Raw genomic sequence first — 57671 nt, 5'->3', positions numbered from 1 at the left:
GCTCCGGCCGTACCCCAGAGCCCCGCGGCGGCGGCCCCGGAAGTCATGCCGTCGACCACCGCGCCCGCCGCGCAACAGCTTCCCACCCCGGCTCCCGTCGTCGCCCCGGAGCCCGCGGCGACGACCACACCCCAGGCCCCCGCGATCGTGCTGGAGATTCCCCCGGCACCCCAGCCCGCCGAGATCCTCCCGCAGGCTCCCTCGGTGGTGCCACCGGTATTTCCGGAAGGCTGATTCGGCCTGCTCGAGCGCGTGCGGCGGTCTGTGAACTGTATGAGGTTCGAAATGCAACACGGCACATCCGGCGACCTTACGGCTAGCCTGGGGTCCGACCTTGTGCCCTGATAGATCTCGAGGAAGCGATTTCATGCAACGGACCCGTGGAAAGGTGATCAGCGTGGTGGCGGCAGTTGCGGCCGCCGGACTGCTGGCCGCCTGCGGCAACAATGATTCGACCGCGACGAGCACGCCCACGCTGTCCGCGACCACGCAGGCGAGCTCCTCGGCCGCGCCGAGCACCACCGCGAATGCGCCCGAGTCGACCGAACAGTCGCAGCCGTCCGAATCGCCCGAGTCGGGCACCCCGGAGCGTCCCGAGCCGGTGCCGACCGAATTCGTCACCCCGCAGAGCGGCGCGGCGGCGCTCACCGACAAGGACAAGACCTACCTCGAGGAGCTCAAGAAGCGCGGCGTCACCCCGTCGTCGCCGGATATCGCGCTCACCGCGGGCAGCCTGGTCTGCCAGGGCAAGGCCGAGAACGCGCCCGAGGACCAGATCATCACCTACGTGACCGCCATCGCGGGCGCCGACCCGTCCTTCGACCAGAGCAAGATGCCGGTCGAGCAGGCCGGGAAGATCTACTACGAAGTCGCCTCCGCGAGTTACTGCCAGTGACCCCCCGCAGCCGCTCCGCACGCCGGTCCACGCGACGAGGGTGTCTGTACTTCCTCGCGGTGATCGCGGTGATCATCGTGGTGATCATCGTGCTCTGGTATCTGCTCGCGGGGCTGCTGCACCTTCCCAAACCACCCCGGCCGCCGGGCACCGAACCCCCGACGTCACAACCGGCTTCGTGCCCGGATGTGCTCATGCTGTCGGTGCCCGGCACCTGGGAGTCGAACAGTAACGACGACCCCTACAACCCGTCGGCGAATCCGGCCTCGATGATGTTGAACATCTCCAACCCGATTCGCGAGCGGTTCCCCAACGAGCGGGTGGAGGTCTACACCGTCCCGTACGTGGCGGAGTTCTCCAATCCCATCGCGTTGCCGCCGGACGGCCAGCAGTCCTACAACAACAGCCGCTCCGAGGGCACCGCCCGGGCCACCGACAAGCTCGCCCAGACCCACAAGGAGTGCCCGCTCACCACGTATGTGCTCGCCGGGTTCTCCCAGGGCGCGGTGATCGCCGGTGACGTCGCCGCGAATATCGGCGCGGGCAAGGGCCCGGTGCCCGCCGACAAGGTGCTCGGTGTCATGGTCATCGCCGACGGCCGCCGCACCACCGGTGACGGCCAGGCCACCGAGATCGGCGTGACCCCGCCCGGCGAGGGCGCGGAGGTGGCGCTCAAGGGCCTGAACGTCCCGGGCATAACCATGACCGGTCCGCGTCCAGGCTTCGGCACGCTCGCCGACCGCACCTTCACCATCTGCGCGCCCGGCGATCTCATCTGCGATTCGCCGCGACAAGCGTTGAACCCCTTCAACCTTCTGAACAGTGTGGGCACCCTGGTGCGCGCGGCGGGCAATCCGGTGCACAGCTCCTACAACGGGTATGTGGTGGACGAGAACGGCGCCACCGCGACCCAGTGGACGGTGAACTGGATAGCCGGTCTCATCGAGAACGCTCCGCACCCCCCGCATTCGTGAGCCGAGCCAGTCACGCGCCCGGGCGCGAAACAGCGTCCGGACGGCGCGAGTGGTCCCCCTCCAATCGGGGTCTTGCGCTGGCCGACAGAGCCCGTGGTTGCGCGCACACGCTGTAGAGTGCTGCGTTGATTGTGACGCCGGTCGATGAGGCCCGGCGGCGCGATGCGATCACTCTCAGCCAGGAGCACCGAGTTCATGACAGAAGTCGCCGTACCGGCCGGTCTGACGACCGCGCCGGGAACACCGCCGCGGGCTTTCCGCTTCGCGGCGGCGGGCGAGGGAAACCCGCAGGAAGGCGGGGCGCGCAAGTTCATCAAACTGGCGCAGCAGGCCGAGGACTTGGGCTACGACTGCTTCGCGGTGCCCGATTCGGTCGGCCCGCAGATCGGTCCGATCGCGGCCCTGGGCGCGCTGGCGGTGGCGACCGACCGCATCCGCATCGCAACCTCGATGCTGGCCAACGGTTTTCGGCATCCGGTGGTGTTGGCCAAGGAGGCCGCCACCCTCGACGTGCTCTCGCGCGGCCGCCTGGAACTGGGCGTCGGGGCTGGCTGGCTGGCCGACGACTTCCACGCCGCGGGCATTCCCTTCGAACCGCCCGCCACGCGGCTCGAACAACTCGACGAGACCCTGACCATCCTGGACGTGCTGCTGCGCGGACAGGAATGTCGCTTCGAGGGCAAGCACTTTCAGGTGCGCGGGGTCCGCGGCGCACCGCGACCTCGACAGGGCCCGCGACCCCCGCTGGCGACCGGTGGCGGCGGGCCGCGCATGCTCGCGCTGGCGGCCAAGCACGCGGATATCGTCTCGGTGATTCCGCCGAGCACGCGCGACGGGAAGATGCTCCTGTCGGGTATCACGCTCGATCGGACCATCGAGCGGGTGAAGCTGGTCGCGGCCGCGGCCGGACGCCGCTTCGCCGAGATCGAATTGAACTGGACGATCACCGCGGTGATCGTCACCGACGACCGCGAACGGGCCGCCGACATGGCCCTGGCCGCGATCGACAAGGGGCTGCACCCGAATCTGGAAGTGGACGTGACGCTGTCGGCCGAGGACATCCTCGAATCGCCCTATGTGGCGATCGGCACCCACGAACAAATCGCCGACCGGATCCGCCGGGTGCGGCAACTCACATCGATGTCCTATGTAGGCGTATTTCCCACTCAAATGGAGGCATTCGCACCGGTGATCCCATTGCTTCGGCACGAGTGACCAGGGAACTCGAGCCGCTCCGGAGACCGGCGCGAGCCGTCCTCTGTAACATGACCCTGGTTTGAGTACATCTAGCCAATAGGCGGTCACCGCGCAGACCGCAACAGAATTCTGCAGGTTGGCTCTTGAACGTTTCTGGAGCACCGGCGGGCGAAAGAGAGTCGGGGCCTCACAGGTAACAGCGGCCATGTCGCCGCCTTGCTGCGTGTGCCTCGGAGGAGAAGAAGGAATGGACGAGACTTTCGACGACTACCTGGACGAAACCGGGAAGATCACGATTCCCGAGGGTCGTACCCTGGTCGATTACGTCGAGAAGCACACGATCGGTAACGAAGCCAATGATCTGGCCTATCGCTACATCGACTACTCGCGGGAGCGCGACGGCGAGTATCAGGACCTGACCTGGAGCCAGTTCGGTACCCGGCTGCGCGCGGTGGCCGCTCGACTGCAACAGGTGACCAAGCAGGGCGATCGGGTCGCGATCCTCGCCCCGCAGGGCCTGGACTACGTCATCTCCTTCTTCGCCGCCATCTACGCGGGCTGCATCTCGGTGCCGCTGTTCGATCCCGAGGAGCCCGGTCACACCGACCGCCTGCACGCCGTGCTCGGCGACTGCACGCCCTCGGCGATCCTGACGGCCAGCTCCTCCGCCGCCGGTGTGCGTCAGTTCTTCCGCGCGCTGCCCGCCGCCCAGCGTCCGCGCATCATCGCCGTCGACGCCATTCCCGACAGCGTCGGTGAGACCTGGGTGCGCCCGGAGATCACCGTGGACGACATCGCCTACCTGCAGTACACCTCGGGCTCGACCCGGGTTCCGGCCGGTGTGGAGATCACCCACCGCGCGGTCGGCACCAACCTGCTGCAGATGGTGCACTCGCTGGACCTGAACTGGAGCTCGCGCGGCGTCACCTGGCTGCCGCTGTTCCACGACATGGGCCTGCTGACGGTGATCCTGCCCGCCGTGGGCGGCAAGTACATCACCATCATGTCGCCCTCGGCGTTCGTGCGCCGCCCCTCGCGCTGGATCAACGAGCTGGCCGCGGTGGCCGACGGCGCCGGAACCTTCGCGGCCGCACCGAACTTCGCCTTCGAGCACGCCGCCGCGCGCGGCCGCCCGAAGAACGGCGAGACCCTCGACCTGTCGAATGTCATCGGCCTGATCAACGGCTCCGAGCCGGTGACCGTGTCGTCGATGAAGAAGTTCAACGAGGCGTTCGCGCCCTACGGGCTGCCCAAGACCGCCATCAAGCCCTGCTACGGCATGGCCGAGGCCACCCTGTTCGTCTCGGCCACCCGGCACGAGGACGAGGCCAAGGTCATCTACGTCGACCGCGACGAGCTCAATGCCGGTCGCGTGGTCAAGGTGGAGCAGGGCACGCCCAACTCCATCGCCCAAGTGAGCTGCGGCTATGTCGGCCATTCGCAGTGGGCGACCATCGTGGACCCCGACAGCATCGACGACCCCGAGGGCTCGCTGGAGCTGCCGGAGGGCCGGGTCGGCGAGATCTGGCTGCACGGCAACAACATCGGCATCGGCTACTGGGGTCGCGAGACCGAAACCCAGAACACCTTCCGCAACCGGCTGGTGCGCCGCCAGCCCCAGGGCAGTCATGCCGAGGGCGCCCCGGAGGACGCCTACTGGATGCGGACCGGCGACTTCGGCGTCTACATCGACGGCGAGCTCTACATCACCGGCCGCGTCAAGGACCTGGTGATCGTGGACGGCCGCAACCACTACCCGCAGGATCTGGAGTACTCCGCGCAGGAGGCCTCCACCGCGCTGCGCCCCGGCTTCGTGGCCGCCTTCGCCGTCCCGGCGAACCAGCTGCCCGCGGAAGTCTTTGCCGCCGACAGCCATTCGGGTCTGAAGTTCGACGCCGACGACGCCTCCGAGCAGCTGGTCATCGTGGCCGAGCGCGGCCCGGGCGCGGGCAAGGCCGATCCGCAGCCCATCGCCGACGCGGTGCGCGCGGCCATCTCGCAGCGCCACGGCGTGACCGCCCGCGATATCCTGCTCGTTCCCGCGGGCTCGATTCCGCGCACCTCCAGCGGCAAGATCGCGCGCCGCGCGTGCAAGGCCGCGTATGTGGAGGGCACACTGCGGGGTGGTTACACACAGCAAGCTTTCCCCGATGCACCAGACGAGGAGTGAGGCCTAGCCTCACACGCGATGGCGCGGGCCCGGTGCGGCCCGCGCCATTCACTGCATTCACTGCCGTGCACCCGACGCAGACAGGTAGCTTGAGGAATTGATGGCTGAGAACGAGGGCAACGTCCCCACCGACACGACCGAGACCGCCGCGACGGAGTCGACAGCGGGTGCCGTACAGCCCTCGGGCACCGAGGTGGCGCAGCCTTCGGGCACGGATATGTCGGTCGCCGAACTGCGGGAATGGTTGCGGCGCTGGGTCGCCGACGCCACCGGCCAGCCGGTCGAGCAGATCACGGTGGATCGGCCGATGGAGGAGTTCGGGCTCGCTTCTCGGGACGCGTTGGCGCTCGGCGGGGATATCGAGGACCTCACCGGCGTGGTGCTCAACGCCACCATCGTCTATCAGCATCCGACCATCGCGTCGTTGGCCGAGCGCATTGTGAACGGTGAGCCGGACGCACCCGCCGATGTGGCCGACGATGCCTTCTATACCGCCGGATACCAGCCGGGCGAGGCGCACGATATCGCCATTGTCGGTCTGGCCACCCGCCTTCCGGGCGCGGGTGACACTCCCGAATCGACCTGGGAGTTCCTCATCAATCGCGGTGACGCCATTCGCGACCTACCCGAGGGCCGGTGGGACGAGTTCAAGGGCGACCCGCAGGCCGCGTGGGCGATCGAGCACGGCAATACCAGCGGCGGCTACCTGGACCAGGAAGTGGTCAAGGGCTTCGACGCCGAATTCTTCGCCATGTCCCCGGTCGAGGTCGAGCGCGTCGATCCGCAGCAGCGCCTCATGATGGAGCTGACCTGGGAAGCCTTGGAGCACGCGCGAATTCCCGCGAACGAGCTCAAGGGCCAGCAGGTCGGCGTCTACATCGGCTCGACCGGCAATGACTTCATGCTGATCGCGGCGCTCGGCATGGGTAAGGAACCGGACGCCAACACTCCGCTGTCGGCGGAGGCGTACGCCATCATGGGCAGCGTCTCGTCCATCATCCCGAACCGCGTCTCCTACTTCTACGACTTCCGCGGCCCGTCGGTCTCCATCGACACCGCGTGCTCGTCCACCATGGTGGCGGTGCACGAGGGCGTCCGGGCACTGCGCAACGGCGACGCCGACGTGGCGATCTCCGGCGGCGTGAACATGCTGCTCGCCCCGCTGGCCACCCTCGGCTTCGACGCCAACGGCGCGGTCGCCAAGGACGGCCACATCAAGGCGTTCTCGAAGGACGCCGACGGCATGGTCCGCTCCGAGGGCGGCGGTCTGGTGGTCCTCAAGCGTCTCGCCGACGCCGAGCGCGACGGCGACAAGATCTGGGCGGTCATCAAGGGCACCGCGGTCAACAACGACGGCCGCTCCAACGGCCTGCTCGCGCCGAATCCGGACGCCCAGGCCGAGGTGCTGCGCCGCGCCTACCGCGACGCCGGAATCGCGCCCTCCACAGTCGATTACATCGAGGCACACGGCACCGGCACACTGCTCGGCGACCCCATCGAGGCGGACGCCCTGGGCCGGGTCGTCGGCCGTGGCCGCGAGGCCGACAAGCCCGCGCTGCTCGGCTCCGCCAAGTCCAACTTCGGTCACCTGGAGTCCGGCGCGGGTGCGGCCAGCCTCGCCAAGGTGATCATGGCGTTGCAGCACAACGTCATTCCGCCCAGCGTCAACTACTCCGGACCCAACCCCTACATTCCGTGGGACCAGGCGCATCTCAAGGTCGTCGAGGAGCCCACCGAATTCCCGCGCTACAGCGGCAAGGCCACCATCGGCGTCTCCGGTTTCGGCTTCGGCGGCACCAATGCGCACCTTGTCATCCAGGAGTACGTGCCCACCCCTGCCACTCCCGAGGTGACCGCCACCGACGACCTCGACAACGAGGCCACCGATGTGCTGGCCGAGGCCGAGAAGGTGCTGGAAGCCGCTGCGCCGGAACCGGAATGGGCCGAGCGCGACGAGCCGCTGCCGGTCATCCTGCCGGTCTCGGCCTACCTGCCCTCGCGCCGCAAACGCGCCGCCAAGGATCTCGCCGACTGGCTGGAATCCGAAGCGGGACAGGCGACTCCGCTCGAGAATGTGGCCCGGGCGCTGGCCAAGCGCAATCACGGCCGCTCGCGCGGTGTGGTCATCGCCAAGAATCACGAAGAGGCCATCGCCGGGCTGCGCGCCATCGAGGCCGGTAAGCCCGGTCCCGGCGTCTTCACCGCCGATGCCCCGTCGGCTCGTGGCCCGCTCTGGGTGATGGCCGGATTCGGTGCACAGCATCGGAAGATGGGCAAGCAGCTCTACCAGGAGAACCGGATCTTCCGCGAGGCCGTCGACAAGGTCGACGAGCTCGTGGAGGACGAGGCCGGGTACTCGGTCAAGGACATGATCCTGGACGACAGCCAGGATTGGGATATCGGCACGGGGCAGGTCGGCACCTTCACCATTCAGGTGGGTCTGGCCGCGGTGCTGCGCGCGCACGGCGCGGAACCCGAAGGCGTGGTCGGACATTCGCAGGGCGAGGTCGCGGGCGCGTACATCTCCGGCGGTATGAACCTCGAGGACGCGGTGCGGGTCATCTGCTCGCGCGGTCGCCTGATGGGCGAGGGCGAGGCCATGATCACCGACGACCAGGTGCGCAATATGGCGCTGGTCGAGCTGAGCGCCGCCGATATCGAAGCCATGCTGCCGGAGTACCCGGATGTCGAGGTCGCGGTGTACGCCGCGCCCACCAACACCGTCATCGGCGGCCCGCCGGATCAGGTGCACGCCATCGTCGCCAAGGTCGAAGAGCAGGGCAAGTTCGCTCGCGTGCTCCAGACCCGAGGCGCGGGCCACACCTCCCAAATGGATGTGCTGCTGGGTGAATTGGCCGCCGAGCTGGCCGGTATCGAGCCGACCAAGCTGAAGACCGACCTGTACTCGACCGTCCACGAGGGCGCCCGCTACGCCGCGGGCCACGACCCCATTCACGATGTGGACTACTGGGTCAAGAACATGCGCGGCTCGGTGTACTTCACCAATGCCGTGCGCCAGGCCGTCGACGCGGGTATCACCACCTTCCTCGAACTGGCCCCCAATTCCGTCGCGCTCATGCAGGTGCTGGGCACCACCTACGCGGCGGGCGTGCACAACGCCGCGCTGATTCCGACGCTCAAGCGCAAGGAAGACGAGTCGGCGGCGGTCATCGCCTCGCTCGCGCAGCTCTACGTCAACGGCCACTACGTGGACCTGTCGTCGCTGCTGCCCGCGGGCGACTTCGCCGATATCCCGCGTACGGCGTTCCTGCGCAAGGAGTACTGGCCCAAGGTCGGTATCGCCTCGGGTTCGGGCAGCGGCCGGGCGCCGGGCTCGCATGTGGCGCTGCCGGACGGCCGCCACGTGTGGGAGGTGCAGGCGAGTGTCGTCACCGACCTGAAGCAGCTCGTGAGTGCCGCTGCGGCGCAGGTGCTTTCGGATGTGAGCACCGGAGCGTCCTACGCGTACGGCGAGATTCCCACCTCGGGCACGCTGACCACCACGCTGACCCCGTACCCCGGCGGTGCGGCGGCGCAGGTGCACGCCAAGCAGGGCAATGCCTTCACGCTGCTGTTCGACGGCGTGGTCACCTCCGGCGCACCGCTGCCGGAACCGGTCGCGCCGCAGCCGGTCGCGCAGACCGCCGCCCCGGCCGCCGCGGCCGAGGTCGCCGAAATCCCCACCGAGCGTTGGGATCCGAACGGCACGCAGACCGTGGAACAGCGCCTGGCGATCATCGTGGCCGAGTCCATGGGCTACGCCGTCGAGGATCTGCCCATGGAGATCCCGCTCATGGAGCTGGGCCTGGACTCGCTCATGGCCATGCGCATCAAGAACCGCGTGGAGTACGAGTTCGATATTCCGCAGCTCCAGATCCAGGCGGTGCGCGATGCCAGCCTGCTCGAGGTCGGCAAGGTGCTGCGCTACGCCATCGAGCACCGCGAGGAATTGCAGTCCATCGCCGAGCGCCAGGCCGCCGGTGAGGAGATCACCGTCGACGCCGATTTCGTCGCCGCCGCGCGCGCGGCGCTGGCCGCGGGTGAGGACCCGGCGGCCGTGCTGCCCAAGCCCGAGGCCTCGACCGGCACCGCCGCCACCACCGAGGCCGACGAGCTGGACAACGTGACCGACGACGTGGTCGCCGAGGCCACCGAGATCACCACCGAAGCGGCTGTGGGCGAAGCCCTTTCGGCCGACGACGTGGAGTCGGCCCCGCCCGCCGCGCCGACCGACGAGGACAATGTCCCGCCGCGCGATGCCGCCGAACGCCTCACCTACGCCACCTGGGCCGTGGTGACCGGCAAGTCGGCGGGCGGCATCTTCAACGCGCTGCCGGTGCTCGACGACGCCACCATGGACAAGCTGGCGGCCCGGCTCTCGGAGCGGGTCAAGGCGCAGATCGATATCGACGAGCTGCGCGATGCCGAGACCATCGAGAAGATGGCCGATATCGTGCGCGGCTATCAGGACAAGGCCGATGTGGACGGTTTCGTGCGCACCCTGCGGGCGCGCGAAGCGGGCTCGGATGCGGTGCCGGTCTTCGTCTTCCACCCGTCGGGCGGCAACACCCTGGTCTACGAGCCGCTGTTGAAGCGCATTCCGGCCGGGACGCCCATGTACGGCTTCGAGCGGGTCGAGGGATCCATCGAAGAGCGTGCGCGCCAGTACATTCCGGAGATTCGCAAGATTCAGCCGGAGGGGCCGTACGTGTTCTACGGCTGGTCGCTGGGCGCGGTGTTCGCGCTGACCGTCGCGCAGATCATGCGCGAGGAGGGCGCGGATGTGCGCTTGGTCGGGCTCATCGATCTGGCGATTCCGACCGAGGGCGAAGACAATTCGCCCGCCGGTCGGGTGGAGCGGATCAAGCGCTTCCAGACCTTCGCCCAGAAGACCTACGGATTCCAGGGTGAACTGGATGACGAGCAGCTCGAGGAACTGGCGGCCGCTTCCGACGAGGAGCAGTACCAGATCGTCATCGAGCTGGTGAAGTTCGCGGGTGCGAACATCCCCGGCGGCGTGCTGGAACACCAGCGCACCTCGTGGATCGAGAGCCGTGAACTCCAGAAGGTCGAGCCCTCCCGGTACGACGGCGACGTGGTGCTCTACCTCGCCGATCGCTACCACGACGGAATCATCGAGTTGGAGCCGCGTTTCGCGGAACGCCAGGAGAATGGCGGCTGGGGGGAGCACATCCCGAATCTGGAGATCATCCACATCCCGGGTGACCACCTGCAGATCATCGACGAGCCGCGCATCGCCACCATCGGTGCCGACCTCACCAAGAAGCTGAGTGAGATCGACACCACTGCGAAATAGCTCGAGAGTGAAAAAGGTTCTGCGAAAGTAGGTTTTGCCGAAAGGAGCCCCGTTGACCACCACCGCCGAGAAACTCGCCGACCTGCGACAGAAGTTGGAAGTCGCGAGAGAACCGGCGGGGGAAGCGGGGGTGGCGAAGCGGGCCCGCAAAGGCATTCCGTCGGCCCGCGACCGCATCAATATGCTGCTGGATCCGGGTTCCTTCGTGGAAATCGGTGCGCTGGTGCGCAATCCGGGTGACAAGAAGGCGCTCTACGGCGACGGCGTCGTCACCGGGCACGGTTTGGTGAACGGCCGCCCGGTGGCGGTGTTCTCGCACGACCAGACCGTCTACGGCGGTTCGGTCGGTGAGATGTTCGGCCGAAAGGTCGCGGGCATCATGGAATTCGCCGCCAAGGTCGGCTGCCCGGTGGTGGGTATCAACGATTCCGGCGGTGCGCGCGTGCAGGAGGCGGTGACCTCACTGGCGTGGTACGCGGAATTGGGCCGCCGCCAGGAACCGCTGTCGGGACTGGTGCCGCAGATCTCCATGATTCTCGGAAGTTGTGCGGGCGGTGCGGTGTACGCGCCCATCAATACCGATGTGGTGGTGGCGACCGAGGCCGCCTATATGTTCGTCACCGGCCCCAAGGTGATTCGCGAGGTCACCGGTGAGGATGTCAGCCTCGAAGAACTCGGTGGCGCGCACAGCCAAGCGCAGTACGGCAATATCCACCATGTCGCCAAGGACGAGGAAGCGGCCTTCGAATGGGTGCGGCACTATCTGTCGTATCTGCCGTCGAGCTGCCAGGAATTGCCGCCGATAGTGAATCCCGGTCTGGAGCCGGAGATCACCGAGTCGGACCTGGAGCTGAACTCGATCGTCCCCGATGCCGACAATGCCGGGTACGACATGCACGAGATTCTGCTGCGCATCTTCGACGACGGCGATTTCCACGAATTCGGGGAATCCGCGGGCAAGAACGTGATCTGTGGCTTCGCCCGGGTGGACGGGCGCAGCGTGGGCGTGGTCGCCAATCAGCCGCTGGTGTACGCGGGCGCGTTGGATGCCCGGGCCTCCGACAAGGCCGCGCACTTCATTCGACTCTGTGACGCCTTCGAAATCCCCTTGGTGTTCGTGGTCGACACCCCGGGCTTCCTACCCGGCGTGGAACAGGAGAAGATCGGCGTCATCAAACGCGGCGGCCGATTCCTGTTCTCGTTCGTGGAGGCCACCGTCCCGAAAGTCACTGTCGTCATTCGCAAGTCGTACGGCGGCGGGTACGCGGTCATGGGCTCCAAACAGTTGGGCGCCGATGTGAATCTCGCCTGGCCGACGGCGCGTATCGCTGTCATGGGCGCGGAGAGCGCGGTGAGTCTCATCGGCGCGAAAACCATCGACGCCGCGCCCGAGGAACAGCGGGCCGCCATTCGGCAGCAGATGATCGATTTCTACAACGCGACGGTGGCGACGCCGTGGGTGGCCGCCGAGCGCGGCTATATCGACGCGGTAATCGAACCCGCCACCACCCGCCTGGAAATTCGCAAGGCCCTGCACCTGCTGCGCGACAAATCGGTGGCGCGCAACCCCCGCAAACACCACTTGCTCCCGTTGTAGCGGTATCGGGGGCGGGCGACCGATCGCGCCACGACACCCCCGATTAACGCCGAATCGGTCGGTCGATAGGCCGCCATATGAGAGCCTTCAGCTATGAGTAGCTCACCGAAGGCCGTACTCGAAGGCGGGCCCGACGGCCTGAAGACGCGGATCGTCCCCATTACGCCGCCGGGCATCGAATTGCGGGTGGCCTTCGGGGACGGCTACGAACGCTTCAAGGTCACGCCGCGTTGGGCCGACACACCGGAAGGCAGCCTTCCGGTGTACGAATGGGTCGCCCATATCGCCCGGTGAGTCAGTGCGCGTGCTGGGCGCGGCGGATGGGCTGCCGCGTCGGTACCGGATCGTTGGAGAGGAAGTCGGAGATCAAGGGGTAGACGGTTTCCGGCTTCTCCATGACCAACAGATGTGATGTGCCCGGTACGACAGCCAGCTCGGAGTCGGGGACGGCGCGATAGAGCTCGATGGTGTGCTCGAGCGCGACCGCGTCGTCGTCGCCCGCGACCACCAGGGTGCGGGGGGTGAGGGCGCGCAGGTCGTCGGGGTTGAGTGTGGGCTGCGTGCGGCCCATGTCGAGGAGTTTGGCCACCAGCACGGGGTAGTGGTCCTCGCCGTGCGGTGAGACCTCGCCGTAGCGAGCCCCCAGGAACTGCACCGTCTCCTCGTCGTCGAAGCCGTCGAGCACGCCCGGCAAGACGCCGTCGTGGTGGTAGTTGCCGCTGATCAGGACGAGCTTGCGCACCAGATCGGGCCGCCGAAGGGCAACCAGCAGAGCGACATTCGCCCCGTCGCTGTGCCCGACGAGGTGGGCCGGTCCCGGTACGACCTTCTCCAGGAACGCGATCATGTCCTCGGCCATGACGTCGTAGGACAGCGGCCCCTCGACATCCGGCGTATGCCCCTGCCCGCGCCGGTCCACGGTGAACACCTGGAATCGATCCACCAACAGCGGCAAGGCGGGCTTGAACATCCGCGAATCGACGAATCCACCATGCAGCAACACCACCGGCTCGCCGTCCCCATGGACGTCGTACCAGGTCGCCACATCCCCGAGCTGAACGTTCACCATGCGAACCATCCTCCCGGTCGGCCGACGGTGACCTCACACGGGGGCCGATCAAACGGTGAGCCGCCGCGGCGGGATCCCGCGCTGTACATAGCAATGTGCCCCCTTCCAGCTTGCTGGAAGGGGGCACGAGATCCCAGAGTGGGAACCTCCTAGACCCGCATCATCCCCGGACTCCACCAGCCCGACCGAGTCGTCGTTCCCGTCGTGATCTCCGCCGGGGTCGCCGGGTAGTGCTGGTCATAGCGCTCCAGCGAGCCCCAGTCCCGAGCCCAGTCGTCCTTCAGATAGGTCGGAATGGTCACCGAGCTGGCCAGCATTTCCGAGAAGCCCAGTGGCCCACCGAATTCCTCGGCCTGCCAGGTGTCGGTGGAGCTGACCGCGAGCGGCCGGTCCGGCAGGATGCGGTAGTTCGGCACCTCCGCCACGCCGTAGCGGTGCAGGAACGGCTGCTGGCACGGGAACTGCAGGCCCACGGCCCAGTCCAGCAGCACCGGCTGGGTGCGGCCGATGAAGCTGTCCAGCGATTGCAGCTTGGGCACGCGCGGCGGGGTGAACGCCAACCACTGGTCGCCGATGAGAATCGGGTCCTTGGCATGGATGCGCACCACATCCGCGTCACCGGGCAGCTCGTCCAGCGGCACCCGCACATTGCGCCACGACGGCGCGGGACCGATATCGCGCGGCCGGTAGGAGCCCAGCGATTCGATGCTGCCGTCGGGCAGGCGGCGGCCGTAATCCAGGAACAGATCCTGGCCGTAGGTCATGCGCCCGGTGTCGTCGAAGGACATCATGCGCCCGGCCACCGACATGACCACCAGCGGCGAATCCTCACTGCGCGCGGGCAATTGGTACCAGCTGGAGTACAGCTCGGCGGGCTGCTGCACGCCGTCCTGCCAGCTGCCCATGACCGGCGTGGTGGCCGGGTCCAGGCCGAAGGGCAGTGCGACGGTGGAGCCGTTGACGCCCTGTGCGCCCTGGCCGCCGCCGGTTCCGGCGTTCTCGCCCTCGGCGAAGGCCGGGCCGACCGTCTGCGTGGAGGTGTTGCCGGTGCCCGGCTTCACCTCGACAGCGTCGGCCTCCAGCTTGTCGGCAACGCCGTTGGGGGAGAAGCCGACCGGCTTCTCACCGGCGAGCGGGTCGCCGTCCAGCGGCGGATGCTCCGGATCGATGATCGGGGTCAGATTGCCCCCGTTCGGATCGGCCTCCACCAGTACGTCACTGGCGAGTCCGCACGCATTGCCGCTCAGCGCATCGGTGTTCGACCGCGCCAGCGAGTAGGCCGGATACTGTGCCGCCGCGCCCTTGGCCAGCGACATCACCTCGAACAACACCATGAGCGCGGCCACCACGGTGAGCGGAATGGCGGCGAATTTGCGAATTCGCCTGCCGCGCGCGGTTTTCGGGCTGGCGGGTGGTTTGGCGTAGCCCTCGCGCAGCGACTGCCACGCCACCAGCGCGAGCGCCAGCCCGAACAGCATCAGCATGAGGGTGTTCGACTGGTACCCGTGCAGCGAGATGCGCTTGTCGAACCACGGCACGCCGAAGCTGGAGACGTACCAGTAGCCGTTGATGCCGGAGAACGAGATGGCCAGCGTGAACAGCAGACCCGCCAGGAACACCGACCGGTTCTTCCGGGAGCGCAGCGCGGTCTGCGACACCGCGACCGCCGTCACCGCCGCCAGCGAGCCCGCGATCCCCGCGTACGCGCCGAAGTGGTGGGTCCACTTGGTCGGGTTGAACATCATGAAGAAGATGGTTCCGAAGACCACGCCCATCAACCGCCAGGTCGGCGCGCTGGCGATCCCCGGCACCTGGCGTCGCCGCAGCAGCACCAGCATGGTGGTGATGAGGCACAGGATCATGACCAGGAATGCGAAGCGCCGCGCCAGCGAGCCGTCGACGGTCTCGACGAACAGGTAGTAGTAGCGCAGGTAGTCCTCGTACCAGGCCAGGTTCGGCCCGGTGGCCTGCCGCACCCGGTTGGCCTCCATGATCCCGGCGAAGGTCTGATCGCCGAAAACCACGACCAGCACCAGGAATCCGGCCGCGGCTATGGGGGCCAGCAGTGCGGTGGTGCCGAGTTCGCGATGCCTGCGCACGACGATGCGCACCAGTGGTCGAATGGCGACGAGCAGCGCCGCCACACACATGAGTCCGGTCGGCGCGGCCGCGAGGGTGAACGCCGCGACCAGAACGGCCACGGCCGCGGGCAGCAGCCGCGAGGTGGCGATGGCGCGCTCGATGGAGACCCAGGTCAGCAGCGCGCCCAGCGCCACGATGGGCTCGGAGCGCAGGCCGTTGTCGTAGGGCATCCAGAAGGCCAGGAACACCAGGCCGCCGGTCCACAGCGCCACCTTGGAGTTGCGCACCCCGCGGCCCAGGCGCGGCACCACCTCGCGGCTGATGACCAGCCAGCAGAGGATGCCGCAGAGCAGCGCCGGAATGCGCACCCAGGGGCTGGCGGTGGAGATCTCGGCGAAGGCCTGGATGACGTAGTAGTACCAGCCGAACGGCGCTTCCGGCACGCCGAACCAGCGGAAGTAGTTGGCCATGTAGCCCGCGTGCGGTGCGACGCGGGTCATGGTGAGGATGTAGCCGTCGTCGGAGGTGTTCGCGCCGATGAAGTGCCACAGCACCAGCGTTCCGACGACCGCGCCGTCGGCCCAGGTCGGCTTCAGCCAATGGCGCGGGAAGATGCGCCGGTGCCCGCGCCCGTCGGAGGTGTCCAGGACGCCCAGCGCGCCCATGGCGAGCAGGGTCAGCAGGACCGCGCCGATGAGCGCGACCAGCTTGGTGATGGTGGGCGTGGAGGAGAACCGTGAGTCCACCGTCATGTGGAACGAAAGCCCTTCGGGCACCGCGCCTTTCATATCGGTGAAGACGCCGACCACCTGCGGTCGCAGGTCACCGAGCAACTGGCCCTCGAGGGGCACCACCACCGATTCCTCGCCGCCGCCGGGCAGGGGCTTCTCGACGGTGCGGTTGAGACCCTCGAACTTGGCGAAGGTGCGGTTGCTGTCGGAGGTGATGAGCAGTTGCGAGCATTCGCTCATCTCGGACCGCTGCGCCGACGCCACGACGGCATTGCGGTCGAGCACGTCCACGCTCTCACCCGAGACCCGGACGAACAGCCCTTGGAGGTCGGCCTCCTTGCCCTGCGGCGGCGCGGTGGCCAGCAGGATGCCGCCGCGCGGATCGGCCAGCTGCGTCACGGCCGAACACGGGATGGCGACGCTGAGGTCGATGGGCACCTGCGACATGAGCGGGGCCTGGATATTGTTCAGCGTCCCGTTCTGCGGCCAGTCGATCACCGCCGTCGTCTGCTTCACCGGCAGGAACGGGGTGGCCAGCGCGAGCAGCGCACCCAGCACACCCGCGACGATGGCGATCAGCTTCGCGACTCTGAAATCGCGGGCGCTCGCGGTCGGGGTCTCGGGTGGTGTCGGCTTCGTCAGAACAGCGGTGGCGTCGGGCACGGTTGCTGATGGTAGCTCCCCGAACTGTGAGTGACCCCCTTCACGCAACCGCCACGACGCGTATGCCGAGTCACCCCTGGCCACCCCCGGGATCTCGAGGGGTTTCAGAGGCGAAGCCCCTGAGAGCCCCCCGAGAGTGGGGCTATCCCTACCGAGCCCGAATCGGCTCGTCTTTGGCCATCCCGCTGCGGGTTTCGACGGTTACGTCGAGAGTCGCGGGCTGCGCGTCCGGGACGTACGGGGTGAACTTCTCCAGCGAACCCCAGTCCCGGCCCCAGTCGTCCTCCAGGTACGACGGGATGGTCTGCGACTTCAGCAGCAGGCCGGTCCAGCCCAGCGGCCCGCCGCCGATATCGTCCTGCCACGCGTTGGAGGCGTCGGAGCCGACCCGGTCGGGCAGGATGCGCCATTCGGGCACCTCGGCGACCCCGTCGTGGTGGTCGAACGGCCGCTGGCAGGGGAAGGCCAGGCCGACATGCCAGTCCTCCAGCACCGGAGCCGTCTCGCCCACAACGGAATTCAGCGTGGCCAGCGTCGGCACCCGCGGCGGCGTGACGGCCAGCCACTGCTTCTGGGTGATGTCGGCGTCGTTGGCGACGAGGCGAACGGCATTGGCCCACACCGGAATCTGGTCGAGCGGTACGCGCACATTCCGCCACGACGGCGCGGGACCGATATCGGTGGGACGGATGCGGCCGACGTCGGAGACGCTGCCGTCGTCCTTGCGCAGGCCGTACTCGACCCACAGATCCTGCCCGTAGGTCTCGACCCCGTCCTTGTCGATGTTCTTGATGCGCCCGGCCACGGTGACCACCAGCAGCGGCTGGCCGGGCCGCTCGATGCGGACCTCGGAGGAGCCGAGTTCGGGCAGTCGATACCACTGCGAAGTCAGCGAGGCCACCTGCTGTTCGCCGTCGGTGTAGCTGCCCAGCACGGGCGTGCGCGCCGGATCGAGTCCGAACGGCAGTTGCACGGTGGACCCGTTGATTCCGGTCTGCGCGGTGGTGCCGCCGCCGGTGCCCGCGCCGGTGGTCTTGCTGGTCTTGTTGTCGTCGGTGCCTACGGAATTCGCGCTGCCGGTGACCGTCTCCTCCGCGTCGGCGGTGAGATCGTCGGCCACCCCGTCGGGCGTGAATCCGGTGTTCTCGGCGTTCAATCCGTCCGCCGCCGACCCGGCGTAGGGCTGCAACAGCGAATCGGCGGTATCGGTCTCCACCAGCACGTCATCGGCGAGCGAACACGGATTCCCGCCCAGCGCACGCAGATTCGACTCGGCGATGGAGTACGCCGGGTACTGGGTGACCGCGCCCTTGGCCAGCGACGCCACCTCGAACAGCACCAGCACCGCCGCCGCGATGGTGAGCGGCATGGAGGCGAACTTGTCGAAACCCCTTACAGCCCTGGGGTTTTTCGCGTACGGCTCGCGATAGTGCTGGATGAGCGCCACGAGCAGGCACAGCACCGCCAGCCCGAGGAACAGCGTGGAGAAACCCTTCCCCGCGATCGAGGGCGCCTTGTCCCACCACGGCACCCCGTAACTGGAGACGTACCACCACCCGTTGGACCCGGTGAAGGTCATGGCGAGCAGGAAGAACACCGCCGCGGCGAAGAGCGTGCGGTTGCGCGGCGAGCGAATCCCGTTGACGCCCACCGCGACCGCGGTCAACGCGGCCAGCGATCCGGCCAGTCCGGCGTACACGCCGAAATGGTGGGTCCACTTGGTGGGCGTGAACATCATGAGGAACAGCGACATGAAGACGATGCCGAGAATGCGCGCCGACGGCCCGCGCGAGGTGCCCGGAATCCGCCCGTTCTTGCGCAACATGACGAAGGCGCACACGATCAGGCACAGCAGCATGGCCAGGACGCCGAACCGACGCGCGAGCGACCCGTCGGGTGAGAGCATGAGCAGCGAATCCCAGCGCGTGCGCTCGTCGAACCAGGCCACGTTCGGCCCGACCAGGGTGCGGACGCGGGTCGCCTCCATCACGGTGGCGAGGGTCTGGTCGGCGAAGACCACGATCAGCACGAGGGTTCCGGCGGCGATACCGGGCAGCAGCACCGCGCCGTAGCGCAGCAGGGTCGAGCCAAAGCCCGGTTTCCCTTCGCCCGCACCCTGTTTCGCCTGCTTGATGATCACCTGCAGGACCGGCCGCGATCCGGCGACCAGCGCGGCGATACAGATCAGCCCGGTCGGCCCGGCCGCCAGCGAGAACGCCGCGATGAGCACGCCGACGGCGGCGGGCAGCAGCCGCCCGGTGGCGATGGCGCGCTCGATGGAGCACCAGGTGAGCAGCGCGCCCGCCGCGATGAGCGGTTCGGGCCGCAGTCCGTTGTCGTAGGGCAGCCAGGCGGCCAGGAACACCAGTCCGGCCGTCCACAGCGCCACGGTGTCGCGGCGCACCCGAGCTCCCAGGCGCGGCAACACTTCCCGGCTGATCACCAGCCAGCACACGATTCCGGCGAGCAGCGAGGGCAGCCGCATCCACGGGCTGGCGTCGCTGATGCGCGTCATCCACGACAGCACCTCGTACGGCCAGCCGAACGGAGCCTCGGCGACCCCGAACCAGCGGTAGTAGTTGGCCATGTACCCGGATTCCTTGGAGGCCCGGGCCATATTGAGGATGTAGCCGTCGTCGGAGGTGTTGGCCCCCATGAAATGCCACACCACGAGCGTGCCCAACACGACCGCGTCGGCCACGGTGACCCGCCACCAGTGCGCGGGCAGGAACCGCCGGGAGCGTCGCCCGTCGCGAGTGTCCATGCGGTGCAGGGCGATCAGCGCGATGACGGTGAACACCGCCGCGAGAATCATGGCCAGCCGCTTGAGCAGGCTCGGGGTGGAGCTGAAGCGCGCGTCGATGGCGGCGCTGGCACTGGATCCGGCGAGCTGTTCGCGGCTCAGGTCGGTGAACATGCCGACCAGTTGCGGCCGCGCGTCACCGCCCACACCGCCGGTGAACGGCGTGCCGTCGGCGCGGTTCACCCCGGTCAGCTCGACCCGCGTCGCACTCGAATCGGAGTGCACGACCACCTTGTCGCAGTTCCCGACCTCCGCGACGGGTGCGGCGAGCAGCGGAATATTGCGCACCAGCACCGAGACCGTGCGCCCCGCCTCGCCTTCGTCACCGACCTTCACGACCAGGCCCTTGTTCACCGCCTGTCCGGAGGCGCTGGGCACGGTCGAGTACAGCGTGCCGCCCGCGGGCAGCTCCCGCAGCGTCGCGCAGGACAGCGCCACGTCCAGGCTCAGCGGCGTGTAGGACACCAGCGGCGCTTCGATATTCGCCGAATCTCCCTGCGGCCAGTTCAGTGTCGGCCGGTCCTGCTTTATCGGCAGGATCGGCGTCAACGCCGCCAGCACGACTGCGAGGAGCCCGGAAACCAGGGCGATCAGGCGGAGGCGTCGAAACGCTCGGGTGTCTTCGCGCACGAGGGTCGATGCTAGCCACCGTCGAGCGGCATGGGCCCCAAGGCAGGGCTCACGGGTGTGACACCCCTGGTCAGGCGGTGGCGCTCGCGGCCGGAATCCAGCCGTAGCGCAGCAGCACCACACCCGAGCGGAACGAGGTGGCCTCCTCCCATCGCAGCCGCGAGAGCGGGGTGCCGTCGGGGAACAGCCGCGCCCCGCCGCCGAGCACCACCGGATGCATGAACAGCCGGAACTCGTCGACCAGTCCGGCGGCGAGGAGCGCGTGCACGAGTCGAATGCTGCCGGTGCACACGATGTCCTTGCCCGGCGCGGCCTTTCGCGCGCGGATCTCCTCGACCAGCGGCCCGCTCAGGACGGTGGTGTTGTCCCACTGCGGATCCACCAGGGAGCTGGAGACGACCAGCTTCTCCACTTTGTTCAGGTAGTCCGCCACCCCCGTGGTGTCCTCGGTCGCGTGCGGCCAGTACCCCCGCATCTCCTCGAAGGTGACCCGCCCGAACAGGACGGCATCGGCCGCCTCGAACTGCGCGCGCACCGCCTCCACCTGGTCGGATTCCTCCGGCCCCGCGGCGACGGTGAACCAGCCCCCGGTGGCGTCGATGACGCCGTCGACGGTGATGTTCTCGGTGACGATCAGTTTGCGCATACTCGTTCCTCCGAATCACGGTGTCGTTCACCGATTACGACGGGGCGGGGAGCCGAAACTCACCGATGTTGTGGGCGCGCGCGGCATGCACGATGCTGGTGAGCGTTGTCCGAGCGAGGTTGGGGCGCTGGCCCCCGGGGGGATCATGGCCGAGTTGCGACCGGGTGAGGTGCTGGCCGGGTACGTGATCGAAGGGCGGATCGGCGCGGGCGGCTCCGGCGAGGTGTACGTGGCGCGCCACCCCCGGCTGCCGCGGCGCACCGCCATCAAGGTGCTCAACCGCGCGGCGCTGGCCGGTGGCGCGGACGCGCTGCGCCGTTTCGAGCGCGAGGCCGATATCACCGCCCGCTTCGATCATCCGAATATCGTCGCCGTCCACGACCGGGGCATCGCCGGTGGCCGCCTGTGGATCTCCATGCAGTACATCGAGGGCGGCGATACCGCCGAGCTGCGCGGCATCGATCCGGTGCGGGCGCTGCGCATCGGCGGCGAGATCGCCTCGGCGCTCGACTACGCGCACGGCAAGGGCGTGCTGCACCGCGATGTGAAGCCGTCCAATATTCTGCTCGCCGCACCGGACGACGGCCGTCCCGAGCGCGCGCTGCTCACCGATTTCGGCATTGCCCGGCTGCACGACGACACCGGTCAGGTCACCCGAACAGGTGATATCACAGCGACTTTCGCCTACGCCTCGCCGGAACAGCTCTCGGGCGCGACGCTCACCCCGCGCTCGGATCAGTACTCCCTGGCATGTGCGGTGTTCGTGCTGCTGACGGGGCGCAAACCGTTCGAGGCCCCGCACGCGGCGGCCTGGGTCTACGCGCATACCCAGAAGCGCCCGCTGCGGGTGACCGAGGCTCGACCCGAGCTGCCGACGGCCTTGGACGAGGTCTTCGACCGCGCCTTGGCCAAGGACCCGGGCGCACGGTTCTCGTCGTGTACCGAATTCCTCGATGCGGCAGTGCGGTCCATGTCGGGCGCGGCGCCTCGGCGGACTGCCGCCATGCCTGTCCACCCCACGCCGTATCCCGACGCACCGCCGACCGAGCAGGCGGGAATGTCGCAAAACCGTGCCGCGGTATCCCATTCGCGCAAGCGGCCGTGGCTCGCCGCCGCAGCGGCGCTCGTCCTGGGCGTGGGTGCGACCACCGCGGTGACCACCATGAATCGTGCGGAATCACAGCAACCGCAACGGGATACGATCGCGCCCACCACCGTCCCGGACACCGCGCTCGCCGATTCCTGGGGCCCGGACCACGCGCCCATCGCCGCCGCCTTCCCTCGGGTGGTTGGTCAGCTGGAGACGAATGGCACCTCCACCGGCTGGCAGGGCGCGACCTGCAAGATCCTGGATCCGGGAAGCAACGACCTGCCCACCACCCAGGGTGCGCGCCGCATCGTCTGCAATCCGGACGACGCCGAGGGCCGCGTGCGGTTCGATATCGTGGATCTCGGTGCCGGAGCGCAGGATTCGCCCGCTGACGTGTTCTTCGGCGGGCAGGGCCTAGTCGAGTGGATGACCCATCCGGATTCGGACCGCGGCCTGCTCACCTACACCGAGGAGAGTGTCGGCTCCGCACAGCCCGACTCCGACGCCCAGCCGGTGTACCTGGCCCTCGGCTTCCCCTTCTCCGACGAACGGCAGCGTTTCATACTGATCGCCCGGTGGCCCGGGCATACCGCCGTGGATTTGCGGAGCTGGTTCGCGAAAGTCCCGCTGCGCTAGCCGCTTTCGCCCGCGCCGCGCCAGCCGCCCCGGACCGCCGCGATCGAACTGTGGCCGGATTTCCATATGTGCGCGACCATGGCAGGGGGATCCGTTCCGAGAGTGGTGTCGGGCCGGACGTTGTGAGGAAGTGCATGACCGACCTGAGGCCGGGCGAGGTGATCGCCGGATACGTCATCGCGCGGCGGATCGGAACGGGTGGATCGGGGGTGGTCTACGCGGCGCGGCATCCGCGCCTGCCCCGGTTGACGGCCTTCAAGGTGCTGCGGCGCGACGATACGGCCGAGGCCGACGCGATGTGGCGGCGCTTCGAGCGCGAGGCGGATATCGCCGCGCACTTCGACCATCCGAATATCGTGTCGGTCTACGACCGGGGCGTCACCGATGGGCGCTTCTGGATCTCCATGCAGTACATCGAGGGCGCGGACGTCTCCGAACTGCACGGCCTCGCCCCGGACCGCGCCCTGCGCATCGCCGCCGATATCGCCGCCGCGCTGGACTACGCGCACGGCAAGGGCGTGCTGCACCGCGACGTGAAGCCCTCCAACATCCTGCTCGCCCCGCCCGACAGCGGTCGCGCCGAACGGGCGCTGCTCACCGATTTCGGCATCGCCCGGCTGCGCGACGAGACCACCCAGATCTCCCAGCGCAGCGGAAACATCTCCGCCACTTTCGCTTTCGCGTCACCGGAACAGGTGTCGGGCAAGCCGCTGGGGCCGCGCTCGGACCAGTACTCGCTGGCCTGCACGCTGTTCGTGCTGCTCACCGACCAGCGTCCGTTCCAGGCGGAGAGCCTGCTCGGCTGGGTGCACGCGCACACCCGGGAAGAACCGTTGCGGGCCAGTGCGATTCGCCCCGGCCTACCCGCCTCGCTCGACGCCGTCCTGGCGCGCGCCATGGCCAAGGACCCGCAGGACCGGTACCCGAGCTGCGGCGAATTCGTGGAGGCGGCCACCCAGGTCTACTACGCCGATGCCGCGGAGACGGTCACCGCTCCCGCGCGGGTGCCGCCACCGCCGCCCGCCGATACCGAACCCAGTGCCGAGGCCCGCCCCGAACCCGTGGCCGCGAGCCGGGAGCCGCTGTGGCCGAAGCTCTTCCGCAAGAACGTCGCGATTCCCCTGGCCGTCGCCACCGTCGTGGCCATCGGCGTCGGCGTCGCGCTCTCCGGTCGCGACGATCCGGTCACGCCGCCCGCCGACGGCTCGGTCCCGGAGAAATTCGTCGGCACCTGGCTGGCCGCCGAGGGCCGCACCAACTACCGGCTGGCGGTGAGCGAGGGCAAGACCGGCGATTCGGTGCTCTCCAATACCGTCGACGGCGTCCTGCCCAGCGGCGAACCGTTCCACTGCGAATTCGCGGCCCCGCTGCGCCAGGTGCCCGCCGATGGCGAGCGGCTGCTCATCGGGCAGTCCGAGATCGTGGACCGCGATCCGCCGCAGGCCTGTCGCGCCGCGGGCCCCACCACCCTGACCTTCCTGCCGGACGGCCGGGTCAGCCGCAAAACCGATGTGAGCGGCCTGATCACCTACACCAATGCCGACCGCCTCGCCGAATCCTGGGGCGAGGAGCACGCCGCCATCGCGCGCGCCTTCCCGAGCCTCGTCGGGGAGGCGGCGCTGACCGGCCGCTCCACCGGATGGCAGGGGGCGAGCTGTCTCGCGCGCGACCCGGGACCCGGTGACGCCCAGGCGGCCCAGGGTGCGCGTCGCATCCTCTGCAACTCGCAGGACGACACCGGCCAGGTGCGCTTCGACCTCTTCGATTTCGGCACGCGCCCAGCGGCATCCATCGCCGATCTGTTCTTCGGCGGCCGGGCCGAGGTCAGCACGCGACTGCACCTCGATGTCGCGGGCGAACTCACCGTCACCACCGCTGCCGGTATGGCGCAACGCGATACCGAGGCGTCGAAGGTACTGCTCGCGGTCACCTTCCCGGAGGGCGATCCGCGTGCCCGATTCGTGCTGGTGCTGCGCTGGCCGGGGCACACCGCAGCGGACGTGCTCGACAACTGGCTGAACCGAGCACCCCTGAACTAGCTGCTCCCGCAACCGAACTCAGACGAGTCCGCGCACGTCCCAGACCCACACGCCATCGACCTGTCGGCCGGGGAAGCCGAGCAGCTCGTCGAGGACGATCCGCAGCACCCGACTGTTCTGGGTGGGCGGCAGCACCACCACGTCGGCCTTCCAGTAATTCAAATCCGCCAGGGCCCGTTCGCGTTCGGCCTGGTCGATCGCCGGAACCCGATTCTCGCGCTGGGCCTGCATGAGCAGCACGGCGGTGGGCCGGTCGTCGGGACCGTAGCGGCCCTTCTTGTCGACACCCGTCGGGCCGACGAAATACCCTCCGGCCAGGGGGAAGCTGAAACCGGAGTCCACCTGCCAGCGCAGCGCCCCGGCATTCGCCGGAATGGGCGGGGGAGCGATGACCACCGAACCGTCGTCCACATAGTTCTTCACGGTGCCGTCGACGAAGAAATTGGGCGTGGGCGCGCGCTGCACCACCGGCAGCACGGTCGGCGTCAGCGGCAGCATCGCCAGGGTCACCGCCGCGAACCAGGCGAGCGGCCGCCAATCGGTGGCCGATTCGCGCCAATAGTCCACCGCCCGTTGCGAGGCCAGCGCCAGTATCACGGCAATGGCCGGTACCGCGGCCATGGTGAACCGCGATTCCAACACCGAATTCAGCAGTGGCACCTGCTCGAACCACTTCCACGGCAGGGCGATTCCGGTATCGCGGCGGCCGATCATGAGTGTCGAGCCCAGCGACAGCACGGTGAAGAACGCGATCACGACACACGCGGCGCGCGCTACCCGATTGCCCCGCAGCAGAATCGCGGTCACGACCAGAAGCAGCAGCAGCGGCCAGCCGAAGTAGGAGTTCTCCTCGGTGAAGTTGATGGCCACGAACTGGCCGTGAGAGATCAAGCCGCCCAACGACTCCGACGGGAACTGCACGAGGGCCTTGAGGTCGTTGCCCATCGGCCCGTGGTCGATGGAGCGATAGGACTGCGGTCCGAAGAACTGCCACCACAGCGGAATCTCGGTGAGCGCCACCGTGATCAGCGCGGCCAAGCCCACGGTCGGGAACATGCCGCGCACGGCGCGCAGACCCGTGCGGGGACGGTGCAGGTAGTAGACGAGCCCGAACAGCCCGAAAGCGAGCGCGAAGATGAGCAGCGGCTCCTCGCCCAGCGCGATCTGCAGGGCCACCAGCAGCCCGAGCACGACAGCATCGCGAATGCGGCGGCCGAACGGGCGTGGGCCGCTGTCGGTTTCGGCCCGGCGGGCCATGCGAATGAGCTGCGCGGTGATGATCGGCAGTAGCAACAGCACCACGAAGTTCGGGTGCGCGTTGGCATGGGAGATCATGGCGGGCGCGAACCCGCAGAACAGTCCGCCGATCGCCGCGGCGAATTTCGAATCCACCAGATAGCGCGAGAACAGCCAGTACCAGGCGAAGGCGGTGCCGAACAGGCCGAGGGTGAGCACCAAGACGAAGGTGATCGTCGGTCCGAACAGCAGCGTGATCGGGGTCAGCGGCACCCCGACGCCGAACATGGCGGTATTGGCCATCATGTTCACGCCGTCGGGGAAGTTCTGCAGATTGGTGCCGAGCGGATTCTCCAGGTGCGCGAGGCTGTGCGCGGTCACCGCGAAGAACCACTCCCACATGGTCTGGTCCTGACCGCTCTTGATCAGGTAGCCCTCGTGGGGATTGCGCCACTGCCCGGAGAGCACCAGGGTGGCCAGCGCCAGATACGCGGCGCCGATGACGACATCGGCGCGCGCGAGCCGGATGCCGCGGGCGAGCCGCTGCGGGCGGGATAGCCGAGACGTCGCCTCCGGTGCTGGCCGCTCCACTACCGCTACGGCCGACCCGGTCATATCCATCTGGTCGGTTTCCCGCCCCTGGCTCACTAGCTAACTCCTCCTACCGGCACAACAGCCGCACACGCTACCGGCTCGGTCTGAGATTGCGCTGGTAAGTGCTCGAGTTATCCACAGGGAACATGACTAATCCACAGGTTTTGCCCGTTTTCTGTGTATAACTGAGACGTTTGTCTCGAGGGTTGGTACCCGTCAGGGCCGGACGACCACGAGGGTGAACGGCCCGATATCGGTGACCTGGAAGCGCGGATCCTCGAAGAGTTCCTTGGGGAACGCCACCTGGTAGCGCTTCACATTCGGATCGTTCGGGTAGACGTCCTTGGCCAGCCGCAGCGAGTAGGAGTCCCCGGCCTGCCGGAAGAGGAAGGCGTCGGGCGCCCGCCACGGGCTCTGTCGCAGCGCGGTCACCAGCTCATCGGGCGTCTGGAGCTTCGACCAGCGCTCGATCTCGGCCGCCCGGCCCGTGAAATCGGCGAGTGGGTTGGCGTAGTGCGAGGTCAGCGCCTGGAATCCGAAGTACGGGTAGATGGACAGGAAGCTCATGTCGGCGGTCAGTACCACCGATTCGTCGCGTGCCCGCCCGGTCTGTTCCAGCAGCTCGGCGTCGATCTCCTGGTAATAGGACACGGCCGAGGGCGGACGCTGATCCGCGCGCACTCCGTCGCCGTCGGTATCGGTGTACGCGGTGGTGATCTCCGGCGCGAGAATGTCCGGAATCTGCTGGCTGAAGCCGACCGCGCCGATCACGGCCACCGCCGCGACCACGGCCCGGAACCGGCCCGGCTCATTGATCACCTGGTAGAGCGCCCGCGCACCCTCGACGAAGCCGAAGGCACCCGCCGCGGCCAGCACCACCTGCAACACCGGCTCCAACCGGAACGACAGCAGCGTGCTGCCCGCCGCGGTGAACAGCATGGACAGCAGGCACCACAGGTAGACGGCCACCGCGCCGATCGCCAAAGCCTGTGCCCGCCGCGAACTTCCAACCCGCAGCACCAGCCAGACGACGCCGATCAGGCACAGGCCGCCCAGCAGCGAGAACTCCAACATCGGCAGGGGCAGTCGCGAACCGCTCTCCGGCAGGTAGTGCAGGGCGGTGCCGGAGCTGGCGGTGGTGCCGCTCAAAGCTTTCGCGAAATACGGCCCCCACACAATGAGCGCCAGCAGGCCGGAGAGCGCGCCGATCCCGATGAGCCGCAAGGCGATCGGCCAGACGGTGGGCCAGACGCCCGGGATCTCGGCCTTGGTGCGGCGCTGTACGCGCAGCGCGGAATGCCTTGCGCGCAAGGCGATCACCGCCGAGGCCAGCGCCATGAGCGCCACGGCGAAGGCCGCGATGAGGAAGTACAGCGTGTAGAAGGTGGCCATCAGCCCGAGGAACAGGCCGGTGCCGATGACCGCGCCCCAGCCGCCCGCCGTCGGCGTGGTGGCGCCACCCGCGAATTCGACCGGGCGATACAGTGCGCCCCAGGCCAGGATCAGCACCGGCGGCAACAGCACGACCAGTACGGCGCTGTAGGCCTCCGGCGAAGCGAAAGCGATGGTCACGGCCGTGACGGCCGCCGCCACCGCGACCGCCCAATCGGCGCGAACCAGCTTGGACCACAGCACGAGCGCCACCACCGAGGCAACGGCCAGCGCCACGATGGCCCACGGCTTGAACGCCGCCCACCCGTCGAGTCCGGTCAGATTCGCGAAACGCCCACCCAGCCAGAACCATCCGCCCGGGTAGTACGGCGGCAGGTCGATGTAGTTCATATCGCGCAGCGCCGCGCTGTCGGTCAGCCGCGTCAGATACTGCGTGCGGAACTCCTGGTCCACCGAGAGGCCGAGCAGATACAGCTTGGTCGCGCCCAGCGGCATACCCAGCGTCACCGTCACGAAGGTCGAAATGCCCACCCAGGACAGCAGTTTCGCCACCCACGGCCATTTCCGCACCCGAATCAGCCAGATCGCCGCGACCAGTACGGCCAATGCGACGACCTGCCCGACGGTGGTCAGCGACCGCGTGACATTCGAGGAGTTGAACGCGGGCCACTGCACCGACGAGAACGCCACCAGGCCGATACCCGCCACCACGGTGGCGACCACCGCCGCCAGCACCGCGTCCCCGATCGCATTGCCCGCCAGCCGCGCCAGCACCGTGCCCTTGTTTCGCACTCCGCCTCCGGATTCTCGGTCACCGCGTTCCGCCGCGCGTCAGCCTAACCGTCGCTTGTGCCCGTACCGCGCAGCCACGGGCCGCATATGCCGACTGCCGCACCTTCGGGTGAAGGTGCGGCAGTCTTGGGTCTGTCGGATACCGGTCCTAGACCGGCAGCTTGCGGAAGATCGCGCGCGGCACATGCCGCAGGATCATCATCACGTAGCGGAAAGTGCCTGGGGCCCAGACGATTTCCTTGCCCTTGGCGGATCCGGCGACCGCCAGCGCGGCCACGTCCTCCTTGTTCACGGTCAACGGCGCTTCCTTGACGTGCGCCGACATGCGGGTGCGCACCTGGCCGGGGCGGATGACCGTGACACGCGGGCCGTGCGGGCGCAGCGCCTCGCCGAGTCCCAGGTAGAAGCCGTCCAGTCCGGCCTTGGTGGAGCCGTAGACGAAATTGGAGCGGCGCACGCGTTCACCGGCGACCGAGCTCATGGCGATGATGCGGCCGTAGCCCTGCGCCTTCATCTTCTCGCCGAGCAGCACGCCCACCGAGACGGCGGCGGTGTAGTTGAGTTCGGCGGCGATCACGGCCTTGCGCTGGTCCTGCCACAGCTCCTCGGGATCGCCGAGCATGCCGAAGGCCACGATGGCGACATCCACATCGCCGCGCGCCCACGCCTGGTCGACGACCTTGGGGTGGCTGTCCATGTTCAGGGCATCGAAGTCGATGACCTCGACCTCGGAAGCGCCCGCCGCCTGCATGGCCGCGACCGACTGCTCGCGCAGCGGATCACCCGGCACCATGGCCAGGACGACGCGGGCGGGGCCCTTCTTCAGGTACTCCGAGCAGATCGCCAGACCGATCTCGGAGCTGCCGCCCAGCAGCAGAATGGTCTGCGGATTCCCGACCGCATTGATCACTGAAGCTCCAGCCTTCTCGCCATATCGGACATGAAAACGCCTGTGGGATCGACATTTCGGCGGACCTTGATCCACTCGTCGATCCGGGGGTACATCTTGTGGAAGGTCTCCGCGGTGGTCCGGGAGTCCTTGCCGGTGTAGAGCCGCCCGCCGAACTCGAGCACGCGCCGATCGAGATCGGAGACGAACTCGTTGAGGCCCTCGGAGATCGGGAAGTCCACGCAGATGTTCCAGCCCGGCATCGGGAAGCTCAGCGGTGCTTGGTTACCCGGGCCGAACAGCTTGAAAACGTTGAGGAACGAGTAGAACCCGGACCGCTGGATATCGACGATGATGCGCTTGAACTCGTCGACCGACTCCGGCGGCACCACGAACTGGTACTGCAGAAAACCGTTGGAGCCGTAGCCGCGGTTCCACTCGCCCAGCATGTCGAGCGGGTGGTAGAACTGCGTCAGATTCTGCACCTTGCCCCGGTAGGTGCCCGACTTGCGGTACCAGAGCTCGCCGATGGGCGTGAAGGTGTACTTGTTGGCCAGCCCGTTGGGGAACACGTCCGGCAGCGTGAAGAAGGTCTTGCCGTTGAACTTCAGCGGATCCTTCTGCAGCTTCTCGGGCAGCTGGTCCAGCTTGGCCAGATTGCCGCGCGAGATGGCGGCGCGGCCCAGCTTGGGGGCCGGGCTGATGGCATCGAACCACGCGGAGCTGTACTCGTATTTGTCTTCCGAGCCGTCGCTGTGGAAGGCGATGGTGTCGTCGAGGGTCGGCGTGACATCGCCGTCGGCAATGAAATACGCCGTCTCGGTGGGCGTCATCTCGATGGTGGCGCGCAGGATGATGCCGGTCAGACCGCAGCCGCCCACGGTCGCCCAGAACAGCTTGGCGTTCTTCTTCGGCGTGATGTGGTGCACGGTGCCGTCGGCGGTGAGCAGGTCCATGGACCGCACGTGATTGCCGAAGCTGCCCGCGCTGTGGTGGTTCTTGCCGTGGATATCGGAGCCGATGGCACCGCCCACGGTCACCTGGCGGGTACCCGGCAGCACCGGCACCCAGAGCCCGAACGGCAACGCGGCCTTCATGAGCTGATCGAGATTCACGCCGCCGTCGACATCGACCAGTCGGGTCGCGGCGTCGATCTTGTGAATCTTGTTCAGCGCGGTCATATCGACGACCAGGCCGCCCGCGTTCTGCGCATTGTCGCCATAGGAACGGCCGAGGCCGCGCGCGATGACGCCGCGCCGCAAATGCGCTGGCTTGGATTCGTTGTCCTCCGCGACCATGGCGACCGCCTTGGCGATCAGCTCCGGATCACCGGTGGAGAGGACTTCGGATGTTGTCGGTGCGGTGCGACCCCACCCGGTGAGCTTTCGGGTCCGCGTAGGCAGTGCGTACGCGCCCTCACTCGCCGAGCTGCTCTCGGCGGCACCCGCGGTGGTGGTCTGAGCTTTCGTGGACATCGGGATAGAGGCTACAGGCATAACCGGCCATCGGCTGGTGCCCTTCGATGTGCGCGGCATTACCCTTCAGGCTTGTGACCGCGGAACCCCACCTGCCCCTGCCGCCCGAGCTGCCCCTGGTCGACGAGCCCGGTGGCACGGATGTCGATCTGAAGACCCAGATCATCAGGTTCGGCCTGACCGGGGGTTTCTCGGCGATCGTCGACTTCGGCATCTACGTGCTGCTCATGAGCGTGGTCGGGGTGCCGCGCGATATCGCGAAAGCGATCAGCTTCATAGCGGGCACCACCACCGCCTACCTCATCAATCGGCGGTGGACCTTCCAGGCTCCGCCGAGCCGCAAGCGGTTCATCGCGGTGGTGGTGCTCTACGCGGTCACCTTCGCCGCGCAGGTCGGCATGAATGCGGTGCTGAACGAAGTGCTGCCGCAGATGAAGGTCGAGGTGGCGGGGCACACGTTCACCGGCGCGGTTCTGGTGGCGTTCGTGGTCGCCCAGGGGATCGCGACGGTGATCAACTTCATCGTGCAGCGTGCGGTGATCTTCAAGATCCACTGAGGGGATACCGACTCACGACGTTCTACTGGGAGTTCAGTACTCCACGAGGGCTTTGGTTTCGGCTTTGGTGTGGAAGTAGTCGCCGCCCTTGGCGCGGATGTTGTCGGTGCCCCATTGGCGGGGTTCGCGAGGGGCGGGGACGAGGTGGGGGATGTGTTTGCGGCAGTGGATGTAGGCCTCTTCGACGTCGACGACGACCCAGCGTTCTATGGTGCGGCCGCGTTCGTCGTGGGGGAGGCCGTGCACGCAGCGGCGGAGCAGCGCGTCGTCGACCACGCGGGCGGTGCCGTTGATGTGCAGGCCGATGAGGTCCTGCACGAAGTCGATCATGAGGATGCCGATGTGCGGGTTCTCGAGGATGTTTCCGAGACTCGCCATCACGCCGTTGCCGCGCAGCTCGGGGTAAGCGACGGTGTGCTCGTCGATAACGTGGAGGAAGCCAGGCTGTCCGGCGCGGAAGCTGGAATCGCACTCGCCGTGTTTATCCGACGTCGCGATGAAAGCCATATCCATTCGGCGGATGAATTCGATCATGTGCGCATTGAGTCGTTCCCGCACTTGATCTCGATAGAAGCGTTCCGCCCGATCTTCGGTGGAATAGCGTTCTTGCAGTTCGCGTTCGCCGTCGCTGCCGTTTCTGATACCGGGCATCGTGCGCCCCCTCTGGTAGCTGGAGTCCGGATGGGAGAGGCTCGGCCGCGAACATCGGCCATCCGAAATCCTATACGGTTTAACTATTTTCATGTGGCGAATGGATGAAACGACGCATCTGCCCTGGTGGGGCTCGGTCGACTGGCGTCGGACAAACGTTCTCGGGCGAGAGTCCTCTCGAATGAAAATTCGCGCAAGGGACCTAAGTCGCTTAGCTGCGCGTGTGCTGATCACACAGGGGGCGGGCACATCTGCGAGTTACGCTGTGCGCGCGTGGATTTCGCAATCCTGATTTGTCCTTTTTGCATACTTTTGTCCGAGTTTCATGGCGTCATCCCCCTTGCATAAGACCGGAAGGTCAGTTTGCTTTGCGCTCCAACGCCATTCGGTCGACCACCGTCACCGACCCTCGGCCCAATCGGACCACGCCCTGATCCTCGAGTTCGCGGAGCACCTTGTTCGCGGTTGCTCGCGTCGTGCCCGCCATGGACGCGAGATCCTCCTGGGTGAGCCGAATATGCGGGGTACGCCCCCCGTACACCCGCGCCAGATGTGCCAGCCGCCGCAACACCCGGGTGTCCACCGGCAGGTACAGCGCCTCCAACACCGCCGCCGAGAGCCGCCGCACCTGCGCCGCCAACGACGCGGTGAGGAACCGCTCCACCTGCGGATGCTGTTGGCGCAGTTGATCGAGACGATCCCGGCTGAGCGTGAGCGTCTCCACATCGGTGACCGCCACGATGGTCGCGGTGCGCCGCGCGTCCGGACTCAGAATCGCCTGCTCGCCGAACATTTCCCCCGGCCCCAGAATGGTGAGCGTGGCGGTGTGCCCGAGCGGCGTGGTGACCCGCACGATGAGCCGTCCACTGCTGATCAGATGCAGGCAATCACCGGGATCGCCTTCGTGGCAGACGATATCGCGTCGACGGAACCGTCGCGGCGTACAGGCGGCGATGAGCTCGCGCCGCTCGCTCGGCGTCAGCCCGCCCAGAATCTCGAACTCCATACCGCCTCATCTGCCTACGCTCGCTCAGCGCAACGCCTCGAGCTCGTACACGCTGACCGGATCGCGCTTGCCCTTGATGTCGAACGCGCCGAGATCGCGCACCACCGCGTGCTCGCCCAGCCGCGCCCGGGTCAGCGGTCCGACCACCACCGTCCCCGGTTCGGCCAGCGACTCCAGCCGGGCCGCCAGATTGGTGGTGTCGCCGATGGCGGTGAAGTTCCGCATCTGCGGCGCTCCCACATTCCCGACCAGCGCCGGTCCGGTGTTCACTCCCACCCGAAACATCGGCCAGTCGTCGCGATGCGCAACATCGACGCGCTCGCGCACCTCCCGCACCGCCCGCTGCAGGGCCATCCCCGCCCGCGCCGCCCGCAACGCGTGATCGTGTTGCCGCACAGGGGCGTTGAAGAGGGCCATGACGGCATCGCCGACGAACTGCACCACCGTCCCGCCCTGCGCCAGGATCTCGGGCACGATGACGCCGTAGTAGGTGTTCAACATCCGCACCACTTCACTCGGCCCCACCCGCTCCGCGAACGGCGTGAATCCGCGCAGGTCGGCCATGAGCACGCTGACCTCGTGCAGCTCCCCACCGAGCCCCGCCTGCGACGGATCGGCGATCAGCGCGGTGGCCACCGCGGGTGACATGTACGACCGAAACAACCCGTCCAACTGCTGATAGAGCCGAGCGTTCTCCAACACCGTCGAGGCCTGCGCCGCGAACGACCGCGCCACCGCCTGCTCGGCCGCACCGAGCGGTACCGCGGGTCCGGGCGCGCCCGGGGGGCTCGGCGGCACGGAAGGTGCGGCCGGACGGGTGATTTCGAGTACCCCGGCCTGAAACCCCTTGACCATCAAGGGAAACTGGAACGAGCCCGGATGCGGTGGATATCCGTCCTCGAAGTACAGCCGTCCCTGCCGCAAGATCCCGATCCGAACGATATCCCGGTCGAAGGCGAAGCTGGCCAGCCGCTGAATCTCCCCGAGCAGCTGCCGTTCACCCCGAATCACACTGGACCGCTCGCCCACGGCCACCAGCGCCCCGAGCCGCCGCACCTGCTCGCGCTCGTTCCCCAATGCCTGGGCGCTCTGCTGCAATACCGCCACCTGACGCTCGGTCAGCCCGAAGCGCCGCGCCAACCGCTGCCCGACGGCTCCGAGCGGCTCCGCCGCCGCCACGCCCCCGGTGGCCCGCTGGTCCATGGCCGCGACCATCTCCTCCAGCGCCCGCGCGTAATCGCGCTGGATGGCCTGCACCGTGCTGCGCAGGGTGACGCTGTCGAACAGCCCGCGCGCGGAACCCTCGCGTACGAAGGTCCGGTGCGCGCTGATGGCGATCAGCGCGAACGCCGCACCGAGCAGCACATGCCACTCCCACCACGACACCCGCCAGCTGCGCCCGAAGCCCACCGCGAACAGCGCCTCCGCCAACAGCACGAAGGCGGTGAGCACACTGAGCACCACCGTCCCGCGATTGCGCAGGTACAGATACGCGTACCGCCCCGCCGCCACCAGATAGCAGGCGGCCCCGAGGAAGGCGGCCGCCACCAGCGGTCCCTGCACCTCCGCCGGATCGGGCACCGCGTCGAACGGCGGCACCCGGGTCAGCGACAGCAGCGCCCATACCGCCATGAGCGTGATGGGCAGCGCCCCGAGGACTTCGGTGTACCGGTGCGCCCGCGCCGTCGGCCCGTACTCCACCGCCGAGGCCAGCGCCGCCAGCCCGCCCAGCACCAACCCGACCGGCACCGCCGCCGTGAACCCCACATTCGACGAGCTCAGAATGATGCCGGGGGTGGCCAGCGCGTGCAGCCCGAGGAATCCCGAATTCAATTGGAACACCAGCGAAACCAGGATCAATCGCATATCCCGGTGATTGCGGCCCGCCCGCAACAGCAGCACCGCCAGCGCCAGCGAGACCAGCGCCGCGCCGAGGATCAGCCAGAAGTGAATGCCGTGGTGCTGGAATTCGTGATCCAGCTGCGGCCGGGCGACGAGCAGCCACAGCCCGGCGATGGGCAGGCTGACGTGCACCAGCCACAGCAGCATCCGAACAGGCGACATGCGGATACCGGATTCACGCGGGCGTGAGTGTCACCGGCACACCGTTGAACACGGCGTTGCCGGAGGGCACATCGACGAGCGAATCATCGGTCAGCACATTGGCATTCACCCCGGCGTGCTCGCGCGCCACCGTCTGCGCGCTGTCCCCGTGGCCCCAGCCGTGCGGCAGGCTCACCACGCCCGGCATGATCTCCTCGGTCGGCTCGAGCGGCACCGTCAGCGTTCCGGCGGCCGATTTCACCACGGCGTGGCCGTTGAGGCCGAGTCGCGCCACATCGTCGGGATGAATATGCAGCGTGCACCGGTTCGACCCGCCCACCAGCGGCGCGACATTGTGCATCCAGCTGTTGTTGGACCGCAGCTGCCGCCGCCCGATGAGCACCATCTCCGGTGCGCCGTCACCCAATCGCGCGCGCAGCCGCGCCACATCGGCCATCAGCTGCGGCGGGGCCAGCTCCACCTTCTTCGAGGCGGTGAGCAAGAGGCCGGGTAGGCGCGGCCGCAGCGCTCCCAGGTCGACGCCGTGTGGATTGTCCAGCAGCACTTGCAGATTCAACCCCTGCGGTGCGATCGCGGGGACGGGCTCGCGGTCGCTGTTCCACTCGCCGTACGGTCCGAGCCGCAGCATCATGTCGATGCGCTGTTCGGTGGTGTTCTCTCCGATGAGTTCCAGTCGCCGGTCGAGAAGTCCGGCCTTGCCCAGGGTGCCCGCGATGACGAGTTCGTCCACGGCTTCGAGCGCACCCTGCCCCTCCGGAGGCCGCTGCCCGCTCACCGCCATGGCCAGGCGCGCGATGACCTCCGCCTCCGATATCCGATCGCCGAGCGGGATCTGCGGGCGCGAATAGCGCGCGTAATCGCGCACGGCGAAATTGAGCAGCGCGAAGTCGTAGTGCGGCGCCTGGAGCACGCGCGGCGGCGGCAGGATGACATCCGCGTGCCGGGTGGTCTCGTTGAGGTAGCGGTCCACACTCACCATGAAGTCGAGTCCGGCGAAGGCGGTACCGAGCCGCGCCCCACTGGGCGCGGACAGCACCGGGTTCCCGGCCACCGTCACCATGGCGCGAATCTGCCCCGCACCGGGGGTGTTGATCTCGTCGGCGAGTGTGGCGACCGGAAGTTCGCCGACCGCCTCGGGCAGCTCCCGCACCCGGCTGCGCCACCGCCCCAGCCGAAACGGCTTGGACCGCACGATCCCCAGCGCCGCCCCGGTGGCGAACATGGCGCCGCCGGGGGAGTCGAGATTCCCGGTGAGCACATTGATCACATCCACCAGCCATTGGGTGACGGTGCCGAATTCCGCTGTACACGTGCCGATTCGGGCGTACACGACCGCTGTCGGCGCGGCGGCCAGCTCGCGCGCGATCCGCACCACGGTCTCGGCGGCCACGCCCGTGCGTGCGGCCACCACCTCGGGCGGGAAATCGGCTGCGGCCACGCGAATCTCGTCCAGCCCTTCGACGTCGACCCGAATATCGGCGAGGCCCTCGGCGAAGAGCGTGTGCACGATCCCGAACAGCAGGTACGCGTCGCTGCCCGGTCGCACGAACAGATGCTCGTCAGCGAGTTTGGCCGTGCGCGTGCGCCGCGGATCCACCACCACCAAGCGCCCGCCGCGCTTGCGCAGCGCCTTCAACCGCCCCGGGAAATCCGGTGCGGTGCACAGCGATCCATTCGATTCGAGCGGGTTCGCGCCCAGCATGAGCAGGTAGTCGGTGCGATCCAGATCCGGTACGGCGACGGTCAGCGGATCTCCGAACATGAGTCCGCTCGCGACCTGTTTGGGCATCTGATCGGCGGTGCTGGCGGAGTAGAAATTGCGAGAAGCTATCGCCCGCAACAGGACCGGCAAGTACAGCGCACCGGCGACGGTGTGCGCGTTGGGATTTCCCACATAGACGCCGACGGCCTGATTGCCATACTGCTTGGTGATCGCCGGAATCCGTTCCCCGACAAGCGCGAACGCCTCCTCCCAGCTCGCCGCTCGCCACGCATCGGTGGCACGATCGCGAATCATGGGACCGGCCAACTGATCCGGATCCTCGTCCAAGGCCCCGAGGCTGGCACCCTTCGGGCACAGGAAACCGCGGCTGAACGGATCGGCCTGGTCACCGCGTACGGCCGTGACGTGATCGTGGGAATCGACGGTGATCTCGAGCCCGCACACCGCTTCACAGAGTGGGCAGGTGCGCAGCAGCGTCCGGGCGCTGTCCGTGACGGGGGTCATACCTCATCATCGCCCCCGGGACCGACAGGCGAAACACGAAATCCGTCATGTCAGCGTCATGTGCTCTGTGTCGGCGCGACGACACAGCGAATGTAGGCCCGCGGACAGACCCGCGCGCCGATCACGATCAGGCTTGCCACATGCGGTTTCTGGAACGAACTCGAGCCCTCGAAGCGCTACAGGCCGCCCGCCGGAATGTCGCGGCGGGCACCGGAACGGTGGTCGAAGTGACCATCGCGGGCGAAACCGGCCTGTTCGTGCGCACCACCCCGACCCCCGGCCCGCTGTGCCGCCAGGCCCTGCGCACCCATCCGGCCGGTCTCACACCCCGCCAACAGGATGTCCTCGAACTGGTCGGCGTCGGCCTCACCAATGCCGAAATTGCCGCCCACCTGGTTCTTTCCGTGCGCACGGTGGACCATCACGTCTCATCCATCCTGGGAAAACTGAACGTCCCCAATCGCCACGCCGCCCGCGCCGCGGCCCTCGACCACCAGGCCGACCCGCACGATCACACCCCACGCCAGCCCGCGCGACGACGCCGACGGCGCGTTACCCCGGCTATCGGACACCTGATGCGCAGCGCCTGACCCAGTCCGAACGGACGCGCCCCCTTCGGCGATTCGAAGGGGGCGCGTCCTCGCGTTCATATTCCACGCACGCCAAAACCGCGGGTGCCGGGGAGCACCCGCGGTTCGCGAGCTTCAGACCAGTCCTCTTCAGGAGGCGATACGCGACACCTGAGGCTTGCGGCCGGATACGGCGGCGCGGACGGCGGCGGCGAGGGCCACCACCGGCGGAACCCACCGGGCTTCCTGCGGGGCGACGCCCCAGCAGGCCGAACCCGCGGCGGACAGCTGAGTCGGCGGCAGCGTGATGCCCGCGCCGTCGGTGTGGACCACGGCACCGGCGGCGCGCAGCGCCTCGATCGCCATGGCGGCCTTGCGGACGCCGGTCACCAGGTGGATTTCGCGGCGCTCGGTGCCCGGAATCTCGATCACCGGTCCGGACAGGTTGTTGGCGCGCAGGAAGCGACGCACGAACGCGGCGGTCTCGCCGGTTACCTCGATGCCCGAAAGGTTCTCGTCGGTGATCAGGCAGATGCCGTTGGCCGTTTCGGCGACCGTCCAGCCGCGCTGCTTGTATTCCTGCGCAGTAGCGGCCAGGACAGCGGCCGTGACGGAAGACGAAAACGTCGTACGCACTGGATTCTCCATTCCCCGGTAGATCTAGGTCCTGCTCTGTGCGGGGTATCGCCTCCCGGTGTCCGAGGCGTTACAGCTTCTTTTTCACGCGTCTTCGTTCGCGACTCCAAAACAGACAGCTTTCCGTTGTAGGTGGCGCCATCGGGTCATTGGCACTCGTGCGCCATCTGCGGACTGGTGGCAGCGACCAGCGAGAACACGGAAATCGCTCGCGCGTGCCCGATTCCGCGCGTGATACACCCCGAAACGGGAAGTGTCGGAGAACACACCGTGCGGAACTGTAACCCGATACCGAGTGCGACAGACTGGCTCGTGCCGGAAGTCCGGTGGGAGAGGAGAACTTTCACCCATGGCCGACCAATCGGGGGACGGGTCCGAAGCCGAGGAGTTCGGGACGGAGTCGCGCTGGGTGGCGCTCAAGGGTTCGGCGGTGCGTCGCCTGTCCGAACATGCCGCCGAGGATGATTCGGAGCAGCCGCCGGTCGAACCTTTCACCAGTCCAAGCGCATTCGGCTCGTGGAGCGTGGATGCCTTCCGCAGCCTGTTCGACCTGCAATTTCGCCGCACCGCCACCCGCACGCTGCTGCCGCTGGCCTATTTGTTGGGTCTCGCGGGGGCCTTCGCCATTCCGATCGCCACCACCGTGCTGCTGCTGCGCTCCTCGGTGTGGATGGGCGTAGTGTTCGCGGTGGTCTTCGCGGTTCCGTTGGGCCTCACCATCGCGGCGGTGGTGCGTCTGCTGCTGGAGTTCCTGGTGAACGCCTCGCGGCTGGCCAGTCGGGTGGAGCACATCGCGGTACTGGCCGACGATCTGTTCCAGGCCCTCTCGGATGTGGCCGAACCGGTCAATCAGCTCTCCGAGGATATGCGCGCGGTGCAGTTCTGGCGCTTCAGGAAGCGCAACTCCCGCAAGTAGATTCGTCCCCCCGCGGGCGAGCGTAGCGCTGCGGTGGTATCTCGCGTCCATGGATTGCCGAGTTTCTCTGTGCAACAATGCGATCGCACACTGTAAGGGGGACGAATGGCTTTACCTCAGGGGATTACCGGTTCGACCATGCCGCGTCGGCAGCTCGGTCGACAGCTGCGTGACCTGCGCAATCGCGCCCGTATGACAACTCGCGTCGCGGCCCAGCGGCTGGAATGGTCCGAGGCCAAGATCTGGCGCATCGAGACCGGGCAGACGTCGTTGCGCAGCCTCGATGTCGAGGCCATGTGCCGTATCTACGGCGCACCCGAGGACGCCATTCAACCGCTCGCCGCGCTGGCCCGCGAGACCAAGGCCCGCGGCTGGTGGACCGAATTCAGCGATGTGATCGATGAGGGGTACGAGGTCTACATCGGGCTGGAGGAGGCCGCCGCCCGGCTCACCACCTACGAGAACGAGCTGGTACCAGGGCTTTTGCAGACCGAGGACTATATGCGCGCGGTCCTCGCGGAGGCGTTCCCGGGTATCACCGCCGAACAGATGGACCGCCGGGTGCGGGTGCGGGCCGCGCGCCAGCAGTTGCTGACTCGCGCCGATTCGCCCCTGCAATTGGATGTGGTGGTCGCCGAATCGGTGCTGTGGCATCGCATCGGCGGTACCGCGGTGACCGCCGGACAGCTGGAGCGCTTGCGGCAGTTGACCGAACTGCCGAATGTGCGGCTGCGCGTGGTGCCCGCCGAGTGCGGCTACCACCACGGTATGGATGCCGGGCGCTTCGTCCTGCTGGAATTCCCGGCCACCGCGGGCGATGTGCCCGAACCGCCGGTGGTGTACGTCGAAACCCTCACGGGCTCGTCGTATTTGGACAAGGACCACGATGTCGAGCGCTACCGTGACGCGTTCAAGGCCGTCGCGGGTATCGCGGTCGACGCGGTGCCGGTGCTCGAGAGCATCAGCGCCGCCGTCTGACGCACTCGCGCCGATGCATTGGCGTATCCGGTCATTGCCCGAGGTAAGTGACACGGGTTACAGTCGGTGCTAGCAGGGTGCTTGCAACTGCGAGCGGGGAATCCCCTGTGGAATGAGCAGACAAAGGAGTCTGACCATGACGGGTGTGAGCACCGGCGGTTCGTTCGATGGCGACGCCCCGACCGGGCAGATGCTCGTGGACGACCGCTTCACCGCGGTGGCCGCGAAATTCTTCTCGATCTTCCGTCGCCCCAGGGCGGGAGGTGGCGCGTTCGCGGTCTTTCTCGACGGCGAACCGGTGCTCGACATCTGGGCGGGCTGGGCCGATACCGACCGCCGCTGGCGCGCCGACACCATGGCGCTGTCGTACTCGACCAGCAAGGGCGTGGCGGCCACGGTCGTCAACCGCCTGGCCGATCGCGGCATCCTGGACTACGACACCCCCGTCGCCGAGTACTGGCCGGAATTCGCGGCGAACGGCAAGGGCGACATCACCCTTCGCGACGTGCTGCGCCACCGCGCCGGAGTGCAGCGGATGCGCGGCCTGCTCGACGACCCCGAGGATCTGCTCGACCACGACAAGGTGGCCGCCGCCATCGCCGAGCAGGCCCCGGATCCACTGCGCCACAAGGCTTCCGGCTATCACGGCCTGAACTTCGGCACCATTGTCGCCGAGATCGCCCAGCGCGCCACCGGGCGTCCCTTCACCGACCTGGTCCGCACCGAACTCGCGGAACCGCTGGGCGACAACGACTTTCACTTCGGCGTCGCACCCCGGCACCGGCACCGCGTCGCCCGCCTGTCCCCGGGTTTGAGCATCGGCAAGGTGCCGTTCGACCGATGGGTGGGCCTGGGTTCTCGCATTCGCGCCCTGGACTCCGCGCGCAGCGCCATCTACGACGGCTGGACCGAGATGTCCATCGGCGACCGGCCCTACGACGCCATGATGCCCGGCTGGAACGGCGTCTTCACCGCCCGCGCCCTGGCCAAGATGTACGGCGCGCTCGCCAATGACGGCATGGTCGGGCACCGCCGCCTGCTGCGCCGCGAGACCACCGACCTCATCGCCCAGATGCCCCCGAACAGCCGCTACGACTACGTCCTCGGCGGACCACCGCATTTCGCCCTCGGCTACCACCGCGCCATCGTCGGGGCCAGCCTCACTCGAAAGGCCTTCGGCCACTTCGGTATCGGCGGCTCCGGCGGTATCGCCATGCCGAGCGTCGGCGTGGGCATCGGCTTCGTCACCAACCATCTCGGCTACCCGGTCATGACCCTGGGCGACGCGCGCCTACCCCTACTCGCGGCCATGACCCAACGCGCGGCCCGCGCCGCCCAGGGCGGCGTCGCGCAGCACCGCCCCGCGGCGGCCGCGAGCTGATTCAGCTCTCGCGCTTGATCTTTCGCCAGCCACCGGCCCGATTGTTTGCGATGATCTGGCGGAACATGGTGAGCAGCGCGGGCGCGTTGATCTTCTCGCCCTCGTGAATCGAGATCATCCGAGCGGTCTTGTTGTCGTGCCCGCCGGTGATGATCCCCTCTGGGTCGGGCACGATCGCGCCGTCGTAGAGAAAGATGTTCACATGCGTCTTCGCGGCGAGCAGGGCGCAGATATTGCCCTGCAGGACGAAGTACGGCCGCACGGTGCGCTTGATGGTCTCGGCCACCTCGGGGTCGGCCTCGTGCACCAGATCCCGTACCTCGTGGCAGACGGCCCGCTGCCATTCCGGTAGTGGGTCGATGTACGCGTCGACGCGCGGGTCCTTCGTATAGGACATACGCGCAGCCTAGGTCAGAGTTCGCGCACCCGTGCGGAATCGGGTCAGCGCAGCGACTGCTCCAGCACCTCGCGGTGCGTGGGGGCGGCGGCGCGGTGCAGCTCCCGGCCCTTCTCGGTGAGGCAGACGAAGATCGCGCGGCGGTCCTCGGTGCACAGGCTGCGGTTGACCAGGCCGTCGCGCTCGAGGCGGGCGACCGCGCGCGACAGCGCGCTCTGGCTGAGATGGATGTCCCCGGCCAGGTCGCTCATCTTGTAGCTCTCCGCGCCCGCGTCCACGAGCCGGTCGAGGGTTTCGAATTCACTGAGCCCGATGCTGTGACGGCCCTGGAGCTCCTTTTCGAGCGCACAGGAGGTGACCGCGTGTCGGGCGAGCAGATCGCGCCACTGCGCCACCAGTTCCGTGGGTGCGGACCGGTCGACGGAGGCTGTCGGCTTCGACATGGGGCCATCTTAGTGGGCGACCGAGACTTATGCAAACGCATTTGATGCTTGCACATTTAATGCATGCGCATGTACTGTCTCCACTCATGACGACAACGGCAACGAAAACGGCTGCGGCACCAGCCGACTCGGTCGGCTGGACCCTGCGTCTGTGGGGCATGCTCATCACCCTGTGCATCGTGCTGTTCCTCGACGGCCTCGACGTGTCGATGATCGGCGTGGCGCTGCCGTCCATCGGAACCGAACTCGACCTCCCGACCTCCACCCTGCAGTGGCTGGTCAGCGGCTACGTCCTCGGCTACGGCGGCCTGCTGCTGCTGGGCGGACGCACCGCCGACCTGCTCGGCCGCCGCAAGGTCTTCCTCATCGCCCTGGCGGTCTTCGCCCTCGCCTCGCTGGCGGGCGCGCTGGTCAGCTCCGGACCGCTGCTCATCCTGACCCGCTTCATCAAGGGCCTGGCCGCCGCCTTCACCGCGCCGACCGGCCTGTCGATCATCACCACCAACTTCGCCGAGGGCCCGGCCCGCAACAAGGCGCTCTCCATCTACACCGTGTTCGGTGCGGGCGGCTACTCCATGGGCCTGCTGTTCGGCGGCCTCATGACCGGACTCGGCTGGCGCTGGACCTTCCTGCTGCCGGTGCCCGTCGCGCTCGCGGCCCTGATCGCGGCCATCTTCCTGCTGCCCAAGGACAAGCCCGCCGAAGAGGGCGGCCACGACATCCTGGGCGCGGTGCTCTCCACCGCCGCCATGCTGCTGCTGGTCTACACCGTGGTCACCGCCCCCGAGGTCGGCTGGCTCTCGGCGCGCACCCTCGGCTCGTTCGCGGTCGCCGTGGCGCTGTTCGTCGGATTCGTCGCGGTGGAGAAGCGGGTGCGCTACCCGCTGGTTCGCCTCGGCATCCTGCGCAAGCCCACCCTGGTCCGGGCCAGCCTGGCCATCATCGCGGTCGGCGGTTCGTACTTCAGCTGGCAGTTCATCACCACGCTGTACCTGCAGGACACCCTGGGCTGGTCGCCGCTGAAGCTGTCGCTCGCGCTGCTGCCGGTGGGTCTGCTGGTGGTCGCCTCGGCCTTCGTCTCCGACAAGCTGGTCGACCGCTTCGGCACCGGCCCGATCATCACCGTCACCATCGTGATCATGGCCATCGGCTACCTGATGTACCTGCGCATCGACACCGCGCCGGACTACCTGACGGTGCTGCTGCCCGCCGTGCTGCTGATCGGTATCGGCTGGGTCGGCTTCCCGGCCATCAATATTCAGGCCACCAGCGGTATCGACGACGACGAACAGGGTCTGGCGGCGGGCGTGCTGCAGACCGCCATGCAGGTCGGCGCGGCCATCGTGCTGGCGGTGACCACCGCCATCGTCACCTCCGGCGTGCACACCGACACCAGCCCGGCCGCGGTCCTGGACAACTACCGTCCGGGTCTGGAATTCGCCGCCGGTGTGGCGATCGTCGGAGCTCTGGTGGCGCTCTCGGCCTACCTGCCGAAGCGGCGCAAGGCGCGGCGCGACGTCGCTCCCGAGGCCGAATTGGAGCTGGTCGGCTAGCCCGACCACGCGGCTCGGGCGGGCATCCCTCACCCCAACCCGGGCCGCCGACGCTGGGGCGCACCGCATCCGCGGTGCGCCCCAGCGTTTTTCGTCGATCAGCCGTTGAGCTTCAGATCCGCCAGGCGCGGGGCGGCGGCATCCTTGGGGGAGCGCAGGAAGGTGAGCGCCTCGCCGTCGCGGCCCACGGTCGGCCAGTCGATGGCCAGGTCCGGGTCGAAAGCGTCCAGATCACGGTCGAATTCGGGGCTGTACTCGAGCGAGCAGAGATAGGTCACCGTGGAATCGTCCGCCAGCGAGAGCAGGGCGTGGCCGAGACCCTCGGCGAGGTAGACCGAGCGACGGTTCACATCGTCGATGATCACGCTGTCCCAGCGGCCGAAGGTCGGCGACCCCGGGCGCAGGTCCACCACCACGTCGAGGAACGAACCACGTACGCACGTCACGTATTTGGCCTGCCCCGGCGGATCCTCGGTGTAGTGGATACCGCGCAGCACCCCGGCCGCCGAGGTGGAGACGTTCACCTGCGACAGGTCGAACGGACGGCCCACCGCCTTCTCGAACTCCGAGGCCTTGAACGCCTCCAGGAAGACCCCGCGCTCGTCGCCGAACTGGCGCGGCGTGAACTCCCACGCCCCGGGTATCGACAGCTCTCGAATCTCCACGCTCACCGATTCCATCCCGTCGCGCCCTGCTCCCATTCCCGTCCGTGCTCCAACAGGTTGAGCAGATACGTGCCGTAGCCCGAGCGCACCAGCGGTTCGGCCAGTGCGCACAGTTGCTCGTCGGTGATGAAGCCCTTGCGCCAGGCCACCTCCTCCGGCACGCCGATCTTGAGCCCCTGCCGCTCCTCGATGGTGCGCACGTAATTGGCGGCGTCGAGCAGCGAGTCGAAGGTGCCGGTATCGAGCCAGGCGGTGCCGCGGGTGAGCACCTCCACCTGTAGGCGGCCCTGCTCGAGGTAGCTGCGGTTGATATCGGTGATCTCGTATTCGCCACGCGCCGAGGGCTTCAGGTCGCGGGCGATCTCGATGACATCGTTGTCGTAGAAGTACAGCCCCGGAATGGCGTAGTTGGAGCGCGGCTGCTTGGGCTTCTCCTCGATGGAGATGGCCTTGCCGTCGGCGAACTCCACCACGCCGTAGGCGGTGGGATCGGAGACGCGGTAGGCGAAGACCGCGCCGCCGTCGATACCGTCGAAGCGCTGTAGCCGGTTGCCCAGGCCCTGGCCGTGGAAGATGTTGTCGCCCAACACCAGTGCCGCCGAGTCGGCGCCGATGTGGTCCGCGCCGAGCACGAAGGCCCGGGCCAGTCCGTCCGGTTCCGGTTGCACCACATAGGAGATGGACAGCCCGAACTGGCTGCCGTCGCCGAGCAGGCGCGCGAAGGCGTCGCTGTCCTCCGGTGTGGTGATGACCAGGATGTCCCGAATCCCCGCCAGCATGAGCGTGGACAGGGGGTAGTACACCATCGGCTTGTCGTACACCGGGACCAGCTGTTTGCTCACCCCGCGCGTGATCGGGTGCAGCCTCGAGCCCGTGCCGCCCGCCAGGATGATTCCGCGCATGTCACAGCAGTCTGCCAGTTGCGTCCCGGACGGGGGCGGGGAGGTTCCGAACCGACGGCGAAACGATCACGGCCGTTTACCGGAATGCCCTGGGGAGGAATAAATGTTGCGTAGGTCACTTTTCCATGGTGTTCTGAAATGACGCTATGTGAGATGTCAGCGCCGACTCTCGCGCGCCAGGTGCCCCGCGTGGTTCAGCTGAGCCCGTTCGGTCATCGGACGAACGGCTCGGCGCGCCAACAACGAGGTAGGTGCGCGATGACAGCGACCAGTGACAGCGTCCCCGTGGTCAATCCGAACGGCATCAGTGTGTACGCCCATGCCCTGGCGGCGGCCTGTCGCACCGTGATTCGGCCACTCGGGGGCCTGGTGCCCGTCAATGCCCTGACCATTCCGGTGGCCGCCACGGTCATCAACGGACTGTCGAAACTGCGCCCCCAACCGCACGGTGTGGAGCGGGAACAGGTGCGGCTCAGGGATTTCCGCATGGAGATCGTGCGCCCCGCCGGTGCCCGCAGCTCACTGCGCGACGGCGCGATCATGTACATGCACGGCGGCGGTTTCTTCCTCTGCGGCCTCGACACCCATCGGCCGGTGGTCGCGGCGCTGGCCCGGCGCACCGGCCTGCCGGTGGTGAGCGTGGAGTACCGCCAGTTGCCGGTCACCGATATCTCCGGCTCGGTCGACGACTGCCTCACCGCCTACCGCTGGCTGCTCGCCCACGGGGCCGATGCCTCGCGCATCGTCTTCGCCGGTGATTCCGCCGGTGGCTACATGACTTTCGCGACCGCGCTGCGCGCCCGCGATGCCGGGCTGCCGGTGCCCGCCGGACTGGTGGGCCTGTGTCCGGCCCTGGATCTGGACTGCACCGAGAAGCGCGCGCATCCGAATCTGCGCAAGGACGCGCTGATTCCATTGTCCGCCTTGGAATCGGTGGTGCGGCTCGGGGCGGCGGTGAACGGCTGTCTGGATCCGGCGCTCTCACCCGTGAACGGGGCGTTGGCCGGACTGCCGCCGTCGCTGTTCATCGTCGCCGAGGACGAGGTGCTGCGCCGCGACAGCGAGATCATGGCGCAGCGCCTGGCGCAGGCGGGCGTTCCGGCGACACTGGAGGTCTGGCGCGGGCAGGTGCACGCGTTCATGGCGATCTTCCCCACTATGCCGGAAAGCCGTGCGGCACTGGCACATGTGGCCCAGTTCGTGCGCGCCCGCATCGAGTCGGAGGTGGTCGCCCGCACCGCCTGAGGCCGCCCCGAAACGCATCGATCCCCGCTCGGATGGTCCGAGCGGGGATCGCTTGTGCCGCAGCCTGATTACTTCTTGGCCGGAGGCGTGAAGGGGGCGTTGATGGTGTTGAAGTAGTTGACGACCTCGGCGATGGCCACCGGAGCGGTGATCAGGATGGTGCCGACGATGCCGATCAGGCTCGCACCGGCCGCGGCGCCCAGCAGGCAGCCGACGATCGGGCCGGAACCGCCGCCGAGGACGACCGGCAGGGTCACCGCGGTGCCGACGACGCCGCCGACGACGCAGCCGACAATGCCGCCGAGGACGGTGGTGACCAGGCCCGCGAAGGTGGCGGCCAGGGCGATGTTGTCCTTCATGCGCGAGTGCGCGGCCTTCTCGCGCTCGTACTCGTTCTTGAACTCGGCCTTGTCGTCGAAGGGCAGCGAGACCGGCTTGTAGACGGCGTGCTGCTCGTCGATCTGCGGGGTCAGGACGGCGATGTTGTCCTTGATCTCGGCCGCGATCGGGAAGGCGAAGTCGTCGATGACGACCTCGAGCGGGGTGCCCGCCATGACGTTGCCCGCGACATCCTTGATCTTCAGCTTGCCGTCCTCGACGGCCACCGAACCGGCGTCGGGCGAGATCGAGACGGTGCCCTTCTCCTCGTTGACGTAGTAGGAGACGTTGACCGGCTGCGGAGCGGTCGGGGCGGGGGCCTCGGCGGGCGCGCCGTTGGCGGTGGCGGCGGTGACGCCCAGGGCCGCGATCATCAGAGCCGACGTCGCGGCGAATTTCCTCATCAGCATTTCTTTGGGACCTCGATACGAAGAGCTCGGGGGGACAAGGGAATAGAAATCGAGGACAGCTAACGACCGGTGAACCTGCCGTGACCGTTCATTCAATTTCCGTTCACCACACCGACTTACGGCTCGGTGGGTTTCCGGAAACACGCAGGTGGTGCGCCGCTTTTTCATTGCTTCCGAACGGAATTTGATGAATAGACCGGTCCGTTTGTGACCAAGGACACACTTCGCTGTGATGTTTTCGGGCTATGGCCAGCGTGAAAATCTGTCGGCGGCACCGAAATTGCGACATTTCGGCGCGGGTATGCGGCAATCGCGGGAATCGGTGTTTCGGATACATATCCGATTGCGCGCGGCCGAAACGTCGCGACTGTGCCGTTCCGGTTACCTGACAACCACGTGACGCCCCGGAGTCGGTAGGGTTTCGGTGTGCGATTGCTCGTAACCGGCGGCGCTGGCTTCATCGGCGCGAACTTCGTTCACCAGACCGTGGCGGGGCGTCCCGACGTCCATGTGACCGTGCTGGACAAACTCACCTATGCGGGCAATCGGGCCTCACTCGCCTCGATCGTCGATCGCATCGAGTTCGTGCAGGGCGATATCGCCGACTCCGCGCTCGTGGACCGTCTGGTCGGCGGTGTGGACGCGGTGGTGCATTTCGCCGCCGAGTCGCACAACGACAATTCCCTCGCCGATCCGTGGCCGTTCGTGCAGACCAATATCGTCGGCACCTATTCGCTGCTGCAGGCCGTGCGCCGCCACGAGGTGCGCTATCACCACATCTCCACCGACGAAGTGTACGGCGATCTGGACTTCGACGAGGACAGGTTCAACGAAAGCACCGCTTACAACCCGTCCAGCCCGTATTCGGCGAGCAAGGCCTCGAGCGACATGTTGGTGCGGGCCTGGGTGCGCTCGTTCGGCGTGCGCGCGACGCTGTCCAACTGCTCCAACAACTACGGCCCGTACCAGCACGTCGAGAAATTCATTCCGCGCCAGATCACCAATCTCATCGACGGTGTGCGCCCGCGGCTCTACGGTGCCGGACACCAGGTCAGGGACTGGATCCACGTCGAAGACCACAACGACGCCGTCTGGGCGATCCTGGAGCGCGGGCGAATCGGGCAGACCTATCTCATCGGCGCCGACGGCGAACGCGACAACAAATCCGTCATCGAGATGATTCTCGAATCATTCGGCCGTCCCGCCGACGACTACGACCATGTCACCGATCGGCCCGGCCACGATCTGCGCTATGCCATCGACTCCTCGCTGCTGCGCACCGAACTCGGCTGGGAACCGAAATACCGCGATTTCCGCGCCGGGCTGGACGCGACCATCCGGTGGTATCGCGAGAACGAATCCTGGTGGCGGCCGCGGAAGGCCGCCACCGAAAGCGCTTACGCCGCCGCGGGCGAACAGGTGCTGTAACTCAGCCCCACACGATGGTGCAGTACTTCGCCGCCGCAGTGATGAGCGCGAGAACCGTCGCCGACACGATCACGATCGCCGGTCCGCGCGTCGGGGTGCGACCCTCGGAATCGGTGAGGCGCAATGGCATCCAGCGCAGCACCACCGCCATCGCGGCAATGGCCAGCGGCACGAAATACCGGCCCTGCACACCGTCGATGATGTAGTAGTCGATCGGCGTGAACGACATGTACAGCGTCACGTAGATCATGGCCACGCTGGCGAGCACCGTGAGCGCCACCACGACGGTGGCGCGGGTATTCGCCGCCGACATCCGGTCGGCCACACCGACACTCACCGCGAAGGCGAGCAGACAGGCCAGGATGGTGATGGCCGGAACGTCGATATAGGCGAATCCGAGTTCCCCGAAGAACTGGGTGAACCAGCGCTGATCGCGATAGATGATGCTGTCGCCGAACACATTCAGGAAATGGAACGGATCGCCGAGAATTTCCTTCAGCTGATCGCTCGGGCGGACCGTTCCCCATTGATGCGGCGGGCGCATGAGACTCATACCGTCACCGGTCGGTGCGGCGATTTTCATCCAGACCGCGAATACGCCCGCGCCGACGGCCGCGACCACCCAGGGAATGGCCCGCAGCGGTCCTCGGAAACCGTAGTGCCGCGCCGGAATCAGCACGGTCAGCATGGCGAGCAGCACGTAGGTCGGCTTGCTCACCGGCAGCAGGACCGTGGCGGCGAGGGCCGCGACGGTCTCCGGGCGGGTGAGGCGGTCGCCCAGGAACAGGCCCTTCACCAACAGCGCGGAGACCAGGATGGCGAGCGCGTTGGTCATGGTGTCGGCGGTGACGGTTCCGGCCTGGAAGACCGCGATGGGCAGCACCGCCACCGTGAACGCCAACCACTGCACCCGATGTCCGCGCAGGGCGCGCAGCGCGAAGCCGACGATCAGAAGGTAGGCCAGCAGGCCCGACAGGCGCGTCACCGTATTCAGCGCGCCGACACTGAGGTCCAGTGCCTCCGAGAGCCGAATGCCCAGGGCGGCTGGCACATACGGGACGGGGGAGTAGGCGGCGGTATTGGTGAACCAGACCTGCTCGGTCTGCTCGCTCACCGGCGCCGCGCCGAGCCGCTGGTAGGCCCCGCGGTCGGCCACCATCGGATCGGGCTCTTCGGGATTGTGCTGGTAATCGTCGAAGGCGTAGCTCATGAGCGCGTCGATGCTGACCGGCACCTGCCCGCCGTACGACACGCCCCGATCGTCGGGAATCCGCTCCGGGGTGAACCCGCCGTGCGCCACCTGATAGGCCCGCCCGAACTGGGTGATCTCGTCATGGCCCCAGAATGGCGGCGTCACCACCGAGAACACCGCGCCGAACACACCCGCGACGACCACGAACACCAAAGCCGCAGCGCCGAAACGCCGTTCGACGGCGTCGACGACACCGCGCAGGCCGGACGCCGTCGGCTCCGCGGCCGCCGTCTCGACCTCGGTTGGCGCGGGTCGGTCGCCCGCACCGCTATCACGCACCCGCGCACCGGCATTCCCAGCCGCGTCGCCGGGCGCGGTCGGTCGTCTCACTTCGTCCCAGATCGGGGTGTCGCCGGTTGTCGGCTGGGTGGATTCCACCGCGCCATTCTCTGCCGCGACGTCCGAACTCTCGGCCGTCGCCGCGCCGGATTCGCCTGAATCGGTGGAAATCCGGGGCGCGGTATCCCCCTCTTCGGGGGCGGTATCCGCGCCCTCGGTACCGGCGACAGGTCTCGGTGCGTCGTCGCTCGGGTCCGCCCCGGGCCCGGTGATGCCCGGTTCGATACGCGAGGTCATCGGGCGGTACCGCCGGAACGCTCGGGCTCACGCTCCTCCGCGCCCACGGCCGAGTACCGCAGATACACCAGGCGCGAGGCCTCGTGCCGGGAGCGGCGAATGCCGTCGAGAATGAGCCCCGCCGTCCAGGCGAGGGTGCCGAACAACAACAGCGTGAAACCGAGGAAGAGCGTGGGGAAGCGCGGGACCTCGTGGATGCGGTAGAACTCGATGACTATCGGGACGATCAGCACCACCGAGAGCAGCCAGGCCAGGGTGCCGAACATGCCGTAGAACGCGACCGGCCGCTCGTGCCGGGCCAGGCCGACGATGAGCCGCAGGATCTTGAAGCCGTCGTGATAGGTGCGCAGCTTGGATTCGCTGCCCGCCGGGCGATCTCGAAAACCGACCGGCACCGCCGTCTGCGGCACCCGCAGATGCTGCGAGTGCACGGTCAGCTCGGTCTCGATCTCGAATTCCCGGGAGACGGCGGGGAAGCTCTTCACGAAGCGCCGGGAGAACACGCGGTAGCCGCTCAGCATGTCCTCGACGTTCTCGCCGAACACCTTGCCGACCACCCCGTTGAGCACCCGGTTGCCGGTTTCGTGCCCGGCCCGGTAGGCGGATTCGCCCTCGAGTTCGCGACGCACGCCCAGCACGTGGTCGTACGGGCCGTCGATCAGGGTCTTGATCATGAGCGGGGCCGCGGAGGCGTCGTAGGTGTCGTCGCCGTCGACCATCAGATAGATATCGGCCTCGATATCGGCGAAGGCCCGGCGCACCACATTGCCCTTGCCCTTGCGGTATTCGCTGCGCACGATCGCACCGGCCGCGCGCGCCCGCTCGGCGGTCGCGTCGGTGCTCAGATTGTCGTAGACGTAGACGACGATGCCCGGCACGGCGGCCTTGAGGTCGGTGACGACCTTCGCCACCGCGGCCTCTTCGTTGTGGCACGGCACTATGGCGGCAATGCGAAGCTCGGTGGGGTCCACCCGGTCAATCCTCTGATCGGAAGGCGAATACGAACATCGGGAGGGTACAGGGCAGCGCCCCACACACGCCCGCTCACCCTCCCATCCCCTCGGCATACCCGCACCTCGACACCCCGTAACCCGCGTGTCGTACCCGACTCGCCGCAGGCCTGTCCTTGTCGGCCCAGCATGCGCGTGATCGGAATTCACTCGGCGCGACGGGGGAGCGCTCGCGCTGCGGTAGCGTCACCCCGGTGTCGACGAGTGAGTCCGCGGTGACCGAGCCGGATTCCGGCGAATCCCTGACCGAGAAGGCGCTGAACCTGTTTCGCAAGGGCGGCGCGTTTCTCGTGGTCGGCGGTATCGGATTTCTGGTCGACGCGGGCACCTACAACCTGTTGGTGTTCTGGGGCGGCGAGGGCCCCATGTTCCACCTGCCGCTGCCCGCCAAGATCATCGCCATTGCGGTGGCCACCGTCGTCACCTACTTCGGCAACAAATGGTGGACCTATTCCGATCACGGGGGCGGCGGCGGAGCCCGTCATATTCTGATCTACGCGCTGCTCAATGTGGTCGCCATCGGCCTGCAACTGAGCTGCCTGGCCTTCTCGCGCTACGTTCTCGGATTGGACAGTCCGTTGGCGGACAACATCTCCGGGACTCTGGTGGGCCAGGCGGTGGCGTTGGGGTTCCGATTCTGGGCATACGGGAAATTCGTATTCACCGGCGCGCGTGACGACGTTCGGTAGCGCGGGTTCGCGCTACCGCGACGCATCCGCATTGATATCCTCGGCCCCGCCGAGCGCGAATGTGGAGTGTGCGTCCATGTCATGGTGTTCGCCGGTATCTGGTGATTCGAGGGATAGGGATTCATGGTGGACCAGTCGGCTGGGCAGGCCGTGACCGAAATCAATGACCGGGAGACCGCCGCGGCCCCCGCGGCACTGACCGCCGAGCACGCCGCCCCCGAGCGGCTGGTGCTCGCGCGCGGTGTCTTCACCGGTCCCGCACCGCGTATCAGCGATGAGCTGTATGCCGTGGTGAAGGGCGGTAAAGCGCATCGCGACCGGTTCTCGCTGCGCCTGGACAAGGGCGCGACCGCGCACACCAACACCTACTTCGGCCGGTTCGCCGCCAGCTACTGGCAGCGCTGGACCACCGTCACCGCGGTCGAGGCCGCCATGACGCTCGAGGTGTCGGGCAAGACCCTGGTGCGCCTGGCCGCCTCCGATATCGCCGGACACCGCCGCGTCGTCGCGACGGTGGAGACCTACGAGAGCGGCCGCGTGACACTGAGCGCGGCGCTGGACATGTACGTCGACGGCGGCGCGATGTGGCTCGAGGTCGACGCGGTCGGCGGTCCGGTCACCATCAGCGACCTGGAGTGGACCGCGCCCGCGCCCGATCATGTGCGGCCCGTGGCCATCGCCATCTGTACCTTCAACCGGGCCGAGGACTGCGCGCACACCGTCGCCGCACTGGCCTCGGACCCGACCGTGCTGAGCGCCATCGACGCGGTCTACGTGGTCGACCAGGGCACCGATCTGGTGCAGGACCGGCCGCTGTTCCAGCAGACCCAGCCCAAGCTGGGCGAGAAGCTGCGCTACATCCGGCAGCCGAATCTCGGTGGGGCGGGCGGGTTCACGCGCGGCCTCTACGAGGTCTCCGCCGCCAACGAGCACGCCGATGTCATCCTCATGGACGACGACATCCTGTGCGAGCCGGAAACGGTGTTGCGGCTCAACGCTTTCGCGAACATGACCGTGGAGCCGACGCTGGTCGGCGCGCAGATGCTGTTCCTGTACAACCCCGACTACCTGAACGTCGGGGCGGAGGAGACCAATCTCGGCATCCTGCGCCACGGCCAGAAGGTGGCGAAGGCGTTGCGCAACACCAGCATGCTGAAGAAGCATCAGGAGCGCCGCGTGGACGCCGGGTACAACGCTTGGTGGACCTGCCTCATCCCCGCCGAGGTGGTCGCCCGCATCGGCCTGCCGGTGCCCATCTTCTTCCAGTGGGACGACGTCGAATACGGCCTGCGCGCCCGGGAGCACGGGTTCGTCACCGTCACCCTCCCCAATGCCGCCGTGTGGCACGCCGACTTCTACTGGAAGGACTTCGACGACTGGGCGCGCTACTTCTCCTCGCGCAACTCCCTCATCGTCTCCTCGCTGCACACCGAACTCGACCCGAAAGCCGTTACCCGCCAACTCTTCCGGGAGATCGGTGAGTATCTGGTCGGCATGCAGTACGGCCTCGCGCACACCACGCTGCAGGGCATCGAGGACTACATGAAGGGTCCGGAGGCGCTGCACGACGGTGGGCAGGCCGCCCTGGCCGCCGCCCGCGCCAGCCGCGGCGACTACCCGGAGACCGTCAAGCATCCCGCCGCCACGGCCCCGGTTCCCAACGCGCACATCACCGTTCGCCGCGCCGGTGGTGAGCCAAGCCGCCCGCTGCTGATTCTGTTCAAGCGCGCCATCACCCAGTGGACCGGCCGCACCCGCCCCGGTCTGGTGGGCGTCACCCGCGAGGACGCGCACTGGTGGCACGTCTCGCTCTTCGACCACGTGGTGGTCACCGACGCCTCGCAGTCCGGCGTGCGAATCCGCCAGCGCGACAAGGCCACCGCCCGCCGCCTGCTGCTGCGCGCCTTCCGTGTCCTCCGTCAGCTCCGCAACGATCTGCCGGACCTGCAGCGCCGCTACCGCGCGGCCATGCCGGAACTGACCAGCCGAGCGAACTGGGAACGGTTGTACGGCATCGACTCCAAGTAAGCACCACGCGGAAATCGCGGCGGCCGTGTCCGATTGGGCACGGCCGCCGCGGCGTTTTCCGGCCGTGCGCGTGAGATCGCCAGGGCCGCAGGGGCAGTCGTCACAGGGGAGCGCTGAGCAGGGTGCGGGCCGCGGCGACGATATCGGCGTCGAGCCAGGCGGGCAGCGATTCCTCGCGGGCGTGACGGCGCAGCGCCGAGTAGGGCAGATCCACCACCGCCCGGGCCACGGCGTCGATCTCGCGCGGGGTGGCCGCGCCGTAGATGCCCTCGGCCATGCGCTGGAGATGTGCGATGAGCGGCGCGTTCATGGTGGCGAGGCGCTCGCGGAAGTCGGTGTCGGGCGCACCGTCGAGCAGATCGCTGGGCCGCAGGTCGAGCAGTAACCGGGCATCGTCGAGGAATTCGCGCCCGAAGGACACCGCGGCGGTGCACATGGCCACGGCGGCCTCCACGGGATCCTCGGCGCCGGTCTCGGCGGCGGCCAGTACCCGGGTTTGGAAGCGTTCCAGGGCCCGGATCCACGCGGCGGTGAGCACGCCGTTTCTATTGCCGAAGCGATGGTAGAGGGTGCCGACCGGGGCTCCGCTGGCCTCGGCGATGGCGGCCACCGAGGCCGCCCGGGGGCCGTCGCGCAGTACCAGCGTGCGGGCTGCGTCGAGGATCACGTCGGTGTCGTGCTTCCGGGGAGGTGCCATGAACTAGTACAGTCCTTCTATATGGAGCGTTTGCCCTATATTGATCAGCATTCCAGGATAGTACTCGCCGATCGCGAACGGACCTGGGCGGCGCTGCTCGGAATCGACGGCGGCGATCCCGACGATCTCAGCACACTGCCGCACGGATTCGAGCTCGACGAGGCCGATCCACCACGACGTTTGGCGCTGCGCGGCGAGAATCGCTTCACCAGCTTCGCGATCGTCTTCGTTCTCGAGGAGCTGGACGCGCGGCGCACTCGGCTCACCGCCGACAGCAGCGCCGCGTTCCGCGGGGTGGTGGGAAAGGTCTACCGCGCCTTGGTCATCGGCAGTGGCGCGCACGCGTTCGTCGTGCGGCGGATGCTGCGCGGCATCGCGAAGCGGGCGGCGGACGCGTCATGACACCCGGACAGGTCTGGGGTGCCACCCCGGCCGAAATCGCCGCCGAATTGCCTTGTGACGCACTGTTTTCCGGCAAGGTCACGGTCTGCGACCGCGCGATCACCGTGGCCGCGCCACCGGATATCGTCTTCGCCTGGCTGTGCCAGTTGCGGGTGGCGCCGTACAGCTACGACCTGCTCGACAACTTCGGTCGCCCGAGTCCTCGGCGACGCGATCCGGCCCTGACCGAACTCGTTGTGGGACAGCGGTTCATGGGTCTGTTCGACCTCGTGGACTTCGCGCCGAACGACCACATCACGCTGTCGAGCCCACCGCGCATCGCGGTCACCTACGCGGTGCGCGAGAACGCGAAGAGCCGTGCGGGTGCGGCGGGGTCGAGTCGACTCCACGTGCGCGTGCTGTTCAAGGGGCCGCGTCTGTTCGCCATACCCTTGGTCTTCGGCGATTTCCTCATGATGCGCAAACAGCTGCTCACCCTCGCGGAACTCGCCGAGCGGGAAGCCGGGACGACGGTCTGATCGCTCGGCACGAGGGGTGCCGAGCGATCAGACCGCGTGGATCAGAGGAACAGGTCCGTGGTCAGCGGGCCGTCGCCCGGCACCACGCGGTACTTGTCCAGATCCGTGATCCCGTGCGCCGCGAGGACTTCGTCGTCGAGGAAGAAATTCCCGGTGGTGTCCTTGGCCGGGGAGGTGAGCACCAGATAGGCGGCGTCGGCGTAGATGTCCGGGGTGCGCGAGGTGGCGATCATCTCCTCACCGCCCAGCAGGTTTTTCACCGCCGCCGTGGCGATCGTGGTGCGCGGCCACAGCGAGTTCACGCCGATGCCGTACTTGCGCAGCTCCTCCGCCAAACCCAGTGTGGTGAGCGACATTCCGTACTTGGCGATGGTGTAGCCCAGCGCCATACCCGCCCACTTCGGATCCAGGTTGAGCGGCGGCGACAGGGTGAGGATGTGCGGATTGCGGCCCGCCTCCGCCGAATCCCTCAGCGCCGGAATGCTCAGCTTGGAGAGCAGGAAGCTACCTCGGCAGTTGATGTCCTGCATGAGGTCGTACTTCTTCATCGACAGCACCTCGGTCGGTGAGATGTCGATGGCCGAGGCATTGTTCACCACCATGTCGATACCGCCGAACCGCTCGGTGGTCTGGCGCACCGCCTCGGCCACCGCTTCGTCGTCGCGCACATCGCCGACGAATTTGAGCACCTGCCCACCGGCCTGCTCCAACTCCGCGGCCGCCGTGTGAATCGTGCCGGGCAGCTTCGGATGCGGCGTATCGGTCTTGGCGATGAGCGTGACATTCGCCCCGTCCGCCGCCGCCCGCCGGGCGATCTCCAACCCGATACCCCGGCTGCCGCCCGACATGATCATGGTCTTGCCCGCCAGCGGCTTCGCAGCTTCCGTCATGGGTCCCACTCCTGTTCGTCTGCCTTCGCCCCGGTTCCGATCATCCGCGCGTCCGCACGCGAACGGGGTGAAAACCTTCCGAATCGGACACTAAGCCACCCTCGCCCTATATGCAACGAAGTGCATAGCAACAAGTTGCATAGATCACCCCGCAGCCCAAGTCCGGAAATGAACATGGGGTGGGCGGGGATTAGAACCGGCCCCCCCCAGGACCCACCTTGACCAGGTTCAGGTGGGGGTGTGGGGGGTGGGGCGTACGCCAAAAGTAACATGTGGCCGAGCTATC

General features: G+C 67.6%; 43 protein-coding genes. 21 read left to right on the top strand and 22 right to left on the bottom strand.

Annotation, left to right across the window (positions count from 1 at the left end; translation table 11 throughout):
- Window positions 1–367: 367 nt before the first annotated feature.
- From ACIBH2_RS29015 to ACIBH2_RS28985, 7 genes are all read left to right on the top strand, one after another.
- Complete coding sequence (locus ACIBH2_RS29015) at window positions 368–895, top strand: DUF732 domain-containing protein (RefSeq protein WP_397123196.1); 528 nt, start codon at window positions 368–370, stop codon at window positions 893–895.
- Window positions 886–1869 (top strand): cutinase family protein, encoded by a 984-nt coding sequence (locus ACIBH2_RS29010; RefSeq protein WP_397124235.1) that lies wholly within the window; start codon window positions 886–888, stop codon window positions 1867–1869. The genes ACIBH2_RS29015 and ACIBH2_RS29010 overlap by 10 nt, the downstream gene beginning before the upstream one ends.
- A 195-nt stretch (window positions 1870–2064) precedes the next feature.
- A complete protein-coding gene (locus ACIBH2_RS29005; protein WP_397123194.1) occupies window positions 2065–3084 on the top strand; it encodes a TIGR03621 family F420-dependent LLM class oxidoreductase in 1020 nt (339 codons plus the stop codon).
- 229 nt (window positions 3085–3313) lie between these two features.
- Window positions 3314–5236 (top strand): long-chain-fatty-acid--AMP ligase FadD32, encoded by a 1923-nt coding sequence (gene fadD32 / locus ACIBH2_RS29000; protein WP_397123192.1) that lies wholly within the window; start codon window positions 3314–3316, stop codon window positions 5234–5236.
- 100 nt (window positions 5237–5336) lie between these two features.
- Window positions 5337–10553: a polyketide synthase Pks13 gene (pks13, locus tag ACIBH2_RS28995; RefSeq protein WP_397123190.1), complete on the top strand. Its 5217-nt coding sequence runs from the start codon at window positions 5337–5339 to the stop codon at window positions 10551–10553.
- Window positions 10554–10605: 52 nt separating this feature from the next.
- Window positions 10606–12150 carry an acyl-CoA carboxylase subunit beta gene (locus ACIBH2_RS28990; protein ID WP_397123188.1) on the top strand — a complete coding sequence of 515 codons (1545 nt, stop codon included), beginning with the start codon at window positions 10606–10608 and terminating at the stop codon, window positions 12148–12150.
- Between the two features lie 93 nt (window positions 12151–12243).
- The gene (locus ACIBH2_RS28985; protein WP_397123186.1) at window positions 12244–12444 is read left to right on the top strand and encodes a DUF5988 family protein; all 201 of its coding nucleotides are present in this window, start codon (window positions 12244–12246) and stop codon (window positions 12442–12444) included.
- 1 nt (window position 12445) lies between these two features.
- On the opposite strand, the gene ACIBH2_RS28980 is transcribed toward ACIBH2_RS28985, so the two are convergent.
- The 4 genes from ACIBH2_RS28980 to ACIBH2_RS28965 form a co-directional block, all read right to left on the bottom strand.
- Entirely contained in the window at window positions 12446–13219 is a 774-nt protein-coding gene (locus tag ACIBH2_RS28980) for an alpha/beta fold hydrolase (protein ID WP_397123184.1), read from the bottom strand.
- Window positions 13220–13368: 149 nt separating this feature from the next.
- Window positions 13369–16695 (bottom strand): arabinosyltransferase domain-containing protein, encoded by a 3327-nt coding sequence (locus ACIBH2_RS28975; protein ID WP_397123182.1) that lies wholly within the window; start codon window positions 16693–16695, stop codon window positions 13369–13371.
- Between the two features lie 148 nt (window positions 16696–16843).
- Window positions 16844–20128, bottom strand: coding sequence for an arabinosyltransferase domain-containing protein (locus ACIBH2_RS28970; RefSeq protein ID WP_397123180.1), 3285 nt, complete (start codon window positions 20126–20128; stop codon window positions 16844–16846).
- Between the two features lie 70 nt (window positions 20129–20198).
- Window positions 20199–20774, bottom strand: coding sequence for a dihydrofolate reductase family protein (locus tag ACIBH2_RS28965; RefSeq protein ID WP_397123178.1), 576 nt, complete (start codon window positions 20772–20774; stop codon window positions 20199–20201).
- A 145-nt stretch (window positions 20775–20919) separates the two neighbouring features.
- Between ACIBH2_RS28965 and ACIBH2_RS28960 the strand changes: the two genes are divergently transcribed.
- Together ACIBH2_RS28960 and ACIBH2_RS28955 are read left to right on the top strand one after the other, a co-directional pair.
- On the top strand, window positions 20920–22500 hold the full coding sequence (locus tag ACIBH2_RS28960; protein WP_397123176.1) for a serine/threonine-protein kinase: 1581 nt from the start codon (window positions 20920–20922) through the stop codon (window positions 22498–22500).
- Window positions 22501–22634: 134 nt separating this feature from the next.
- Window positions 22635–24539, top strand: a complete 1905-nt coding sequence (locus ACIBH2_RS28955; protein ID WP_397123174.1) for a serine/threonine-protein kinase — start codon at window positions 22635–22637, stop codon at window positions 24537–24539.
- An 18-nt stretch (window positions 24540–24557) separates the two neighbouring features.
- On the opposite strand, the gene ACIBH2_RS28950 is transcribed toward ACIBH2_RS28955, so the two are convergent.
- The 4 genes from ACIBH2_RS28950 to ACIBH2_RS28935 form a co-directional block, all read right to left on the bottom strand.
- Entirely contained in the window at window positions 24558–26390 is a 1833-nt protein-coding gene (locus tag ACIBH2_RS28950) for a glycosyl transferase (protein ID WP_397124233.1), read from the bottom strand.
- Window positions 26391–26585: 195 nt separating this feature from the next.
- Complete coding sequence (locus ACIBH2_RS28945) at window positions 26586–28553, bottom strand: galactan 5-O-arabinofuranosyltransferase (RefSeq protein WP_397123172.1); 1968 nt, start codon at window positions 28551–28553, stop codon at window positions 26586–26588.
- A 148-nt stretch (window positions 28554–28701) separates the two neighbouring features.
- Window positions 28702–29463 carry a decaprenylphospho-beta-D-erythro-pentofuranosid-2-ulose 2-reductase gene (locus ACIBH2_RS28940; RefSeq protein ID WP_397123170.1) on the bottom strand — a complete coding sequence of 254 codons (762 nt, stop codon included), beginning with the start codon at window positions 29461–29463 and terminating at the stop codon, window positions 28702–28704.
- Window positions 29460–30917, bottom strand: a complete 1458-nt coding sequence (locus ACIBH2_RS28935) for an FAD-binding protein (RefSeq protein ID WP_397123168.1) — start codon at window positions 30915–30917, stop codon at window positions 29460–29462. The genes ACIBH2_RS28940 and ACIBH2_RS28935 overlap by 4 nt, the downstream gene beginning before the upstream one ends.
- 74 nt (window positions 30918–30991) lie before the next feature.
- Here ACIBH2_RS28935 and ACIBH2_RS28930 point away from each other — a divergent pair, with 74 nt between their 5' ends.
- Window positions 30992–31474 carry a GtrA family protein gene (locus ACIBH2_RS28930; RefSeq protein WP_397123166.1) on the top strand — a complete coding sequence of 161 codons (483 nt, stop codon included), beginning with the start codon at window positions 30992–30994 and terminating at the stop codon, window positions 31472–31474.
- Window positions 31475–31507: 33 nt separating this feature from the next.
- On the opposite strand, the gene ACIBH2_RS28925 is transcribed toward ACIBH2_RS28930, so the two are convergent.
- The 4 genes from ACIBH2_RS28925 to ACIBH2_RS28910 form a co-directional block, all read right to left on the bottom strand.
- Window positions 31508–32125: a pyridoxamine 5'-phosphate oxidase family protein gene (locus ACIBH2_RS28925; protein WP_397123164.1), complete on the bottom strand. Its 618-nt coding sequence runs from the start codon at window positions 32123–32125 to the stop codon at window positions 31508–31510.
- Between the two features lie 358 nt (window positions 32126–32483).
- Window positions 32484–33131, bottom strand: a complete 648-nt coding sequence (locus ACIBH2_RS28920; protein WP_397123162.1) for a Crp/Fnr family transcriptional regulator — start codon at window positions 33129–33131, stop codon at window positions 32484–32486.
- A gap of 24 nt (window positions 33132–33155) precedes the next feature.
- Window positions 33156–35195: an adenylate/guanylate cyclase domain-containing protein gene (locus ACIBH2_RS28915; protein WP_397123161.1), complete on the bottom strand. Its 2040-nt coding sequence runs from the start codon at window positions 35193–35195 to the stop codon at window positions 33156–33158.
- Window positions 35196–35208: 13 nt separating this feature from the next.
- Entirely contained in the window at window positions 35209–37422 is a 2214-nt protein-coding gene (locus tag ACIBH2_RS28910) for a molybdopterin-dependent oxidoreductase (protein ID WP_397123159.1), read from the bottom strand.
- 140 nt (window positions 37423–37562) lie between these two features.
- Between ACIBH2_RS28910 and ACIBH2_RS28905 the strand changes: the two genes are divergently transcribed.
- On the top strand, window positions 37563–38012 hold the full coding sequence (locus ACIBH2_RS28905) for a LuxR C-terminal-related transcriptional regulator (RefSeq protein ID WP_397123157.1): 450 nt from the start codon (window positions 37563–37565) through the stop codon (window positions 38010–38012).
- Window positions 38013–38141: 129 nt separating this feature from the next.
- Here the strand turns inward: ACIBH2_RS28905 and ACIBH2_RS28900 are convergent, their stop codons facing one another.
- A complete protein-coding gene (locus tag ACIBH2_RS28900; RefSeq protein ID WP_397123155.1) occupies window positions 38142–38627 on the bottom strand; it encodes a hypothetical protein in 486 nt (161 codons plus the stop codon).
- A 349-nt stretch (window positions 38628–38976) separates the two neighbouring features.
- Here ACIBH2_RS28900 and ACIBH2_RS28895 point away from each other — a divergent pair, with 349 nt between their 5' ends.
- The 3 genes from ACIBH2_RS28895 (at window position 38977) to ACIBH2_RS28885 (ending at window position 41902) form a co-directional block, all read left to right on the top strand.
- Window positions 38977–39543, top strand: a complete 567-nt coding sequence (locus ACIBH2_RS28895) for a DUF4282 domain-containing protein (RefSeq protein WP_397123153.1) — start codon at window positions 38977–38979, stop codon at window positions 39541–39543.
- Between the two features lie 105 nt (window positions 39544–39648).
- Window positions 39649–40521, top strand: a complete 873-nt coding sequence (locus ACIBH2_RS28890; RefSeq protein ID WP_397123151.1) for a helix-turn-helix domain-containing protein — start codon at window positions 39649–39651, stop codon at window positions 40519–40521.
- A 136-nt stretch (window positions 40522–40657) separates the two neighbouring features.
- Complete coding sequence (locus ACIBH2_RS28885) at window positions 40658–41902, top strand: serine hydrolase domain-containing protein (protein WP_397123149.1); 1245 nt, start codon at window positions 40658–40660, stop codon at window positions 41900–41902.
- Between the two features lies 1 nt (window position 41903).
- Here the strand turns inward: ACIBH2_RS28885 and ACIBH2_RS28880 are convergent, their stop codons facing one another.
- Window positions 41904–42299 carry a DUF1801 domain-containing protein gene (locus tag ACIBH2_RS28880; protein WP_397123147.1) on the bottom strand — a complete coding sequence of 132 codons (396 nt, stop codon included), beginning with the start codon at window positions 42297–42299 and terminating at the stop codon, window positions 41904–41906.
- A 44-nt stretch (window positions 42300–42343) separates the two neighbouring features.
- Window positions 42344–42742: a MarR family transcriptional regulator gene (locus tag ACIBH2_RS28875; RefSeq protein WP_397123145.1), complete on the bottom strand. Its 399-nt coding sequence runs from the start codon at window positions 42740–42742 to the stop codon at window positions 42344–42346.
- 86 nt (window positions 42743–42828) lie between these two features.
- On the opposite strand from ACIBH2_RS28875, the gene ACIBH2_RS28870 reads away from it, so the two are divergent.
- The gene (locus tag ACIBH2_RS28870; protein WP_397123143.1) at window positions 42829–44295 is read left to right on the top strand and encodes an MFS transporter; all 1467 of its coding nucleotides are present in this window, start codon (window positions 42829–42831) and stop codon (window positions 44293–44295) included.
- A 98-nt stretch (window positions 44296–44393) separates the two neighbouring features.
- Here ACIBH2_RS28870 and ACIBH2_RS28865 read toward each other — a convergent pair whose 3' ends face one another.
- Together ACIBH2_RS28865 and rfbA are read right to left on the bottom strand one after the other, a co-directional pair.
- Window positions 44394–44960: a dTDP-4-dehydrorhamnose 3,5-epimerase family protein gene (locus ACIBH2_RS28865; protein WP_397124231.1), complete on the bottom strand. Its 567-nt coding sequence runs from the start codon at window positions 44958–44960 to the stop codon at window positions 44394–44396.
- A gap of 2 nt (window positions 44961–44962) precedes the next feature.
- A complete protein-coding gene (gene rfbA, locus ACIBH2_RS28860) occupies window positions 44963–45862 on the bottom strand; it encodes a glucose-1-phosphate thymidylyltransferase RfbA (RefSeq protein ID WP_397123141.1) in 900 nt (299 codons plus the stop codon).
- A gap of 258 nt (window positions 45863–46120) precedes the next feature.
- On the opposite strand from rfbA, the gene ACIBH2_RS28855 reads away from it, so the two are divergent.
- On the top strand, window positions 46121–47107 hold the full coding sequence (locus ACIBH2_RS28855) for an alpha/beta hydrolase (RefSeq protein ID WP_397123139.1): 987 nt from the start codon (window positions 46121–46123) through the stop codon (window positions 47105–47107).
- A gap of 68 nt (window positions 47108–47175) precedes the next feature.
- Here the strand turns inward: ACIBH2_RS28855 and ACIBH2_RS28850 are convergent, their stop codons facing one another.
- Window positions 47176–47889, bottom strand: a complete 714-nt coding sequence (locus tag ACIBH2_RS28850; RefSeq protein ID WP_397123137.1) for a hypothetical protein — start codon at window positions 47887–47889, stop codon at window positions 47176–47178.
- Window positions 47890–48321: 432 nt separating this feature from the next.
- Here ACIBH2_RS28850 and rfbB point away from each other — a divergent pair, with 432 nt between their 5' ends.
- Entirely contained in the window at window positions 48322–49323 is a 1002-nt protein-coding gene (gene rfbB, locus ACIBH2_RS28845) for a dTDP-glucose 4,6-dehydratase (RefSeq protein WP_397123135.1), read from the top strand.
- A gap of 1 nt (window position 49324) precedes the next feature.
- On the opposite strand, the gene ACIBH2_RS28840 is transcribed toward rfbB, so the two are convergent.
- Complete coding sequence (locus tag ACIBH2_RS28840) at window positions 49325–51151, bottom strand: DUF2142 domain-containing protein (protein WP_397123133.1); 1827 nt, start codon at window positions 51149–51151, stop codon at window positions 49325–49327.
- On the bottom strand, window positions 51148–52122 hold the full coding sequence (locus ACIBH2_RS28835) for a glycosyltransferase (protein WP_397123131.1): 975 nt from the start codon (window positions 52120–52122) through the stop codon (window positions 51148–51150). The genes ACIBH2_RS28840 and ACIBH2_RS28835 overlap by 4 nt, the downstream gene beginning before the upstream one ends.
- A gap of 233 nt (window positions 52123–52355) precedes the next feature.
- On the opposite strand from ACIBH2_RS28835, the gene ACIBH2_RS28830 reads away from it, so the two are divergent.
- Complete coding sequence (locus tag ACIBH2_RS28830) at window positions 52356–52850, top strand: GtrA family protein (RefSeq protein WP_397123129.1); 495 nt, start codon at window positions 52356–52358, stop codon at window positions 52848–52850.
- A gap of 123 nt (window positions 52851–52973) precedes the next feature.
- A complete protein-coding gene (locus ACIBH2_RS28825) occupies window positions 52974–54878 on the top strand; it encodes a glycosyltransferase (RefSeq protein ID WP_397123127.1) in 1905 nt (634 codons plus the stop codon).
- A 100-nt stretch (window positions 54879–54978) separates the two neighbouring features.
- On the opposite strand, the gene ACIBH2_RS28820 is transcribed toward ACIBH2_RS28825, so the two are convergent.
- A complete protein-coding gene (locus tag ACIBH2_RS28820) occupies window positions 54979–55575 on the bottom strand; it encodes a TetR/AcrR family transcriptional regulator (protein WP_397123125.1) in 597 nt (198 codons plus the stop codon).
- Between the two features lie 21 nt (window positions 55576–55596).
- On the opposite strand from ACIBH2_RS28820, the gene ACIBH2_RS28815 reads away from it, so the two are divergent.
- A complete protein-coding gene (locus ACIBH2_RS28815) occupies window positions 55597–55977 on the top strand; it encodes a hypothetical protein (RefSeq protein ID WP_397123123.1) in 381 nt (126 codons plus the stop codon).
- Window positions 55974–56495 carry a hypothetical protein gene (locus ACIBH2_RS28810; RefSeq protein ID WP_397123121.1) on the top strand — a complete coding sequence of 174 codons (522 nt, stop codon included), beginning with the start codon at window positions 55974–55976 and terminating at the stop codon, window positions 56493–56495. The genes ACIBH2_RS28815 and ACIBH2_RS28810 overlap by 4 nt, the downstream gene beginning before the upstream one ends.
- Before the next feature lie 41 nt (window positions 56496–56536).
- Here ACIBH2_RS28810 and ACIBH2_RS28805 read toward each other — a convergent pair whose 3' ends face one another.
- Complete coding sequence (locus ACIBH2_RS28805; protein WP_397123119.1) at window positions 56537–57385, bottom strand: SDR family oxidoreductase; 849 nt, start codon at window positions 57383–57385, stop codon at window positions 56537–56539.
- Between the last annotated feature and the right edge of the window lie 286 nt (window positions 57386–57671).

Source organism: Nocardia sp. NPDC050406 (genome assembly GCF_044459025.1).
Classification (GTDB): Bacteria; Actinomycetota; Actinomycetes; order Mycobacteriales; family Mycobacteriaceae; genus Nocardia.
Note: the sequence above shows the minus strand (reverse complement) of the source record. Positions and strands in the feature narration are given on the sequence as shown.

What these genes read in the sequence shown, in the direction of transcription:
- ACIBH2_RS29015 (WP_397123196.1), top strand. Translation starts at nt 368, where the DNA reads ATGCAACGGACCCGTGGAAAGGTGATCAGCGTGGTGGCGGCAGTTGCG.
- ACIBH2_RS29005 (WP_397123194.1), top strand. Translation starts at nt 2,065, where the DNA reads ATGACAGAAGTCGCCGTACCGGCCGGTCTGACGACCGCGCCGGGAACA.
- fadD32 (WP_397123192.1), top strand. Translation starts at nt 3,314, where the DNA reads ATGGACGAGACTTTCGACGACTACCTGGACGAAACCGGGAAGATCACG.
- pks13 (WP_397123190.1), top strand. Translation starts at nt 5,337, where the DNA reads ATGGCTGAGAACGAGGGCAACGTCCCCACCGACACGACCGAGACCGCC.
- ACIBH2_RS28985 (WP_397123186.1), top strand. Translation starts at nt 12,244, where the DNA reads ATGAGTAGCTCACCGAAGGCCGTACTCGAAGGCGGGCCCGACGGCCTG.
- ACIBH2_RS28980 (WP_397123184.1), bottom strand. Translation starts at nt 13,219, where the DNA reads ATGGTGAACGTTCAGCTCGGGGATGTGGCGACCTGGTACGACGTCCAT.
- ACIBH2_RS28965 (WP_397123178.1), bottom strand. Translation starts at nt 20,774, where the DNA reads ATGCGCAAACTGATCGTCACCGAGAACATCACCGTCGACGGCGTCATC.
- ACIBH2_RS28960 (WP_397123176.1), top strand. Translation starts at nt 20,920, where the DNA reads ATGGCCGAGTTGCGACCGGGTGAGGTGCTGGCCGGGTACGTGATCGAA.
- ACIBH2_RS28955 (WP_397123174.1), top strand. Translation starts at nt 22,635, where the DNA reads ATGACCGACCTGAGGCCGGGCGAGGTGATCGCCGGATACGTCATCGCG.
- ACIBH2_RS28950 (WP_397124233.1), bottom strand. Translation starts at nt 26,390, where the DNA reads ATGACCGGGTCGGCCGTAGCGGTAGTGGAGCGGCCAGCACCGGAGGCG.
- ACIBH2_RS28935 (WP_397123168.1), bottom strand. Translation starts at nt 30,917, where the DNA reads ATGTCCACGAAAGCTCAGACCACCACCGCGGGTGCCGCCGAGAGCAGC.
- ACIBH2_RS28925 (WP_397123164.1), bottom strand. Translation starts at nt 32,125, where the DNA reads ATGCCCGGTATCAGAAACGGCAGCGACGGCGAACGCGAACTGCAAGAA.
- ACIBH2_RS28920 (WP_397123162.1), bottom strand. Translation starts at nt 33,131, where the DNA reads ATGGAGTTCGAGATTCTGGGCGGGCTGACGCCGAGCGAGCGGCGCGAG.
- ACIBH2_RS28915 (WP_397123161.1), bottom strand. Translation starts at nt 35,195, where the DNA reads ATGTCGCCTGTTCGGATGCTGCTGTGGCTGGTGCACGTCAGCCTGCCC.
- ACIBH2_RS28910 (WP_397123159.1), bottom strand. Translation starts at nt 37,422, where the DNA reads ATGACCCCCGTCACGGACAGCGCCCGGACGCTGCTGCGCACCTGCCCA.
- ACIBH2_RS28905 (WP_397123157.1), top strand. Translation starts at nt 37,563, where the DNA reads ATGCGGTTTCTGGAACGAACTCGAGCCCTCGAAGCGCTACAGGCCGCC.
- ACIBH2_RS28895 (WP_397123153.1), top strand. Translation starts at nt 38,977, where the DNA reads ATGGCCGACCAATCGGGGGACGGGTCCGAAGCCGAGGAGTTCGGGACG.
- ACIBH2_RS28890 (WP_397123151.1), top strand. Translation starts at nt 39,649, where the DNA reads ATGGCTTTACCTCAGGGGATTACCGGTTCGACCATGCCGCGTCGGCAG.
- ACIBH2_RS28885 (WP_397123149.1), top strand. Translation starts at nt 40,658, where the DNA reads ATGACGGGTGTGAGCACCGGCGGTTCGTTCGATGGCGACGCCCCGACC.
- ACIBH2_RS28880 (WP_397123147.1), bottom strand. Translation starts at nt 42,299, where the DNA reads ATGTCCTATACGAAGGACCCGCGCGTCGACGCGTACATCGACCCACTA.
- ACIBH2_RS28875 (WP_397123145.1), bottom strand. Translation starts at nt 42,742, where the DNA reads ATGTCGAAGCCGACAGCCTCCGTCGACCGGTCCGCACCCACGGAACTG.
- ACIBH2_RS28870 (WP_397123143.1), top strand. Translation starts at nt 42,829, where the DNA reads ATGACGACAACGGCAACGAAAACGGCTGCGGCACCAGCCGACTCGGTC.
- rfbA (WP_397123141.1), bottom strand. Translation starts at nt 45,862, where the DNA reads ATGCGCGGAATCATCCTGGCGGGCGGCACGGGCTCGAGGCTGCACCCG.
- ACIBH2_RS28855 (WP_397123139.1), top strand. Translation starts at nt 46,121, where the DNA reads ATGACAGCGACCAGTGACAGCGTCCCCGTGGTCAATCCGAACGGCATC.
- ACIBH2_RS28850 (WP_397123137.1), bottom strand. Translation starts at nt 47,889, where the DNA reads ATGAGGAAATTCGCCGCGACGTCGGCTCTGATGATCGCGGCCCTGGGC.
- ACIBH2_RS28840 (WP_397123133.1), bottom strand. Translation starts at nt 51,151, where the DNA reads ATGACCTCGCGTATCGAACCGGGCATCACCGGGCCCGGGGCGGACCCG.
- ACIBH2_RS28825 (WP_397123127.1), top strand. Translation starts at nt 52,974, where the DNA reads ATGGTGGACCAGTCGGCTGGGCAGGCCGTGACCGAAATCAATGACCGG.
- ACIBH2_RS28820 (WP_397123125.1), bottom strand. Translation starts at nt 55,575, where the DNA reads ATGGCACCTCCCCGGAAGCACGACACCGACGTGATCCTCGACGCAGCC.
- ACIBH2_RS28815 (WP_397123123.1), top strand. Translation starts at nt 55,597, where the DNA reads ATGGAGCGTTTGCCCTATATTGATCAGCATTCCAGGATAGTACTCGCC.
- ACIBH2_RS28810 (WP_397123121.1), top strand. Translation starts at nt 55,974, where the DNA reads ATGACACCCGGACAGGTCTGGGGTGCCACCCCGGCCGAAATCGCCGCC.
- ACIBH2_RS28805 (WP_397123119.1), bottom strand. Translation starts at nt 57,385, where the DNA reads ATGACGGAAGCTGCGAAGCCGCTGGCGGGCAAGACCATGATCATGTCG.